This is a genomic window from Sulfuriferula thiophila (assembly GCF_003864975.1).
Classification (GTDB): Bacteria; Pseudomonadota; Gammaproteobacteria; order Burkholderiales; family Sulfuriferulaceae; genus Sulfuriferula; species Sulfuriferula thiophila.
The window spans coordinates 401756-459426 of sequence record NZ_BHGL01000046.1 but is presented as its reverse complement, the minus strand read 5'-3'; the positions used below and the strand labels follow the sequence as shown (position 1 = coordinate 459426).

Below are 57671 nucleotides of genomic sequence, written 5' to 3'. Positions count from 1 at the left end.
ATCGTTGTTGCATACCTACATTAATCGCGTTGAAGAGGTGGCTGACATGATCAAAATCCTTGGGTTTGCCGGTAGTTTGCGTAAGGACTCCTACAATCGGGCCTTGTTGCTTGCCGCGCAGAAACTGGTGCCGGATGGTGCTGAAATTGAAATCGTTGATATAGGCAGTTTTCCTTTATACAACGAGGATCTGGAAGCCAGCCTTCCGGCGGCTATTGCTGATTTCAAGGCAAAGCTCGTGCAGGCAGATGCGATACTGATGGTGACGCCGGAATATAACTACTCGATCTCCGGCGTGCTGAAAAATGCACTGGACTGGGCGTCACGCCCGTATGGCAGCAACAGTTTCGATGGCAAGCCGGTCGCCATTATGGGTGCGACTAGCGGCACTGTCGGCACGGCGCGGGCGCAATATCACTTGCGGCAGATTTGCGTGTTTCTCAATGCCTATGTACTCAATAGACCGGAAATCATGGTGTCATCCGTGGCGGATAAGTTCAAGGATGGTGAGCTGGTGGACGATAAGACCAAGCAGAAGGTGCGTGAGCAGCTGGTTGCGCTGATGGCGTGGACGAGACAGTTACACAAAGACTGAAAATCTGTCTGGCACGATGTGCGTTCTGCGCATATCGTGCCAGATCAGAAGATTGTTTACTCTGGATTCCTACTCGTTATTGCATGCTGATTCGCAAGTAATCTCATAAATTCATTCAGGGGCACCGGTTTGCTGAAAAAGTATCCCTGGAAAGCTCTGCAGCCGCACAATTCGAGAAACCGGAACTGCGCTTCGTTTTCCACGCCTTCCGCGATGACGTCGAGCCCAAGTGTGGCAGACATTGCGATAATGGTTTGCACAATGGAAGCATCGTTAGGGTCGCTGGCAATGTCGCGCACAAATGTCTGGTCAATCTTGATTTGACTCAACGGCAGTCGCTTCAGGTATTGCAGAGAAGAATAACCGGTGCCGAAGTCATCCATAGAAAATTTTACACCCAGCATTTCAATTTCCCGCATTTTGATAATGGTATCTTCAATATTTTCCAGTGTGGCGCTTTCGGTCAGTTCCAGTTTCAGTTGTGCAGGCGTTGCGCCAGTTTCTATTAGTGCGCGTTGTACTTGTGCAACAAAATCAGTTTCATGTAATTGTCTGGGGCTGACATTGACGGCCAAAACCAGATTGCGGGTTAGTTCATCCTGTTGCCAGGCCGCAAGTTGCGCGCATGCCGTTTGCAGCACCCATAGTCCTATCGACCCAATCAGGCCGGCGTCTTCGGCGAGCGGGATGAATTGCGCCGGATACACTAAGCCGTGTTCAGGATGCTCCCAGCGTAATAACACTTCGGCACCAAGAGGGTGGCGCAGGTTATCCACTTGAATTTGGTAATGCAGCCGAAATTGCTGTTTTTGGAGCGCGAGACGTAATGCGTCCTCCAGCTTGGCACGCGCTTCAATTGCAATCTGCATAGCGGCGTCATAGAAATGAATGGTGTTGCGTCCACTTGTCTTGGCTTGATGCATTGCGGTTTCAGCGTATCTGAGCAAATTGTCAGGGGTATCCTGACGGTCGCGGAACAGCGCAATGCCAATGCTCGATGAGATATTGCATAACTGTTCATTGAGTGCATAAGGTTCGCTGAGGGTAGCATGCATCATTTGGGTTAGCAGCCGGGCATTTGCCGTAGCGTCGTCGATATCAGAGCCGAGTGCTTCCAGCACAATCAAAAACTCATCGCCACTCAAGCGCGACACAGTGTCAGTTTCACACACGCATGTCTGCAACCGATTTGCTGCTTCGATAAGCAGCAAATCGCCAATATCATGCCCTTTAGTATCGTTGATGGTTTTGAAATGGTCGAGGCCAATAAACAGTACGGCGCCATACTGCTGGCTACTGACACTCGCTAAAAGTGACTGCTGCAAGCGCTCCATCAACACACGTCGATTTGGCAGCAGCGTCAATGCATCATAGAACGCCATTTGATGAATTCTATTCTCGGCATTCTTTAGTTCGGTCAGATCATGGTACCAGCCTAATATGGCTTGTTCATTCTCGTATGTCAGCCTGGAATAGGAGGCCGATACCCAGGTTGCCTGCTGTCCTGGTGTTTTTAATGCTATCAGCTTATTTGTGACGGTTAACCCCTGACTTAGCTGGTGCAGGATATCTTGATAGTCCTGAGGGTTTGCATAGCAAGGTTTGGGATCTGATCCAGCTAACTGATCTCTGGGTGAGTTGGTCAATTTGGCATAATGCTGGTTAGCAAACAAGATCTTGTGATCCGAGCATGCCACTATGCACACTGAAAGAGGGCAAGTTTCGAGCATATGGCGGAATCGCGCTTCATACGTTTGATCCATTGCTGTCAAAATACCTCCCGAATCAGGGGGTTGGTATCAGAATTTTCAGTTATGTCGGGTAGCGTTTTACTAATCACGTGAGCAAAGGGTGGTGTGTGCTGATTGCCTGGATCGACTCTCACGGCGATGCGTGATAGTTGATGACAAGATGCTCTGTCTGGCCTAAACAGGTTAATCCGTTCTGCCAGATGGTTGGTCTGGTTCTCTAAAGCAAATGACAGGAACTCATGTGTTGGTATGTCTTGAGTATTGCTATTCTTGGAATCGTTATTTTGCATTGCTATCCCTTAATTTAGAGACAGATCCAATTGATAATTTGGATCTGGTTGCATACAAATACATTTATTAGTTATTTGGTATGCGTATGTATTTGTTGTATTTTTCCAGCATAGTCACAAGTGCTAGATTGTATGCGTTGTGACATGGCATTTTTTGTATGGCAGTACAGGCGTAGTGATGCTAAGTAATTCCTAAATCAGGAATAGGAATAGCAATTGCAGTAGCCAAAGATAAGATAGGGTGATTCGTAGTTATTTTCCCCTCAAATTTCAAGTCAGACAGCAAAACAGCAACTCTGGCTCGCGAGCAAGGACGGTTTAGGTCTTTGGAGGGTAACTACAGGAAAAGAGGATGTGCAGACAGAATGAAATTATGTACCAATAGGTACACTTTCAGCAGTCTCGCTATCCTGGAGTTTCATACCCGTTAGACCGAAAACTTTGCGTCCCTGGCTTTCGCACAGGTTTGCCTTTGTTATGCAATAAACATAATTAGCAAATTTTACTACAATCTTGCAGGGCTGCCTATCCTTCTTGTTTAGGGATATAGTGGGTCATTCAGCAATCATTTTGCATTCGCTAAACAGCGAATGCGTTAACGCTGTCGGCAATGATGGGAATATTGGTCTATATTGAAAGTTAAATGGGTCTAACGCATTTCGGGCTATTCCCGTTTTAATCTGTCAGGAGACGATGTCGATGCAAGTATCTGCAATGGAACGGACGATAGCGGAACTGACCGCGCCGACCAAGGTTATTCTGGCGACAGATGAAAGCATCGGCACTATGAAGTAGCGCCTGAAGAATGTCGGCGTGCAGTCAACTGAAGAAACGCGGCTCAGTTATCGGGAATTGCTGTTTACCGCGCCGGGGCTGAACCAGTATATCAGCGGTGATTCTGTTCGAGGAAACATTGGATCAGTGTAATGAGGCTGGTGTGCCTTTGTCTCGATTGCTGGCCGCACAGGGAATAGTGCCGGGCATTAAGGTGGATAAAGGCACCAAGGCGCTGACAAATTTTCCTGGTGATAAATTTACTGAGGGACAGGATGGTCTGGCTGAAAGGCTGGCCGGGTATCAAGAAATGGGGGCGCGCTTTGCCAGCGTGACGGAAGAGGTGCTGGAGATGGTGTTTCACACGCTGCACCGGCATCGGGTGGTGCTGGAATGCATGTTGCTGAAACCTAACATGGTACTGCCTGGCGCGGTAGGGGCAATATTTCACATACATGGAATCCTCATAATTATGGATGGCGACCGTGGATAGCAGAGTAGTTTGTATGCAGCAGTTAAATTTTAATTAAGGAGATTAGCTATGAAGAAGTCGGAAAAAGCCGCTGCGATTAAAGTGGAACAGAAAGTGGAGCAGTTAGATAAACAGGCAGTGATCAGTGTGCTTAATAAGATACTGGAACTGGAGTTGGCCGGCGTGGTGCGTTATACGCATTACTCATTGCTGATTTATGGATACAACCGCATCCCGATTGTGAGCTGGCTGCGTGGCCAGGCTGATGAGAGTTTGATACACGCTCAGCGCGCCGGTGAGCTGGTGACTCATCTCGGTGGGCATCCTTCACTGGCGATAGGCCCGTTGCTGGAAACGCATAAACACAACATTGCTGATATCCTGCATGAGTCACTGGAGCATGAGCGTGGTGCCCTGGCACAGTACAGGCAGTTGCTTGAGCTGACCAGAGATCGTTCGGTTATGCTGGAAGAGTACGCCAGGGAATTGATTTCTATGGAAGAACTGCACGCTGGTGAAGTGGACAAAATGTTGCGCAAGCCAGGGGATATTGCGGCGTTTTCCGAAACCGGTCTCTAATAAAAACAGCAACATCTGGCATTCGCTTTCAGATGTTGCTGTTTAGCCGGTTGCTGCTACATTAACTGGTAATGTGAGCCCAGGTGATGAAGGTCAGGTACATCATTGCGGCCCAGCCAACCATGCCTATGGACAAAAATACCCAGCCCATCAGCGCGCTTTCACCCGAATGTTCGATTTTAAGTATCGTAGGGGTAGCAGCGTAGAGTATGTACATGGACAGGCTCAATCCGATCATGCCGAAGATAGCCACGACAGCAAAATTCGGACTGAACAAAGCGAGTGAAGCCACCCAGAGCGGGGTGGGCGCAAGCGCGGCCAGGGTATAAGCCTCATGGAAATTAATTTTATGCTTGCGTAGCGGTATGCTGGCGTCAGTCAGATCTGGTATGTCATAGCGCGTCTGCGCGATCTTAGAAACTGCGTTGCCCAGCCATTGTATGCAGGCAGCCATGACAAAAGTCATCACGAGTTCGGTGACGAAAAAAACGGCGCTGATAAATGCAAGCTGATTTGAGTCTAGCGTTGAGAGCAAAACAATATGGTGATGGGTGCCTGCGTAGTACAACATGAATGGCGCAATAGCCGAAAACGGTAAAACATACATAGCGAACATGCCAAAAGCCGGCAGGATATGGTCAAACGCTCTGCGTCTTGATGGCTCGAAAGCAGCGGGTTGTGGCAGGTGGGGGGTATGAATCAGTTGCATAATTGCCTCCTAATCTCCAAGTTTGTGAATAAACGAGTGACAAGACGAATGAATGACAAATTGCTAACCCGATGACGTGTCGTCTTGTGAAGGTTTGTGAAACGCGACTGCTAAAGTTTGACCGTAATAGGATTTAAAAGTTCGTAGTGCAACGTAAATTAAGCGCAGTGAGTGTTTTTAATCAATCGTTATGTGAATTAGGATTTATGCGCGAAAATAGGCACTATCTAACTGTGCCGGAATAGCTATGTCAGACCTGGATCAACTTAAATTACGTATTCGCCAGTTCGCCGATGAGCGCGACTGGCAGCAATATCATTCTCCCAAAAACCTGGCGATGGCGCTGATTGTAGAAGCCGCCGAGCTGGTCGAGCATTTTCAGTGGCTAACCGAAGCGCAATCGCAAACGCTTGCGCCGGAAAAACTGGCGCAGGTCAGTGACGAGCTGGCAGATATCCAGATTTACCTGATTCGTATTGCCGATCAGCTCAAGGTGGACTTGCTTGAGGCCGTGGATAAAAAAATAGAGAAAAATGCCGTGAAATACCCGGCGGATAAGGTACGCGGCAGCGCGAAAAAATATAATGAATTATGAAGTAATTGTAATTGGCGCCGGTGCAGCCGGAATGATGTGTGCCGCACAGGCCGGTCAGCGTGGGCGGCGGGTGTTGCTGATCGATCATGCTGCCAAAATCGGCGAGCGTATCCGCATCTCCGGCGGCGGGCGGTGTAACTTCACCAATCGCGATATCAGCGCCGACAATTTCCTGTCGCAGAACCCGCATTTTGCGCGCTCGGCGCTGGCGCAATTCAGCCAGTTCGATTTCATCAAGCTGGTCGAGCGCTATCACATTGCCTATCACGAGAAAACACTGGGGCAGTTGTTTTGCGATGACTCCGCGCAGCAGATCATCGCCATGCTGCGGGCGGAGTGCGATCACGGCGCTGTGCAATGGGCGCAACCATGTAAGGTGCTGGGCGTTACCAAATCAGCTGAAGGCGGTTTTAGCGTGAGTACCGAAGAAGGTCAATTTACCTGCCAGTCGCTGGTCATTGCCAGCGGCGGTCTGGCGATACCACAATTAGGCGCTACCCCGTTCGGCTACCAGCTTGCTGAACAATTTGGCGTGCCTATTATTGCGCCGCAGCCGGCACTGGTGCCACTGGCACTGGCACCGGAAACGCTGGCGCCACTACAGAGCCTGGCCGGTGCCTCGCTGGACGTAGTCAGTCATTGTGCCGGGCAGAAGCCGAGCTTCCGCGAGTCCATGCTGATTACCCATCGCGGCCTGTCCGGTCCTGCGGTCCTGCAGATATCCAGTTACTGGCAGAACCAGAGTTACAAAAGCGGCAAAAAGCAGCCGGTCAGCATTAACCTGCTGCCCAATCTCGATGTCGGCGAGTGGCTGAATTCACATCGTCACAGCAAAGCGACTTTGGCTACGGTGCTTAGTGAACATCTGCCCAAGCGCTTCGCACAGGAATGGTGTGCGCTGCAGCATTGGGACAAGCCGCTGGTCGAACACAGCAACCGCGATATTGCCGCGATGCAGGCGGCGCTGGAGTCATGGGAACTGATGCCAGCCGGGACGCTGGGTTACGCCAAGGCCGAAGTTACGCTGGGCGGGGTAGATACCCGTGCTCTGTCCTCCAAGACCATGGAAGCCAAAGCGGTGCCGGGGCTGTATTTTATCGGTGAAGTGGTGGATGTGACTGGCTGGTTAGGCGGGTATAACTTCCAGTGGGCGTGGTCGTCGGGGTGGGTGGCGGGGCAATTTGTTTGATACTTTGCAGCGCAAATGCGATATCTGAATTAGGCAAGTGTCAGGTGATGAATGGGATTTCGATTGACGATGGAGCCTTGTTGGAGTGTCAAGTTTACCCACAGCATTGTCATGTATAATCGCTCATGCAGGAACCAATCTTCAGCCGAAAAGTGCATCGAAACGAATATGGGTATTTACCCATCACCACGGTCAGCGCACGTATATCACTTTCAGTGTGGGATGGTCATCCCACACTGGGGTAGCCATTGTTATGTGCATGCTGAATTATAAATCATGTACAAGACGTCAATTAAACTCTGACCTATAGAGTGGATTGGATTATGGTATTTCAGGAAATTAAAGCATGTCAAAGATAGAGCAAGAGCCACTTCACACCCCAAAGCAAAACCGAATACTTGCTGCTTTACACGCGCAGGACTATGAGCGTCTGTTACCTGAATTAAAACTCATTGAGATGCCGTTGGGGTGGACGATGTCTGAGTCTGGTGATCACGTAAATTTTCTGCACTTCCCAGTATCTGGCATAGTTTCACTGATTTACGAGCTGGAAAATGGGGCATCAAGCGAAATTGCCCTGGTTGGTAATGAGGGTATGGTTGGCATTTCCATTTTCATGGGGGGTGAAAGTATGCCGAGTAGCACAGTGGTACAGAGTGCTGGTTACGCATATCGTCTTAGCCGGAAAATCATGAAGCGAGAATTTGCCCTTGGGGGACAATTACAACACCTGGCATTGCTTTATACCCAGGCATTGATCAGTCAGACATCTCAAACTGCAGTGTGCAATCAACACCACTCGCTAGATCAGCAACTTTGCCGCTGGCTGTTAATGAGCTTAGATAGGTTGCATGAAAATAAGTTGGTGATTACGCAAGAGTTGATTGCGAGTTTGCTGGGTGTGCGTCGTGAGAGCATAACGGAAGCCGCTGGAAAATTACAAAAAGAAGGCGTAATCACGTACTCTCGTGGCCTTATTAAAGTGTTAAAGCGCTCCAAACTTGAAACAAAAGTATGCGAATGCTACGGGGTGGTCAAAAATGAGTATGAGCGTTTGCTTCCCTCCTCATGAGATATCGAGTAAATGTGTAATTAGAGAAAAAATGGGGTCGCCCATTACCCCTCATGAAAGCATGGGGTCGGGTCTAGCTTTATAGCATGTCTCTTGCGATGCCAGGCCGGGGTTGCCCGGCGGCAAGTCACTTTCTCTTGCTTGCCCAAGAGAAAGTAACCAAAGAGAATGGCACCCTACAGCCTCGCCCCTGCGGGGTACCTTCGTCTGAACCGTTCAGACGGGGGCTGCGCAACTCGCCCTGACAGCTTGCACACCCCGCAAGCTGTTGCGGAGCTCAAACAGTGCTCGCCTACCCCACCCGCCTGAACAGCCCAGCCGAAGCGATGCAGAAGGGGGTAAAAGCGTTAAGAGCGCGAAGTTACGCGCAAGCGCGTGGCTTTTTTGTTTGGTGTGCGGAAAGCACGGGGTCGGGTCTAGCTTTATAGCATGTCTCTTGCGATGGTAGGTCGGGGTTGCACGGCGGCAAGTTACTTGCCCAAGAGAAAGTAACCAAAGAGAACGGCACCCTGCCGCCTTGCCCCTGCGGGGTACCTTCGTCTGAACCGTTCAGACGGGGGCTGCGCAACTCGCCCTGACAGCTTGCACACCCCGCAAGCTGCTGCGGAGCTCAAACAGTGCTCGCCTACCCCTCCCGCCTGAACAGCCCAGCCGAAGCGATGCAGAAGGGGGTAAAAGCGTGGAGTTACGCGCAAGCGCGTTATTTTTTTGGTGTGGCGGTCTGTAGTGGTCTAATAATAAAAGACACCTCACTAGGTGGATAATTCACCTACTGAGAGGAAATTGCAATGACAGGACAAAGAGCAAAATACGACGCAGCGTTTAAGTTAGAGATAGCCAAAATGGTCGTAGACCAAGGCTTAACGGTATCGCAAGTCGTCAAAGATATGAGCGTAGGCGAAACGGCCGTCAGGCGCTGGGTAGAGCAATATCAGGCAGAACGGCTAGGGCAACCAGGTATAGGCTAGCCCCTGACCGCTGAACAACAACGTATCCGCCAGCTGGAACAAGAGAATCGTCGCTTGAAATCGGATAACGAACTATTAAAAAAAGTGTCAGCCTTCTTTGCCCGCGAGTTGAAATGAGCCACCAACTGGTGAATCACTGGCAAAGCAAGGCAACCGTCACTCAACTCTGTGACCTGCTCGACATCAGTCGTGCGGGTTACTATGCTGCCAAACACCGCAGCAAAGCTGCCCAGGTATGCGCTACCAGCACACACCTGCAAGCCGCTTTTAATGCCACTGGTAAATGTTACGGCAGTTGTCGATTAGTGGCCGCATTGCGTGCCAAATCTATCCACATAGGACGCTATAAAGCACGCCGTATCATGCGTGATCTGAACATCAAACCCATCTGGAAGCGCAAGTTCGTCAACACCACAGACAGCAAACACAACCTGCCTGTGGCAGATAACTTGCTGAACCGTGAGTTTAATCCCAGCGCACCCAATCGCGCCTGGGCATCGGACATTACCTATATCCGTACCCGTACGGGCTGGTTGTATCTGGCCGTGGTGATGGACTTGTATTCACGGCGCATCATCGGCTGGGCAATGGCACCGACCATGCCAGCAGAATTGGTGTGTCGTGCATTACGCATGGCTATCGCTTCACGCCAACCAGAACCAGGTGTCATCATGCATTCAGACCGAGGCAGTCAATATGCCAGCGGTGAGTATCAAGCGTTATTACAACAACATGGTTTGATTTGCAGTGTGAGTCGTAGGGGCAATTGTTGGGACAATGCAGCCATGGAACGCTTCTTCTTGAACTTGAAGATGGAGCGAGTCTGGCAAAGGGATTATGCAAATCAGATGGAGGCAACCAAGGACATCGTGGACTATATCGTTGGCTTTTATAACTGCCTGCGATTGCACTCCACGTTGGGTTACACCTCACCGATTCACTATGAGCAGGAAATGGCAGCTAAACAACCTAGTGCGGTGTCTGAAATTAGTTGACCACTACAGTCATGCTTTGTCGTTGTTGAGTTTTTTTCGTGCTTTTCGTGTCTTTCGTGGACCAGGCTTTTCAGCCACCGGTCATCGACATAAAGCGCATGATCTTGTTGGGCTGCTCGCGGAATTCATGGCGTTCCGGTTTGTGGGTGAGTGCCAGTCGAATCGCATCTTCGAGTTCGCTGTCAGTCACGCCGCCGCGTAATAGCGGGCGAAATTCAAATTTATCTTCCTGTCCCAGGCACAAGTACAGCGTGCCATCTACCGATAGTCTGACGCGGTTGCAGGTCTCGCAGAAGTGTTGCGAGATGGGGGTGATGAAGCCTACCGAGAAGGCACCGTCGGGTGTCGCCAGATAGCGCGCCGGGCCGGCGCCGTGGAAGGTGGCGTCGATCAGGCCGAACTGTTGGGCAAGGCGTGCTTTGACCGGCTGCAAGTCGAGATAGGCGCTATTGCGGCCAGTATCACCAATCGGCATGGTTTCGATCAGGCGCAGGGTAAAGCCTTGTTCTATGCAGAACGCCACCATGTCGTCGATTTCATCATCATTGGTGCCTTTCATCGCGACCATGTTGATTTTGATGGGGGCGAAGCCGGCCTGTTTGGCGTGTTGCAGGCCCGCCAGAATATCAGGCAGCGCATCGCGGCCAGTGATGGCCTGGATGCGTTCTGCACGCAGGGAGTCCAGACTGACATTGAGCCGGGATACGCCGGCCGCTTTTAGCGCTACGGCGTGCTTATCCAGCTGGGTAGCATTGGTGGAGAGCGACAGATCATTGATGCCGGGCAGGGCGGCGATGCGTTGCGCCAGTTGCGGCAGGTGGCGGCGTAACAGTGGCTCGCCGCCGGTCATGCGGATACGTTGCAGGCCCAGTCGGGCGAAGGCACCCAGCAGGCGTTCGACTTCATCGAATGTCAGCCAGTCAGCAGGCTCCTCAAAGCCGCGAAAATCTTCGGGCATGCAGTAAGTGCAGCGCAAGTCGCAGCGATCCGTGACGGAGAGGCGTAAGTATTCGATGCGACGACCGAATGAATCGGATAAACCTGGGGGGGTGGGCATGGTGTAAAATAAAGGGGGCGTTAAGCTATTTGGAATATAACCCTTTTTGAACTTTTAATCAAAGGCCATCGCAAATTATGCAGGGGAAAATCTGATGCAGGTATTCGGCTTCGCAGGCTGGAGCGGTAGCGGAAAAACCACGTTAATCGAGCAGTTAATTGCCTTGTTTGTGGCAGATGGCATACGCGTGGCGACGATCAAACACACCCATCATGATTTCGATCTCGATCATCCGGGCAAGGATAGCTGGCGTCACCGTGAGGCCGGTGCCACTGAGGTGTTGCTGGCATCGGGTCGGCGCTGGGCGCTGCTGCATGAATTGGGTGAGGCGCCTGAGCCTGATTTGGCAACGCTGCTGAGTAAGTTGGCTCCATGCGATGTGGTGCTGATTGAAGGTTGCAAATTTGCCGATGTGCCCAAACTGGAAGTGTATCGTGCTGCGTTGGGTAAGCCTGTCCTGCATGGCGCTGATAATGCGATAATTGCCGTGGTGACCGACTCGGCGGTGCAGACGGAGTTACCCTGTCTGGATTTGAACCAGCCGCAGCTAGTCTATGAATTTTTGAAAGCCAAGTGTTTATGAGTCAATACTACGGGCTTATCCCCGCAGCGGGCACCGGGTCACGCATGGGCGTGGACTTGCCCAAACAGTATCTGGATATCGCCGGCCATCCGATGATCTACTACGCAGTGCGTACCATGGCGTCATCGCCGCTGCTGGCGCGCGTGTATGTGGTGTTGGCTGACACGGATAGCTGGTGGAATGACTATGACTGGTCAGAATTTGGCGACAAATTGCAGGTGCTGCGCTGTGGTGGCCCTACCCGTGCAGATAGCGTGAGCAATGGTCTGGCGGCGATGCCAGTCGAGGCGCAGGACTGGGTGCTGGTGCATGATGCAGCCAGGCCGTGCCTGACGATGGCGATGATCGCAAAATTAATTACGGAAGTGGGCGAGACTGAGGTGGGCGGCTTGCTGGCGATTCCGGTTGCCGACACCTTGAAGCGGGCCGCAGGCCAGCATGTGAGCGCAACGGAGCCGCGTGAAAGCTTGTGGCAAGCGCAGACGCCGCAGATGTTCCGCCATGCCATGCTGCAACAGGCGCTGCATCAGGATAATGGCTTTGTACCTACCGATGAAGCCAGCGCGATAGAAGCGCTGGGCCATGCGCCATTATTGGTGGCGGCTGACAGCAGTAATTTCAAAGTAACTTACCCGAATGATTTGATGATGGCGCGGTTGATTTTAGAGAGAACAGGAACATGAGCACTATACGTATCGGTCACGGATTTGATGTGCATGCCTTTGCCACAGAGCGCAAGCTCGTCATTGGGGGGGTCACTATCCCGTATGAACTGGGTCTGGCCGGGCATTCCGATGCCGATGTGCTGTTGCACGCGATTTGCGATGCTTTACTAGGCGCGGCCGGACTGGGCGACATCGGCCGGCATTTCCCGGATACCGATGCGCGTTATCATGGCATTGACAGCCGCCGGCTGCTGCGCGAAGTTGGCAACCTGATTGCTGCGCAAGGCTATCAGCTGGGTAATCTGGACAGTACTATCATTGCGCAAGCGCCGAAAATGGCGCCGCATATCGCTACCATGCAAGCCAATATTGCAGAGGATCTTGGCGTGGCAGTGAGCGCGGTGAACGTGAAAGCGACCACCACGGAAAAACTGGGCTTTACCGGTCGCGGTGAAGGCATTGCCGCCGAGGCAGTGTGCATACTGAGTGCGCGTGCATGAGCAATCCGCAACCTACTCGTAACGCCACTTATATTGGTGGCCCGAAATCCCGGCGCAAGGCTTACGGCAGCAATCATCCGTTGGCAATTCCACGGGTGTCGCTGGCGACCGATCTGATCGAAGCCTATGGTGCGATGACCGAGGCTGAATTCATGCTGGCGCGCAAAGCGGCTGATTTTGAACTGGAGTGGTTTCATACGCCGGAATATGTGTCAGCATTCAAGCGTGCCGAGGCACTGGGCCGGGTGAGTAATCCGGTACGTCAGCGTCACCAGTTGGGCACGCTGGAAAATCCGTATTTCCCACAGTTTTTTACCATACCGGCTACAGCCACTGGAGCATCGATCCAGGCTGCCGAGGAAGTGATACGCGGTCGCATCGCTTTTAATCCGGCAGGTGGCATGCATCATGCGCGGCCGGATCAGGCCCATGGTTTCTGCTATTTCAATGACCCGGTGCTGGGCATATTGCGCCTGCGTCGTGAAGGCTGGCGGGTGCTGTATGTGGATATCGACGCCCACCACGGTGACGGGGTAGAGGCGGCATTTGTGCATGACCCTGAAGTATTCACGCTGTCGCTGCACATGGATAGCCGCTACGCCTATCCGTTCCAGGGTGGGCAGCTGAGCGATACCGCTTCAGCCGGCAATACCAGCCTGAATGTACCATTACCCAAGGGTACTCATGACGCTGAATACCGCTTGCTGTTTGATGCGGTGTGGCAGCCGGTGTTGGACAAGTTCCAGCCGGATGCTATCGTGCTGCAGGCCGGTACGGACATGATTTTTGCTGACCCGCTGGGCAAGCTCGGCATATCCACGCAAGGGTTTCTGGCGACTGCACAAACCATACTCGAAACCTGTCCGCAACATGCGGATGGCACGCCACGCTTGCTAGTTACTGGCGGAGGCGGGTATCATCCATTGGTTCTGGCGCGTGCGTGGGCAGGTTTATGGGCGCTGTTGTCCGGGCGTGAATTGCCTGAGACTTTGCCGCCAGTTGCTACCGCTGCATTACGCGCTGTCGACTGGGATATGGACGAGGACGAGCCACATTTCGAACAGTTATTCAGCTCGCGTGTTGATGCGCTGACCGATATGTCCGTCCGACCTGAAATCGCCGACCTGATTTTATCTATTCAACAACATCCTTTTTTACACACTCCATGACTACGACTCTGATTCCCGGCCATTGCACGATGATGGCGACCAAACAATATGTCACCAGTTTCGGCAAAGACTGTGCTGCCGGACATTACAGTGATTTTCTCAATGTGCATCTGCAACTGTCATCGATCGGGCTGGGTACTTTCCCCGGCGCACCGGTCGATGAGGTTGATGCGCAGTATGCCGATATTGTGACTGAGGCGCTGACGCATGGCCTTAACGTGATCGATACCGGCGCACATTATCGTTATGGCCGTTCTGCTGCCGCGGTAGGCGCAGGCGTACGTCGTGCCATTGAAGCGGGCGTAAAGCGCGAGCAGATGTTTCTGGTGTCCAAGGGTGGCTTTCTGAGTTTTCGTGATGGCCGTCCGGATGATCTGGCGGCATGGTTCAAAACCGAGGTGGTCGACAAAGGTCTGGGGCGAGTGGAAGACCTGACCCAGGCGCACTGTATCAGCCCGGAATATATCGGTTTTCAGCTGGAATTGTCGCGCCAGTTGATGGGGGTGGAAACGCTGGATGCATTCCTGATTGACCAGCCGGAAGTGCATATCCCGACCATCGGCAAGGATCAGCTGAACCGCAAGCTGGAAAAAGTATTCATGGTGCTGGAACAGGCTGTGAAGGATAAAAAACTGCGCTATTACGGTATCTCGACGTTTAATGGTTTCCGGGTAGAAACCGATGACCCGCTGTTTCAGTCGATTACATCGATGCAGGGCCATGCTGAGAAAGCTGCACGTGCCATCTGGAAAGATGACCAGGCCAAGCACCAGTTCAAAGTGGTGCAAATGCCGTTCAATCAGGTCATGCAGGAAGGGTTTACGCGCTTCAGTCAGACTACCGGACAGGGCAATATTGGTTCCACTATTCAGGCCGCGCATCAGCTCGGCGTTTATCTGATGGCCAGCCACACCATGTTCAAGGGGCATCTGGCCACGCAGGCGATGGATCCGGTGATCCAGACCATGCCGATGCTGAAGAACCATGCCCAGCGTGCGATCCAGTTTAACCGCTCAACGCCCGGCGTAGGGACTACACTGGTGGGTATCAGTACGCCGACGCACTTGCAGGATGCGCTGGATGTGGCGCACGTTGCGCCGCTGGAAAAAACCGTCTATCTCAAAATGTATCAGCGTACCGAGTAATTCAAGCAGGGGTTTGAACAGCGAGCAGTTGCTCAAACTCCTCCACACATAAGGCTGGCGCAAACAGGAAGCCCTGCAATTCATCGCAACCGGCGGCAAGCAGGAAAGCCTGTTGTGTGCCCGTTTCTACGCCTTCAGCAATGACTTTCAGGTTCAGTGCATGCGACAGATTGATGATAGCGGTGGCGATCGCCATGTCGCTTTCATCATCGGGGATGTCCTGTACAAACGAACGGTCGATTTTGAGCTTGTTCAACGGGAAGCGCTTGAGGTAATTCAGGCTGGAATAGCCTGTGCCGAAGTCATCAACCGATAAACTCACACCCAGTACCGATAAAGCTTGCAGCCGCTGCAGGGCGTCTTCGGCATCCCGGATCAGGATCGATTCGGTTAATTCCAGTTCCAGTTGTGCTGCGGGTAAACTGTATTCTTGCAGAGCCGCCGCGACGCTTTCGACGAAGCCGGTCTGCTGGAATTGCAGCGCCGATACGTTGATGGCGACCACTAGCTGTCTGTTCTGGCTATGCCATAACGAGGCCTGTTTGACGGCTTCGCGTAGCACCCAGTTACCAATCGGGACAATGACGCCGGTTTCTTCCGCTATGGGAATAAACTGCCCGGGGCTGATGTTGCCTAACTCATCATCTTGCCAGCGTATCAACGCCTCTGCACCGATGATCCGGCCGGTTTTGAGATCCACCTGTGGCTGGTAGTGCAGTCTGAATTGTTTATTTTCCAGGGCCTGGCGCATGGCGTAGTCAAGTTTCATGCGTGCCAGCAAGCCGATATTCATTTGTGGCTGATAGAAACGGAAATCCGAACGGCCGCGTTCCTTGACATGGTACATGGCACTGTCTGCATTTTTAATCAGGTCATCGTAGGTTTCGCCGTCTTCTGGATACAGTGCGATGCCGATGCTGCATGTGACAGTGAAATTGATTTCGTTGACGAAAAATGGCTGGGTCAGTGCATCAAGCACACGTTTGGCGCTGATTTCCACACCGCGCGCATCGGTTTGTTCGATCATTAATACGAATTCGTCACCACCCAGGCGCGAAGCCATATCTATTTCACGAATACAGCCTTTGAGCCGTTGCGCGACTTCAACCAGCACCTGGTCGCCAAACTGGTGACCGAGCGAATCATTAATCTTCTTGAAATGATCGAGGTCGAGGAACAGTATGGCAAATGAAGTCTGGTTGCGTTTCGCCAGATTAATGGTACGTTCGATTTGTTGCGTCAGTAACAGACGATTGGGTAAGCCGGTGAGTACATCGTTGTAAGCCAGTTCTTCAATCCGTTTTTTGGCAACGTGGGTCTCGGTCAGGTCTTTCAGAAAGCAAAGGTGATGGGTCGTTTTGTGGAACTGATCCTGTACCCTGACAACGGAGGCAACACACAGATAAGTCTCGCCATTTTTGTGACGGTTCCATAGTTCTGCTTCCCAATAACCCTGGTTATCAATCTGGGCCATCATTTCACTTAATTTATCATCATCGCAGTGAAGGAAAAATAAATCACACAATTTCAAGCCGAGTAACTCTGCCTGAGTGTACCCGGTTAGATTTTCACAACTCGGGTTGGCGGCGATAATCTGATGATGGGTGTCGGTAATGAAAATAGCATTCAGACTGGCTTCGAATACTTTGGATGCGAGTTGCAGGCGCGCTTCGTTGGCGACATGCTCGCTGATGTCGCGATAGGTGTAGACCTTGCCGATGGCTTGACCACGTGCATATTGCGGCAGTGATATGCATTCGAGAATACGCCCGGATTTTAAAGTCAGTGTTTCTGTGGACTGTACTAATCGGGCATTGCCGGATCTGGTTAAGGTGTTTTCAGTGCGAGTTGCGATGGATTGGTTAATCCATTCGTAAATGGCAGCATCATTCCGCTCGGTGAGCAAAGCTACGGGCATGTCCCATAAGCCGGCAAATGTCTGGTTGTAGGCGCGGATAGCGTGATTTAGGTCGGTTACCAGCAGGCCATCGGCTGAGGATTCCAGTGTGGCACGTAATTCGGCAATGAGCCTTTCCAGCTCTTTCTCTGCATTGCGCTGCTCGGTAACGTCGCGGATGGCGACAATGTATAACACGGCATTATCGCTACGAATTAATGTCACACGCCGCTGGACATGGAGGGAGGAGCCATCTTGGTGATTGAGCAGTGTTTCCGAGTGGATTTCGTTGCTTAAGCCCATGGCGACATCTTCCCAGAAAAACAGGTCTTCCGGGGTGCAGGCGAGGTCGATAACCGGTTTGCCGATTAACCAGTTGCGTTCAACGCCTATCATGTCAGCTGCAGGTTGATTGGCCGCAATGATGCACAAGTCGATAGGGTCGACCAGCCACACCGCATCGAGCATACCTTCTATGAATGCTAACCAGTTAGGGTTCATCATGATGCAGTTGGCGTGGTTTCGATGGCACGACCCCGCTCGAAGAAATAGCAAGCGCGTTTACGTGGTGACAGATAGTCAAATACCAGCTTTGGCAGTTGTAATGGTTTCAGACTGCGCTGGATGCCTATTTCCGGGTGCTCTTCCAAATCCACAATCAGTGCTTCGTCACTGGGGACCTGAGCGTCGTAGATGATGACTTTGGGTTTGAGCGGGCGCGACGAGTTCACGCTGATAACCAGCGCATAGCGTTGATCATTCAACTGGATCACAGAGCCTGGCGGATAAACCCCCATCATGTGCACAAAGCGTGAAATGGTGCCGGTGTTGAACTTGGTACGCATTTTGGCAAAAATGATGGCCAGCGCTTCATGGGGCGTAATTGACGCGCTCGGGTTGCTGGGATTGCACAGGTGGTCGTAGGTATTGATCAGGCTGACAATCTGGCTGGGAATGGGAATGTCTTTATCAGTGACATGCATCGGGTAACCACTGCCGTCAGCATACTCGTGATGCTGGGCAATGATCTGCTGGATATTGCTAGCACATCCCATTTTTTTTGCCAGCGTCAAACTGTGCGCCACATGGCTTTCATACAGGTTTTTTTCAGCCGGAGTGAAGTCCTTGTCATGCCAGCGGATACGGTCAGGCAGCATGATCTTGCCAACATCATGCAGTAACGCGGCTATGCCGATATCCTGTACTTGCTGGGTATCCAGACCACTTGATTTAGCGAGCAACATGGAAAGGATGGTGACGTTGAGCGAGTGCAGCAAGTTCTTTTCGCCGTGATTCTCGGATAACAGACGAATCGAAACTTCGTTTTGTCCGAGGAAATCAGTGATGAATTCCGAAATCAATTTTTCTGCGTTTTTCAGGCACGTTGCAGGTTGCTCGGCTACGTTATTGACAATGTCTTTGTATATCGCGATTGCTTCATTGAAGCGCCGGTCGCAGGACAATAATTGCGCATGTTGCTGTTTCAGTATGGCAATGCGCTGCTGCTTTTCATCCAGTTCAACGGGTATGGCAGATACGGTTTCAGTTGATGTGTTTTCTGAAGTATCTGGAACATCAGCAGCAATGTTGCTTTTTTCAGGTGAGTAACGTACTTGATGCACGCCCAGGGTACGTATGGTATCAATCTGCGACTGATGCTGAATTTTAAAGTGATTGAGTGGAAATGGATGCTGCATCCAGCCCAAATCCAGAAACACATAAAGCCCGATTTGCAAATCAGCAATATCAATTAACCGGGTATCGTCATTGTTCATTAGCAGTCTATAGCCACTTATTAGTTATTGCTCAATATCGTAACACGCTTATATTGCGGCTAAAGCCATTTTTTAAAATATTTTACCGCGTCGTCGACGTAAGTATATACGACCGGAATGATAAGCAGGCTGAGCAAGGTAGATGTGATCAAGCCGCCGATCACGGCAATGGCCATCGGCGCGCGGAAGCTGGGGTCAACCCCGAAGCCCATTGCAATCGGTAACATGCCTGCGCCCATCGCAATCGTGGTCATCAGGATAGGACGGGCACGTTTGCTACAGGCATCGACCAGTGCATCAAACCTGGCCATACTATGATCGCGGCGCGCAACGATGGCGTATTCGACCAGCAGGATGGAATTTTTGGTGACGATACCCATAAGCATGAGCAAGCCTATCAGCGACGGCATGGAAAAACTGCTGTGGGTGAGGTAAAGCGCAGCAAATGCTCCGCCAAATGCCAGCGGCAGCGCAGCCAGGATGGTGACCGGCTGGCTGAAATCATGGAACAGCAGCACCAGCACGAAATACACGCACAATACGCCGATAACCATGGCCAGCCCGAAACTGCCGAACAGTTCCTGCATACGTTCGGCATCACCCGAATCACTGCGGTATACGCCCGGCGGCAGATTGTTCATGCTGGGGAGTTTGCCGACTGCTTTGAACACATCGCCAAGTTGCTGGCCGTTGAGTTCGATATCGATAGTTACGTTGCGGTTACGGTCGAGGCGGTCGATTTGTGCAGGTCCGCTGCCTAGACTTAATTTAGCGACGGTGCCGAGCATGACATCGCCATTTTTGGCAGGTACCCCTAATTGCGCCAGAGCATCCAGATCCTGTCGCGTGCTGTCCGGTAAGCGGGTACGGATAGGAATCTGGCGCTCGGCGAGATTGAGTTTGGCCAGTGCCGTGCTGTAATCGCCGCTGGTTGCAATACGTAGCGTGTCGCCGATATCAGCCGTAGTGACGCCTAATTCTGCTGCGCGGGCAAAGTCAGGCTGGATCACGATTTCAGGGCGCAACAGGCTGGCCGATGAAGTGACATTGCCCAGGCCTTTCAGCGTGCGTATGTCGCGCACCACACGCTGAGCCGCATCGGCCAGGCTGGCCGGATCTTCGCCGGACAGCACTAGTTGCAGTTTTTCGCCGCTGTCGCCGCCGCCTACGGTCGAGCGAGCGCCGGGTAGCGCCTGCAAGCGCTGGCGGATCTCGGCTTCGATATCCTGTTGAGATAGTTGGCGCTGGTCGCGGTGGCTGAGGCTGACAGTCAACGTGGCTTTGCGCACATCGCTGCTGCCGCCCTGAGAGAACAGATCGCCTCCGCCGGAGCCGCCACCGATACTGGTGTAAATCTGTTTGATTTCCGGGATGCTCGTCAGTAATTGCCGCGCTGCTTCGGCGCTGGCGCGGGTGTCAGCCAGCTGGCTGCCGGGAGGTAATTCCAGGCTGACAAAGGTCTGTCCACGGTCGCCGGGCGGCACAAAGCCGGAGGGCAACAAGGGTATCAGGGCGATGGAGCTGATAAAGAATACGGCTGCGGCGAACGAGGTGCTCAGGCGATGGTGCAGGCACCATCTCACCCAGCCCAGATAACGCCGCATGAGCGCACTATCATGGGATTTGGGTGGTAATGGCTTGAGCATGTAGGCCGCCATCATCGGGGTCAGCAGACGTGCCACGACCAGCGAGGCCATCACTGCCAAGGCCGCGGTCCAGCCAAACTGCTTGAAAAACTTGCCGGCAACGCCCGCCATGAATGCCGTCGGCAGGAATACCGCGACCAAGGTGGCGGTGGTGGCCACCACCGCCAGGCCGATTTCATCTGCGGCTTCCAGCGCTGCCTGCATCGGGGATTTGCCCATACGCAAATGGCGCACGATGTTTTCAATCTCGACAATGGCGTCATCCACCAGGATGCCGACCACCAGCGCCAACGCCAGTAAGGTGACGGTGTTAAGTGAGAAGCCGAAATACTGCATGCCGATGAAGGTGGGAATCACGGATAGCGGCAATGCGGTAGCGGCCACCAGGGTTGCCCGCCAGTCACGCAGGAACCACCACACCACGAAAATGGCCAGCAGCGCGCCTTCATACAACAGGCCCATTGAGCCATCGTAAGAGTCCTGAACCGCAGCGACACCATCGAAAACTTCGGCAATCTGCAAATTAGGGTGCGTGCTACGTACGTTGGCAATGGCGGCGCGCACTTTGGCTGCAACAGCCACTTCACTGCTGCCTTTCATGCGCGTGACTTCAAAGCCGACGACTGGTTTACCGCTCAATAAGGCCAGGGTACGGCGTTCAGCATGAGTATCCTGCACGCTGGCGATCTGGTCCAGACGCAGACGGCGGCCATCGGCCAGCGGGATGGTGATTGCTGCCAGGTCTTCGGCAGATTTGACCGTGCCCAAAGTGCGGATGGATTGCTGAATATTGCCAACATCGCCACGTCCGCCGGAAGCTTCGACTTCGACGCGTTTGATCTGACGCGACACGTCTGTGGCCGTGACATGCAAGGCCGCAAGTTTGACCGGATCCAGAGTGATGCGGATTTCACGATCGACGCCGCCGACGCGCGAGACTTTGCCTACCCCCGGCACAGCCAGCAGCACTTTGGATAAATTGTTATCGACCAGCCACGACAGGTTTTCTTCGTCCATTTGCGCGGAGGATACGCTAAAGGTCAGAATAGGGCGGCCGGTGGTGGTGACTTTGCTGATGATCGGATCTTTGATATCGCCGGGCAGGTCGGCGCGAATACGGCTGATGGCATCGCGCACGTCGTTGACGGCTTCGCTGGTGTCCTTGTCCAGATCAAATTCGACGTAAGTCATTGAGCTGCCATCGGTGACGACTGAGCGGATATGTTTGACTCCACCCAGGCTAGCCAGCGAGTTTTCGATTTTACGCGTGACTTCTGTTTCCAGTTGCGCGGGGGAGGCGCCTTCCAGAGTGGTGGTAATGGTGACAACAGGGAGCTCAATGTCAGGAAAATCCTGTATGCCCATGCGGTGAAAGCTCAACAGGCCGACCAGTGTCAGCAGGATGAATAGCAGAATCGCCGGTATCGGCTGACGTATCGACCATGCGGAAACGTTCATTTGGCGCTGCCACTCACGGCAACTTTGACCAGGTCGCCATCGTTCAGGAAGCCGACACCATCGCTAATAATAGCGTCTTGCCCGGTGATGCCACTGAGTATTTCTACTTGATTGTCGCTGTGTTGCCCGGCTTTGATGCGCGTCAGCAGTGCATGTGCATCAGGACTCAAGCGGTACACATAACTGTAACCATCGCGCTCGGTGATGGCGCTGGCTGGCAAGCTCAAGCCGGCTGCGCTGCCGAGTTGGAATGATCCTTTGACGAACATGCCCGCGCGTGCAGCGGATCTGGCTGGCAGATCGACATAAACAATGCCGGTGCGGGTTTGCATGTCCAGACTGGGTGCAACGATACGCACTTTGCCGGTAATAGTTGCGCCATCCGGTAATTGGATGCGAGCTGCCTGTCCGGGGCGAATGCGGGTCAGTTGCTCCGCAGTCAGCTCGGCACGCCATTCCAGCCGGTTTTGCCGGATCAGGCTGAATAAGGACTGGCCGGCCTGAATGACGGCACCCACCGTAGCAGTGCGTGCAGAGATGACGCCATCATCAGGCGCGGTGATGCGGGCTTTCTGCAGGTTGAGCTGTTGCCGGTTTAATAGTGCGTTGGCGGCATCCAGACGGGCCTTGGCAGTGAGTGCTGCGGTTTTGTACTGGGCAATCTGTTGCGCGCTCATTGCGCCGGTGCCACTTAAGGCTTGCGCCCGTTCGGCATTGGTAGTGGCTTCCATCAAGGCGGCAGCGGCCTCGGCCTGACTGGCACGCTGCTGGGAGATGTCCGCCTGCAGGGTGTCGTCGCTGAATTGAGCGAGTACCTGGCCACGCTTGACCTGATCACCTACGTTGACATTGACACTGGCCAATTTCAGCCCGCCGGTTTCGGTGCCGATGCTGGCCTCCTGCCATGCAGCGATATTGCCATCAGCATGGATGGTAATGGGCCAGTTTTGCTGGCTGGCATGGGTAACCGTGACGGTAAGCGCGGGTTTGGCGGCTGCCGTTGCAGGCGCTGCCGGTTTTGGCTTGCGGCTGATAACGAGTGCCGCTACGGCAAGAATGGCTACAAGAACCAGTGTGATTTTGAGTGGTTTAGTCATGGTTGTTTATTATCTCGTACCCGCCGCCCATGGCTTTGTATAAGCTGATGCTGGCGGTAAGCTGGTCGCGTTGCAGTGTGGTTAACGTGTTTTCAGCGGTGATCAGGTTGCGTGCGCTGTCTTCGACTTCCAGCAGGCTGGTGGTGCCGGCTTGATAACGCTGGTTCATGGCCTGCCAGGCGGCTTTAAAGTCAGTCACGCTGGACTGCGCATCCAGCATGCGCTGGCGGGTGCTGTCGAGCCTGACCAGTGCCTGTTCGGTTTCTTTTACCGCATTACGCACTTTCAGCTCGTAACCCGCACGCGCTTCGTCATATTTGGCGAGCGCAAGCTGCGCATTGGCGCGGCGCTTGCCGGCATCGAACAGCGGGATAGTCAGGGCCGGGCCAAACGACCAGGTATCCGTCTGGCTACTGACGCCGTTGAGATTAAGCAGTGAAACGCCGATAGAGCCAGTCAGTGATAAGCGCAGATAGCGGTTGGCTTCAGCCAGCCCGGCATCCGCCATCGCAGCAGCCAGATCACGCTCGGCAGCGGCCAGGTCGGGGCGTTGGCGTAACAGGTCAGCAGGGACGCTGCTGATGTTGAGCAGGGGCGAGGTTGGCAACTGCGCATGGCGTGGTGCGAGTTGCTGGCGCAGGGTGGTTTCTTCTATACCAGTCAAGGCGACCAGCGCTTTGATGTTCAGTTCGCATTCGGCTTGCTGATTAAGCAGGCGGTTATGGGCATCGCTGGCATACGCCCGGGTGAGCGTGCTGTCGCTGGCCGGAAGAAATAGCTCAGTCACTTTAAGCTGGGTGAGCGCCGCAGTATGCTGGCGTGAATGCCAGTCGCGATCTGCGCTGTCAGTCGCTATTTCGCAGGCACGCAGGTTGAGATAGCTATTGGCAACTTCGGCGGCCAGGCTCACCCGCGCATCATGCCAGTCGGCCTGGCGAGCGGTAATGTGAGCAAGCGCTGATTCGCGGGCGCGGCGGCTGGCACCAAACAAGTCAATTTCCCATGCGGCATCCAGGCTGAGGCTGCTCGCAGTCTGCAGAAATACCTGGCTGCCAAACGGGTTGCTTTTGCTTCGCGTGGATTTGGCATTGAGGTCAACGCTGGGGTAGAGCGATGCTGCTGTGCTATCCCAACTGGCACGGGCCTGCTTGATGCGGGCGACCGCTTGGGTCAGGGTAGGGCTGGATTGTTCGGACGTCTGGATGAGTTGCGTGAGTGTCGGGTCATTAAAACTACCCCACCATTCAGTTAGTTGAGTCAGTTTGCCTTCATGTGGCAAGGGTGCCTGCCAGGTAGCCGATAGTTTCGGTTGCGGTGCCGTGTAGCGGGGGCCGACACTGCATGCAGATAATGTCGTCAGTAAGCCGGTTGCAATAACTAATCTGCTTAGATTCATGCTGGCATGGTCAGTAATTGCGGGAGGGTGTCGCGCCGCCACAGTTTTAATAAATCACTTCGTCGGGTTTGCCAGCTAATGGCATGTTGCTGTGTATAAGTGTTGATGCTGATAGCTGACAATTTACCCGATTTCAGTTGAGCGAGTAAGGGGCCGAACCAGTCTTTTTCCATCTGCAGGATCGCTTCGCGCCAGCCGAGATAGTCACCGTATTGCGCCGCGCCGCTTAAGGCATCCAGTAAAACCACTGCCGGCTGATCTATGCTGTCAGCCGTCCTGGGCAGGCTGTCGTTTGCTACGCCGGCAGCAAAAGCCAGGGCGCGGGCATCATTGTCATCGGCCAGCAGCTTGGCAGAGGTCGTTGCCTGCAGGGATGGCATCACGCCGCCTCCCCAGCACCACAGGCCGTTGACAGTCAGTTCGCCGCGCGCTTCACGCGCATCATTGACGGCAAGGCTGAAGAACAGCATTTGAATTTCGTTATATAAACGATGCCAGGCCAATGCCTCTGCGCCGCTGGGGAGGTAAGGATCAATATGCTGACCGGTGACTGCATTCACACTGTGAGTCGCCAGGGCGGGCGGGGTGTTCAGGCGCAAATACCAGCGATTGGGGCGTAGCGGGTAGAGCACGTAGCCATCGTCCTGGAAATGCTGATTAAAGGCTGCGGCAAACTGCTCTGCCTCGGTCTGGCTAAGGCTAAATGCACCGCTGTCGACCAGCATTAATTGATCTCGTGTCGCGCGCAAATGCACCGGGTCGGCGCGTAACCAGTAATACCCGGCAGGGTCGCCACCATCGGCCAGTAAAGTGACAGGCGCCATGGGCCAGTCGGTTTGCCGGACTACGCCAAAATGCTGGCATAAGCCTTCCTCAAGTCCGCCAGTTGTGTTGTTCTGAGTGCGACTGGCGCGCGCGAGTAAGGTTTTGAGTGCCGGTAAGGGCAAGTCGCTCAATAGCGCGGCGTTCATTTCCGGTGTGGGAATGAGGTAGGGGATAAGCAGGCTGATATTCATAACCGCAGTTTATCATCGACTGATAATCGGAGTGGAAGGTGATTTTATTAGTTATGAAGGTGAGCTTAGTATTTGATTACCATTGATATGGCTGGGTTAGCCATGTAGCCTGAATCGGCAGCCGATAAACTATAAGTAAATAATGAGGAGGGCGTTATGAATCGTCGAAGATTTGTACAGGTTTTATTGGGCACATCTTTGCTATCCAGTTATGCTGCTCAGGCATTAATGCTGGAGGGGAACGGGGATTTTATCATGGCTATTTTCCCGGGGACTGGGGCCAAGGATATCGATTCCCGGCTGTTTGCGGATTATACCCATCCATTGACAGCGGCACTTGCTGCGAAAGTGGGGCATAAAGTTTATGCCGAGTCGTACCGTAGCTTTTCTTTAATTAAAAATGTAATTGATAATGGTCGGGCCGATTTGTTACTGGTTCCACCAACGCTGGCAGTTGTTGCCATGCAGCATGGATATGAACCCGTAGTGCGTTCCAAGGATTATTTAAGCGGTGTGATGATTAAACGCAAAGGTGAAACGGTTAAGCGTATTGCGATGACGGGGGCAGATTCCTGGCCGGGCCTGATGGGGCGTTATTTACTTGCAGAGCGCAAACTCGGCCCGTCATCGATGATAGAGTCCGTTAAAAATCAGGAAGCGGTAGTGTTTTTGCTTGAACAAAAAGCTGTACAAGCGGGCGTGCTGGCAACCTATAAAGCGAATGCCATGATCGCGACCGGTCAATATGAGGCTTGGTATCCGCTCACCAGCACGCCTGGATTTACGCTGCTGTTGCATAATAAACTGATGGCGAAATATGCAGAGCCGGTCAGTCAGACCATGTTGTCTCTTTCCGCGCCGGCTATTGATGGTTTACAAACTTTGATTCCCGCTACAATCAAGCAATTTGTACCCTGCGGCAGGCAGGATTATGAAATTTTGAAAAAAATAGTCGCTGCGACTTAATTGCCATATTGGCCAACTGGGCGCGGTGCATACGCACAGGAATTTTTATGAATAGACGTTTATTTTTGCAAACATTGATTGGGGCAACTGTGGTTGCTAATCAATCTGCTCAGGCCTTGTTGTTATCAGGGCAAGGGGATTTGATTGTCTCCATTTACCCTGGAACCGGGGCTGCCGAGATTGATTTGCATTTGTTCAAAACGTTTACACAACCACTCTCTACAGCTTTGAGCAACAAACTTGGTAAAAAAGTCTACACCGAACCTTACCGCAATTTTTCGCTGATCAATAACGCAATTAAAGATAATCGCACCGATGTATTGTTTGTTCCCCCGATTGTTGCCATACATGCAATGCAATATGGTTATCAGCCTCTGGTGCGCGTCAAGGATTTGGCAACCGGTGTGCTGGTTAAACGCAAAGGGCAGCATGTGACGCGTATAGGTATCACCGAGCCGGATTCATGGCTAGGTGCCATGGGGCGCAATGTGATTGCCGAGCATCAGCTGGGTACGCCTGCGATGCTGGAAACGGTAAAAACGCAGGATGCGGTTGTTTATTTGCTGGAACAAAAAGCGGTGCAAGCCGGAGTGCTGCGTACCGAAAAAGCGAGCAAGCTGATAGCGACCGGTGAGTATGAAGCCTGGGATCCTTTACCGGTATCCCCTGATTTTACGGTGCTGATCCATCAGAAATTAGCTGCAAATTATGCCGAGACTGTGCGGCAAACCATGCTGACGCTGCCTGCTGCTGTGACTAGCAGCCTGCAGGAAGCGATACACGTGCCGATTAAACAGTTTGTGACGTGTAGCAAACAGGATTATGCGGTTCTGGCAAAGGCAATCGGGGAAAAATTGCCGGCGTAGTGGCTGGTTACTGGATACGCATCGACAGGTCTACTGCACTGATATGTTTCGTTATCGCACCGCTGGAGATGCGGTCTACACCGGTTTCTGCAATGGCGCGCAGGCTGTCGAGGCCAACGCCGCCAGAGGCTTCGAGTACTGCGCGCCCCTGAGTTAAAGCGACCGCAGCACGCAGTTGTTTCAAATCAAAATTATCCAATAGTATCAGCTTGGCTCCCGCCTGCAGGGCTTGCTCCAGTTCGGACAGGTTTTCCACTTCAATTTGCACCGGAACAACAGCGTTGCGTGTGGCCTGGAGCACAGCAGCAATACCGCCGGCTGCGGCAATGTGGTTTTCCTTGATGAGGATGCCGTCATACAGGCCAATGCGTTGATTGGCGCCACCACCCACGGTAACCGCATATTTTTGTGCAAGGCGCAGCCCGGGCAGGGTTTTTCGCGTGTCCATCACCACGGCTTGAGTGCCTTTGATGGCTTCGGCATAACGGTGTGCGGCAGTTGCGGTAGCGGAGAGTGTCTGCAGGAAATTCAATCCGGTGCGTTCCGCGGTTAACAGTGCGCGCGCGTTACCCTTCACTTCACAAAGCATTTGATCGACACCGATACATTGACCGTCCTGAGTGTACCAGTCGATTTTTACTTCCGGATCAAGCTGTCGGAAACAGGCTTCAAACCATGCCTGTCCACAGAAAATCGCTTTCTCGCGACAAATCACATAAGCGCTGGCCTGGTGGTCGGCGGGTATCAGTTGTGCCGTAAGGTCGCCGCTGCCGATGTCTTCACGTAATGCTGCTGCTACATTGGTTTCAATTGCGAGTGCGAGTAATGCTGAATCAATCATGGCTTGCGTTGCGTAAATTAGTATCTGCTTATTGTGCAGGCACAGGCTGATTCATGCAACTAAAAGCGCATCATATAAATTTAAGACATACAGGGTTGAAATAAACTGCAAGCGCCTCATCTATCGTCTATATTGATATTTTACCAGGGGGTAATGATGCGTATTGATAAGTTAACAACCCAGTTTCAACAGGCTTTGGCTGATGCGCAAAGCCTTGCTATCGGTCAGGACAACCAATTCATAGAGCCCGTGCATTTAATGGCGGCGCTGATCGACAACGCCGAAGGCGGCACCACGTCACTGTTATCGCGTGCCGGTGGCAATGTGCGCGCATTGCGCACGGCATTGCAAACTGCCATTGAGCGCTTGCCTAAAGTGGAAGGTCATGGCGGCGAAGTGCAGGTGTCGCGTGATTTGACCAACTTGCTTAACGTGACTGACAAAGAAGCGCAGAAGCGCGGTGATCAATTTATTGCCAGCGAACTGTTTCTGTTGGCAGCATGTGACGACAAAGGCGAGGTTGGTCGTGCGCTGAAGCAGCATGGTGTGACCAAGCTGGCGCTGGATGCGGCGATTACACAAGTGCGCGGCGGCGAGAATGTGAACAGCGCGGAAGCCGAAGGCCAGCGCGAGGCATTGAACAAATATACGCTTGATCTGACCGAGCGTGCCCGTATGGGTAAGCTCGACCCGGTGATCGGGCGTGATGATGAAATCCGCCGCACTATACAGGTGCTACAGCGCCGCAGTAAAAACAACCCGGTGCTGATCGGTGAGCCGGGTGTGGGCAAGACCGCGATTGTGGAAGGTCTGGCCCAGCGTATTGTCAATGGCGAAGTGCCGGAAACGCTGAAGAACAAACGTGTGCTGGTGCTGGATATGGCGATGCTGCTGGCCGGTGCCAAATACCGTGGCGATTTTGAGGAACGGCTGAAAGCAGTGCTGAAAGAAGTTTCGCAAGATGAAGGCCGCATCATCCTGTTTATCGATGAATTGCATACCATGGTCGGTGCCGGTAAAACCGAAGGCTCGATGGATGCCGGCAACATGCTCAAGCCTGCATTGGCGCGGGGCGAGCTGCATCTGGTGGGGGCAACCACGCTGGACGAATATCGCAAGTACGTGGAAAAAGATGCTGCATTGGAGCGCCGCTTCCAGAAGGTGCAGATCGATGAACCTAGCGTGGAAGATACCATTGCAATCTTGCGCGGTCTGCAGGAGAAATACGAAGTTCACCATGGGGTGGATATTACCGACCCGGCTATCGTCGCCGCAGCCGAGTTGAGTCATCGCTATATCACTGACCGCTTTTTGCCGGATAAGGCGATTGATCTTATCGATGAAGCCGCTTCCAAAGTGCGTATGGAAATTGACTCCAAGCCGGAGTCTATGGATAAGCTAGACCGTCGTCTGATTCAGCTTAAGATCGAGCGCGAATCGGTGAAGAAGGAAAAAGACGAAGCCTCGCAGAAACGTCTGGGCCTGCTGGAAGAAGAAATTGCCAAACTGGAACGCGAGTACGCTGATCTGGAGGAAATCTGGAAAGCGGAAAAAGCCATGGTGGCGGGTACCCAGCACATCAAGGAACAGCTTGATCAGGCGCGGGTCGATATGGAAGAAGCCAAGCGCGAAGGCAACTGGCAGAAAATGTCGGAAATCCAGTATGGTCGTGTGCCGGAACTGGAAGCTCAATTGCATCAGGCGCAAGCCGCCGAGAATGCCGAGCAGGCTACGCCGAACCGTTTGTTGCGCACGCAGGTCGGCGCGGAAGAAATCGCCGAGGTGGTATCGCGTGCAACGGGTATTCCTGTTTCCAAAATGATGGAAGGCGAACGCGACAAGCTGTTGCAAATGGAAGTGGCATTGCATGACCGCGTGGTGGGGCAGGATGAAGCGGTACGTCTGGTGTCGGATGCAATTCGTCGTTCGCGTTCCGGCCTTGGCGATCCGGGTCGGCCATACGGTTCGTTCCTGTTCCTGGGGCCGACCGGTGTGGGTAAAACCGAGCTGTGTAAAGCGCTGGCCGGCTTCCTGTTCGATTCGGAAGATCATTTGGTGCGTATCGACATGAGTGAATTCATGGAGAAGCATTCCGTATCACGCCTGATCGGCGCGCCACCGGGCTATGTTGGCTACGAAGAGGGCGGTACCCTGACAGAAGCGGTGCGGCGCAAGCCTTACAGCGTGATCCTGCTGGATGAAGTGGAAAAAGCGCATCCGGACGTGTTTAACGTGCTGCTGCAAGTGCTGGATGACGGACGTCTGACCGACGGCCAGGGGCGCACGGTGGATTTCAAGAATACCGTGATTGTGATGACTTCGAACCTGGGTTCGCAGATGATCCAGCAGATGAGCGGCGACCCGTATCAGGCGGTGAAAGACGCCGTGATGACTGAGGTGAAAACCTACTTCCGTCCGGAGTTTATCAACCGTATCGATGAAGTAGTGGTATTCCATGCGCTGGGCGGTGCTCATATCCGTTCCATTGCCAAGATACAGCTGCAATATCTGGCCAAACGCCTGGCGGCAATGGGCATGGGCTTCGAGATCAGCGATGCGGCACTGGATGAAATTGCGACTGTGGGTTTCGATCCGGTGTTTGGTGCACGGCCTCTGAAACGGGCCATTCAGTCGCAACTGGAAAATCCGTTGTCCAAAGAGATACTGTCCGGGCATTTTGCAGAAAAAGACACTGTGCACGTGGATTATCGTAATGATGTGATGGTGTTTACCAAGTAAGTAAAATCGGTTGTTTTGCCAATCGGACTTTAATTACCGCAGTAAATGAAAAAAGGAACGCTATGTTAGCGTTCCTTTTTTTGTGGGTAGTCCACTTATACGAATGATGAATTTCAGTATAAATGGATAAATTCCAGTATATTGGCTAAGTGCAAAACAGTGATTGGCTGGAACGCATGTTATCCCCGTTAAATTCGAGAAGTGAGTCTCGCTATGCGCCTTAACTATTTATTGCTGTGTCTGCCATTGCTGTTGCCTGTGCATAGCCAGGCGCATGAGTTGCAGGCATGCGCGTCAACGATGGGCGAGTTGAAGCTGATGCTCGGCGAGCAGGTTTTTCCGCTGAAATGGGAAGAGACCTCCATGGATGACGGCAAGCCGCTGGTGGTTTCAATTGTTGAAAATAACGGCGCGCTTTATATTGAATTCATTAAAACCAGAGAGGGTCTCTGGGCTGAAAGCGCGGGCGTTATTTGCAAGGCTGGTGCCAATCTGGAAACCCGTTTTACCGGGGAGCAGATACGCCTTGGGCCAGCAGCCAACTGGGTGTTGCGCTATGCCTTAAGAAATGGCGGCAAGTTCACCATGACCAAGCTGGAAACGGGGCAGCTACGCATAGCGACCAGCGGCTGGAGTGGCGTTTTTGCACCCCGGGTAAAGTAATTGTTGCTTGCCAGTAGCGCCAAGCTGGGGCTTCAATCCCCAATGTTGGCGCGGAGGCTGGGTCTGATGGTGTTAAGCAAAACGCGCATGCAGATAACGAATGATTTCTGAAGACTCATACATCCACTGAACATTTCCGTGTTCATCTGTAATTCTCAAACAAGGCACTGTAACCCGACCACCACCCTGCAATAACGCTTCGCGGTTTTGCTGTTGATTTTGCGTATCCAGCAGCAGGATATTCAGCGATAAACGGCTCAGCTCGCGTCGGACCTTGATGCAGAATGGGCAGGTCTTGAACTGGTAAAGCGCCAGATCTTTGCATTGCTGATCGACACGTTGCTGCGCTTCCGGTTGGCGACTGACACCTTTGGGCGTGGTCATTTTTTCCCAAACCAGCATGAAGGGGATCAGCACGATTCGCAACGATTTGAAGAAAATTCTAAAGAAACATTTCATTAGGCATACTCACGTTATTTTTAGTCAAAAAAGGGGTCATTGGATACGTCGGTTCCGGCAGTCTGGACAGAAAACTACAGGTTTAGGCGGCCAGCAGTCATGTACGAACGCTATGATACACATCTTTTTTGGCATTTAACTTTCTTGTAACGATGATTGGGCTGACCGTTATATCCGTATTTTAGTCCCTGTTTGCTTACGAAAACCTAACGTTAACAATCAGCGCTTTTTGACTGCAGATGCTGTAGCTTCGTTTTGCAGGCTATTCTCCACGTATTAATAGTACCGGAACGCTGGCCATGCGCACTATGTCCTCCGCTACGCTGCCAAGCAGCAGGTGCGCAAAACCACGGCGTCCATGGGTGCCGAGTACAATCAGATCTGCCGGCCATTTTTTGGCGTCATCCACCACTTCCGTAGCGATTCGCGTAACGCCTGCCGTTTCTAACAGCGCGGTTTCTGCCGACACGCCGGATTTTTCGACATGCGCCTGCACCTGCTGCAGTAACTTAATGCCACTCTGACGCAGCGTGTCCATTACTTCGGGCATATACGTCATGCCGCCGTTGTCGATATCTATCATGGCAGTGTCAACAACATGGAGTAAACGCAGCGTCGACTTGTGTACTTGCGCAAGACGTATGGCTTCATTAACTGCTTTAGTGGATGTCGCGCTGCCATCAATGGCAACCAGTATGTGTTTGTACATGCTTATCTCCTGCTGCGTTTGAATGCTGTATTGAGTCTAGCATGTGTAACGGGGTACGCAATCCATGTTTGATTAAATCAGTGCTTCCCTAAATGAGGCTGGCGACGATGTTGATGCTTAAGGCGAGTATGACCATATTGAATGCAAATGAAAGCAGACCATGCATCAGGGCCAGGCGACGCATGATACGTGAGGTAACGGCGACATCGGAAACTTGAGACGTCATGCCGATGATGAAGGAGAAATAGGCGAAATCCAGGTAATCAGGTTCGTTGCCACCGGGGAAGTTCAGCCCGCCAATTTCCTTGCTATTGTTGGGGCCGCCACTGACATAGTAGCGATGGGCGTAGTGAAAGGCGAAACGCGTATGGATGAGTAGCCAGGATGCTATTAATGCCAGGATTGATAAGCCTATGTGCACTGCTTTATCCAGCGGACCGGTATTGGTTTCGGTTTTGAACAGGAAAATCAGTGCCATCAGGCTGGCCAGCGCTGCTAACGATACCAGCCACAAAATAGCTGTGCTGCTTTGGCGTTTATCATGGGTACTGCGTTTGGTGGCTTTGGCATCTGCGCCGGACATGGTCAGCCAGGCCAGCAACAGACTGACGCTGGCGCCCATATCCCAGCTGGCAATCAGGCGCGTGTCAGTCAGTATGCTGCCAGGCAGACCCAGCATCACTGCGGCCCCGGCAATTATTGCTATGCTGAGGCGCTGGTGGTCGCTGAGTTGGCCGAGGACAGTCATTAGTCAGTGACAGGCTGCAGGGCGCTGATGCCACCCATGTAAGGGCGCAGCACTTCGGGGATGGTGACTGATCCATCGGCTTGCTGATAATTTTCCAGTATGGCGACCAGGGTACGGCCCACGGCGAGTCCGGAACCATTGATGCTGTGCATCAGCTCAGGCTTGCCATTTTCACCACGGAAGCGGGCCTGCATGCGGCGGGTCTGGAATGCCTCGAAATTGCTACAGGACGAAATCTCGCGATAGGTGTTTTGCGCAGGCAGCCAGACTTCCAGATCGTAAGTTTTAGCTGCGGAGAAGCCCATGTCTTTGGTGCATAGCGCCATTTTGCGGTACGGCAGACCCAGCGCTTGTAATATGGCTTCAGCATGGCCAGTCAGGGCTTCCAGCGCGGCATAGCTCTGATCGGGCTCGACCAGTTGCACTAGTTCGACTTTGTCGAATTGATGCTGGCGGATCATGCCGCGGGTATCGCGGCCATAAGCGCCAGCCTCGGAGCGGAAACACGGAGTGTGGGCGACGAATTTGAGCGGCAGCTGTTCACGTGGCACGATTTCACCACGCACCATGTTGGTGACCGGCACTTCGGCAGTCGGGATCAGGTAGAGCTGTTCGGCATCGGTACGCGGTACATGGAACAGATCTTCCTCAAATTTGGGTAGCTGCCCGGTGCCGCGCATGGATTCGGCATTGACCAGGTAGGGTACATACACTTCGGTGTACTCATGCGTATCGGTATGGGTGTTGAGCATGAATTGCGCCAGCGCACGGTGCAGCTTGGCCAGGCCGCCGCGCAATAGCATGAATCTGGAGCCGGCAATCTTGCTGGCGGTTTCAAAATCCAGCCCCAGTTTTTCACCGAGATCGACGTGATCCTTGATAGTGAAATCGAAGTTGCGCGGGGTGCCGACGCGGCTCATTTCCACGTTGTCTTCTTCCGATTTGCCGATGGCGACCGACTCATGCGGCAGATTGGGGATGCTCATCAGCAAGGCATTCAGCGGTGCCTGTAATGCTGCCAGTGCAGTCTCGGCGGCCTTGAGCTCGTCACCCAGATGGGCGACTTCGGCCATGATTGCGCTGGTGTCTTCGCCTTTGGATTTGGCAATACCGATCTGTTTGGAAGTGGCGTTGCGCTTGGCTTGCAGCTCCTGGGTCAGGGTCTGTATGGTTTTGCGCTCGGCTTCGAGGCGGGCGAATTCGGCGGTATCAAGCTCGAAGCCGCGGCTGGATAAACGTGTGGCGACACTGGCCAGGTCGTTGCGAAGAAGTTGAATGTCTAGCATGGTGTTTCCTGTGTGTTAATGAGCACGACCGGTGGCGCGTGCGTAGTAAATAGCCGCTAAGAAAAAAGTGACAGTCAGGGCGACTTCTATCATCGCCAGTATTTGCGACAAGCCATGATCAGACCATGAGCGTACTGCACCCTCGGTGAAATAGATCAATATCATCATTGATGACCATTGGTAGGTATAACGCTTGCCGCGCAGGATGCCGAATAAAGGCACCATTAATGGCAATACCTTGAAGATGAGCGCGGAGCCACCCGGTTGTAGTGGCGCCAGCCAGCCTTCCCAAGCCACTGACAGGAAGATCAGGCCGATGAGACTGGCAATGCTGATATTTTGTAACAAGTTAGTGCTGATGCGATTCATGTACGGCTTTCTGTAGAAACGGCGAGTTTAAGGGCGGTACTGGCCAGACGCTTACCGAGCGCAAAAGCCAGTTTACGTTCGGCATCGGTGAGTTGTGTGCTGCTGTTGCTACCGCTGACGTGGCTGGCACCATAAGGTGTGCCGCCACTTACGGTATTGGTGAGCTCGGCTTCGGTGTAAGGGATGCCCACCAGCAGCATGCCATGATGCAGCAATGGCAGCATCATCGACAGTAATGTGCTTTCCTGGCCGCCATGCATGGTGGTGGTGGAGGTGAATACGGCCGCAGGTTTGCCGGCCAGCGCACCTTGCATCCATAACGCCGCAGTGCCATCCAGAAAGTATTTCATCGGCGCGGCCATATTGCCGAAGCGTGTCGGGCTGCCGAGTGCCAGACCGATGCATTCTTTCAGGTCGGCAAGTTCGACATACGGTGCGCCGGCATCCGGAACCGGTGGCGTGGCGATCTGGGTCACCGTGGCAACTTTGGGTACGGTGCGCAGGCGCGCTTGTGCACCCGGCACGGATTCGATGCCGTGCGCAATCGCCTGAGCGAGCGCCTGGGTGGAGCCATGCTGGCTGTAGTAGAGGACGAGAATGTCGTGCATGATTTCTATTTGCTGAATAAGTGGCAAGATTATAACGCGAGACGGGATGATTCTGGCGATTGCGAGGTTTATCCATTAAACTCAGGACTATGAATACTCATATCAAGCGTCTTTATTATTTCCTGCTGCTGGTTGCCAAACGCTTTATGGCGGATGGTTCCAATCAGACCGCCGCCAGTCTGACCTACACTTCATTGCTGGCCATCGTGCCGCTGATCACGATAGGTTTGACCATTTTTTCTGCTTTTCCTGCTTTCACCGAAATCTCGACCAGTCTGAAGGTTTTTCTGCTGAACAATATGGTGCCGGAAGCGGCGGGTAAGGTGATTACGGTTTATATGTTCCAGTTTTCCGAGAATGCAGGCAAGCTGACGGCGATTGGCACGGTGTTGCTGGCGGTCACGGCATTCATGCTGATGCAGACAATCGAGCATGCGCTGAATCGCATCTGGCATGTGCAGCGAGTGCGCCCTATGGCGCAGCGTTTTCTGGTGTACTGGTCAATATTGACGCTTGGGCCCTTACTGATCGGCGCCAGCTTGTATGTGACGTCGTATTTGACTAGTCTGACGTTTGGTTTGGGGCATCAGCAATATGGATTAAGTTTATTCGTATTGAAACTGATGCCGGTATTGCTGACGGTAATGGCGATGTCCTTGTTGTATTTGCTGGTGCCAAATCGTTACGTGCCAGCGCACCATGCATGGATAGGCGGGCTGGTGGCCGGCTTGGGCTTTGAGGCGATGAAGCTGCTGTTTTCGGTGTATATCAGTCATTTTCCTTCATACACACTGGTGTACGGCACCTTTGCTGCGTTACCAGTGTTTCTGTTGTGGATTTATTTGTCATGGATGACCGTGTTGGTGGGCGCAACCGTGACAGCGACCCTGCCATATTATCGCGCACCTCATGAAGCCGGTGTTCAGGCACCCGGCAGTCTGTTTTATATGGCGTTAACGATATTGAAACAGCTTGCAATGGCACAGCAGCAGGGGGAGGTGCTGACGATTAAGCAATTGGCGATCAGAATCGAGCGCGCTAGCTGGGAGCAGCTGGAAGAAGTGCTAGGGCAACTGGTGGATGCGCGCTGGGTGTTGCGTTCGGGTAAGGGTTGGGCGTTGGCGAAGCAGCCAGAATATATTTTGGTGCGTGAAGTGTTTGAGCGGCTGGTGTTCCAGCCTGATCAACAGGCGGCAGTGCTGAAGGTATTGGTGGCGCAGCCGGATATGACGCTGAATCAATGGCAGTTTGAATGATTTACTTTATCGACGGTGAATTCGAACAGATCAAATGACTGGGTTTGTAATACCAGTTTGCCCGGTACGATGGAGTGTGTGCCGTCGGTGATCAGGTCCATGTGTACGTTTTTCATGTATATGCCGTGGGGGGTGAGTAGTATATTGCCTTGTTTCAATGCTGAATTTTCAGGGAAAAGCATACCCGGTTGAACATTTTTAATGGCTGAGAACGGATTGCAAACGGAAACAGCGTGAGCATGTGGCGGCAACAACTGGACACCTATTGCAATAGCGCCGATATCCACATTCTTGATCCATTTAATCACGCATAAATTCCACGGTTCATCCGTTTTCTCACGCATCGCAATCAGCTCGCCTACTTTGATATGCGTCGGCGTGGCACCTGTGGTACGAAGAGAGTGCCCTTGTGCGCTGTTATTCACCGCTTGCCATTGACTGACGAAATAATTACGACTGGTATTTTCAGGCGCAGTAAAGCTGGCTGCGGTAATGTCGATCGGCTTGTCATCATTACCCACGGTGGTATTCAGCAGCGCATGAATCGTGCGCAAGCCATGATTCACTTCGATATTGTTCTGCGTATTACTGCGCCGGTTAAAGCGTCGCAAGTGCGGTATGCCCCAGCTATGGATCAGACGGCTGAGTAAATTCCGGTAACCGGCCTCGGATGCGATTTCAGTGAGTGCCAGTGACGCTGGTAATGAACCTGCTTCAAGCTTGGCTAGCAGGAAGAGCATATGTTCAATCAGGTTATGTGTGTTAAAAAAACACACTGATGAATTAGCTGTTCTGGTTTCAAGGCGGGTAGTGATGTGCGGCGGCGCATCCTCCGCCAGATTCAATGTGAAAATATTGGCGTTGGTATTGGCTGTATGGGTCGTTTCAATTTCGCACAGTAATGCGTATTCCCGGGTTAGTTCGATGACATGCGATAATTCACCCTGCATCAGATGGTATGGGTCAGCCAGCGCAATCAATAATATTTGCTGGTATGCATGGATGACCGTAGTGGGCGCGTCTTCACTGATAATGGTGTGAGTTGCCCCTGTCTCGTGCGCATACATGTATGTCTGGTGTATTTCCAGCCATAAGCCGACAGGTACGGGAGCATACATTTCATAGCATAATTCCAGTATGCGATGCTGGATTAACAGGAGCTGATAGATGACAGGAGTCGCATCAGGTTTGCTGCGGAAGTTAAGCAGACTGGTGCTGTTATCCATCAATACCAGCTTGTAGCCATGGCCTAATTCCAGTAATAATTCCCGGGCCAGGCGGGTATGGGCGTCCGCTTTTGCGGAGAGCGGCAACATGCTGCCAGAGAGTTGCCGTTGCAGCATGGTGACCTGAGTCTGGATGGTTTGCCAATACAAGGCCAGCAGTTTTAATCGGGTGTCACTGGATAAAGGCTGGCGATTGAGTGCTGCTAGAGATGATAATATGCTGCTAGAAGCGGTGTGCGGATCGCTCAGGTGCAGTTGTTCAAGCCAAGTCTGTAAATGCTTGGGGCGCATTTCGGTAGGGTGCGCAAGCTGTGTGTCCTGGGCAGGTATCGTGAACCTTGGCGTCATGATGAGCACTTCGTTTCATTATTATTTGAGATAGAGTGTATGACTTATTTTATAACTTGTAAAATAGACATGCACACCATCAGGTTATTATCCGGTACCGGTTTATTATAGTGTTGAATTTTTCAAAGGTAATATTATGAAATTTATGGAATTCTTGTTTGAAGGTGCATTGTGGCGGAGTCGTTATATGGTTGTGTTTGCCGTACTGGCGAGCATGGCAGCAGCATTGACTGTCATGTACATGGCGACGGTCGATGTGGTGTATCTGGTTCAGCATGTGCTGCATTATGCAGATAGCGGCTTGGCTGCGGAAGCACGCAAGGCTTTGCATGATGAAACCATTACCCACGTTGTTGAGGTGGTGGATGGTTATTTGCTGGCAACATTCATGCTGATTTTTTCGCTGGGTTTGTATGAGCTGTTTATCAGTGATATAGACGAAGCGCATGGTACGCGGACTTCCAGCAAGGTGCTGGTGATTAACAGTCTGGATGATCTGAAACAGCGCCTGGCTAAAGTGGTGCTGATGATCATGATTGTCAACCTGTTTGAAAAAGCGCTTAAAATTCCGATGAATCAGCCGCTGGATCTGTTGTATCTGGGCGGGGCGATCGCATTGATTGGTGTTGCGTTGTATTTCACTCACGCTTCAGAATCGCATAACAAAGATGGTGAAGAGCCTGAGAACAAAACAGCGCATTGAGTCGCGTCAGCATAAAAAAACGGTGCACCAGCACCGTTTTTTTATGCATCCAGTTTAGCCAGCGCCACCGCCACTGCCCACACCATGCGCAGCTGCCAGTACCAGTTGATTAAATTCAGCTTCGCTCATCAGGCCGTGTGCAGCAACAATCTCGCGCACCGGTTTGCCGGTTTTTTCTGATTCCTTGGCAATTTCTCCAGCTTTCATGTAACCGATGCGTGTATTTAGCAGCGTAGCTAATGCTACGCTGTCATGAATAAAGCGATCGCAGCGATCACGGTTAATGATCAGACCCTTGAGATTCTTGTCAGTAGCAACCCGCACAGCATTGGTAAGCCAGTCCATCGCATCGAATAAGGCAGAACCCAGCGCCGGCATCATCACGTTCAGCTCCAGTTGCCCTGCCTGGGTCATATACGCCACGGCAGCATCCTGACCCAATACCTGGAAACAGACCTGATTCAGCATTTCGAACATGACCGGGTTGACCTTGCCCGGCATAATGGAAGAGCCAGGCTGCACCGGTGGCAGGGTGATTTCGCCCAGGCCGGTACGCGGGCCGGAAGCGAGCAGGCGTAAATCGTTGGCGATGCGCGTGAGTTCCAGCGTAACGCCACGAATCGCAGCCGACAGGGCCTGCATGTCGAACATGGATTGCATTTGTGCCGCCAGATCACCAACCACAATGGCTTCGCCGGTGAGCCTGGATAATTCAGTGGCTGCACGTTGTGCGTAGTCGGGTGAGGTGTTCAAGCCGGTACCTGCGGCTGAACCGCCGAGGCCGGTTGCGCAGAGTAGAGGGCGGACATTGGCCAGATTGGTGGCGCAACGGCGCAAGGTCCAGCTGTAGGCGGCAAATTCACGCCCCAGCGTGGTGGGTACGGCATCCTGTAGATGGGTACGGCCGCTTTTGACCGTATCGCGTTCCTGAATAGCCAGATCGTCAAAGGCGCTGGCCATGTGCTCGATGACGTCCAGCAGACGTGGCAGTTTGGCCAGTAACGCCAGACGAATTGCAGTTGGGATGGTGTCGTTGGTCGATTGCCCCATGTTGACATGGTCATTAGGGTGGATAGGCGCGTATAACCCCTTGTCAGCCCCTAATGCGACGTTGGCAATGTTGGCGATGACTTCATTGGTATTCATGTTATGACTGGTGCCAGCACCAGCCTGGAAACGGTCAACCACGAACTGATCCAGAAATTCGCCATGCAAAATTCGTTCGCAAGCAGCTACAATAGCGTCGCGTTGAGTAACGGTGAGCCAGTCTGGCTGGGTATTGGCAAGTGCCGCAGCAAGTTTGATCTGCACGTGGGCGCGGATAAAGTCGACATCGGGCATGCGGCCTGATATGGGGAAATTCTCCACGGCACGTGCAGTTTGTATGCCATACCAGGCATTTGCAGGAACTTTGAACTCGCCTAACGAGTCTTTCTCTATACGGTAGTCAGTCATGAATAAACGGCGGCTAATTAAAAAACAAGATTATAGGATTTTATTGATGTTAAAACGAGTATTGGTTGTTATCGCCTTTTCATTCATGGCTACGTCGGCATGGGCTTTCAGTTTTACGGATACCAAGGGCCATACGCAAAGTCTGGATGCATATAAGGGTAAATGGGTGCTGGTGAATTTCTGGGCAACCTGGTGTCCGCCGTGCCTGGAAGAAATTCCGGACTTAATCTCGCTACACGACAAGTACAGCAAGACCAAACTGGTGGTGATAGGCATCGCCATGGACTACCGTGATCCGAAACAGGTGACCGAGTTTGCCGATAGTATGTTTATCAGCTATCCGATTGTGCTGGGTAACGCTAAGATAGCGTCACAGATAGGTCAGGTGCAAGGATTGCCTACAACCTATTTGTATAATCCGGAAGGCAAGATCGTGGCTTATCAGGTTGGTGCATTGACCAAGGCCGCAGTAGAGAGTTATATCAACGGTAAAAAACCGGCCAAAAAGTAGTTGGCCTGATTTAGGGAGGCACTGATTTAATCAACGCAATCCATGTTTGATTAAATCAGTACTTCCTTAGCAAAGCAGCATAAAAAATAAAACAATGAGGAGTCGGTATGCTACGTGTATTGGGAATAGCATTATTGCTGTGGACGACTACCGCATTTGCAGAGATGCGGGATGTGCAGAACTATTTCTTTCAGCCCAAGCTAGGCGATTTTAAAGCTGAACTGGATACGGCACGGCAATCTGGAAAATCCGGCGTATTGCTGATGTTTGTGATGGAAGACTGCCCGTTTTGCGCGCGCATGGAGTCCAATATTCTTAGCCAGTCTGAAGTGCAGGATTATTATCGCAAGCATTTTCTGATCTTTGAGATGGACGTCAAGGGCGGCACTCCGATGACCGATTTCAAAGGGGTAAACACCACAGAAAAGGATTTTGCCCTGAAACTGCGGGCGCGTGCCACACCGACTTTTATCTTCTTCGATAATCAGGGTGAACCGGTGACGCGCTTTATCGGGCCGACCAAAGACGCTGCGGAGTTTTTATTGCTCGGCCGTTATGTGGTCGAGGGTGCGTATAAAACGCAGCCATTTTCCGCTTATAAAGCCAGTATCAAATAATGCGTAGCGCCTGGTTGTTAATTATCCTGCTCGGTCTGGGAGGAATGGTCGAGGCCGCACCGTTGACACTGGCTGATGCGCTGGCAGCTGCCGATCAGGCGCATCCTGATGTGGCAATGGCCGAGGCCGACGTTGCCAGTGCAAAAGCGGATGTGACTGCAGCCGGTGCGCGTCAGGATCTGACCGTCACGGTTGAAGGCGTGCTGCGTCAAGGCCGGCCAACCGCCGGCAGCCCGGATTGGCGTGCGGATAACAGTGGTCGCGTGGTGGCGCGTAAAAACCTGTATGACTTTTCCCGTACCAGCAGCACGGTTGATGCTGCCGAAGCGGAACTTGCTGCGCGTGAGCAAGCCCTGATCAGTAGTCGCGATCAGCATCGGCTGGAGGTAATGGCACGCTATTTTGATGTGCTCATTGCTGACCAGCAGTACGCGGCCGATAATGAATTCATGGCAGTGGTGTATGTGAGTTTTGATAATGCCCGCGACCGTATGGAATTAGGGCAACTCTCGCGTCCTGATCTGGCCGTGCTGGAAGCGAAATATCAGGATATCCGCGAAAAACGCAATGCCAGCCTTGCCCGGCAGCGGCTAGCGCGCAGTGCGCTGGCCAATGCGATGTATCGCCCCGGCGAACTGGCTTCCGATCTGGTTGATCCAGCACTCGCAGAAAATGATCTTAAGCTCCCTGATTATGAAACCTTGCTACCCGTCGTTCTGGCGCATAACCCCACCTGGCTAGCACAACAACAGTTACTGACGGCATCGCAGAAACGGCTCGACAGCTTACGGCATGAAAATTCCCCAACACTGGATGCCGAGGTGGAAGCGGGTCAGTACAGTCGTGATGCGTTAACGCGCAATAGCGTCAGCGGCGGCCTGATCATGACCTGGCCGATCTATCAGGGTAGACGGGTCGACGCCCGCATTGCACGTGAGCAGGCGCAATTCGCCAAACTCCAGGCCACCACAGAAGGTCTGAAATTGAGTTTGTCACAAGCCTTGTTGCAAACCATGCTGGAAATCGACCAGCTCCGTAACAGTGCCCGTCCGGCAGCCAAACAGCAAATCACTTACCGTGACATTGCGCTGGATCGCAGTCGTGCCGAATATGAACTGGAGCTGAAAACCAATCTGGGTGACAGCATGGCGCAGACCATGACCGCGCAACAACGAGCACGCGGCGTGGAATACCGGCTGGCGCTGGCTATTGCCAGGCTGGCTGCGCTGACTGGCGAACCGGCTAATGCATTAAGCCAGCTTACTGCGGCAAAGCAGTGAGCATATTTGATACCAAGGGGTATGTATGAATTTTGTTAAAAATTGCGCTGTTGGGCTTGCCGGTATGGCTGTACTGATTACCAGTCTGCCTGCTGCCGCCGTGGATGTGGCACTGACCACGCCGGTGTCCGGTGTGGTTAAATCCGTGCTGGTTAAACAGGGACAAAGTGTAAAAAAAGGTCAGGTTCTGGTCACGCTGGATGATGCTGTTTACCAGGCGCGGGTGATGGAAGCCGAAGGCGGCGTAGAACGGCTTAAAGCCGATGAGCAGGAGGCTGGGCGCGACCTCAAACGTGCCAAGGAGCTCTATGACCGTGCGGTCAGTTCTACGACGGAATATGAGCAGGCACAGGTGCGTTATTCTCACGCCAACGGCCTGTATAAGGAAGCACAAGCCCGCTTGCTGATTGCCCGCAAGCATCTGGAATATGCAACCTTGCGTGCGCCATTCGATGGTACGGTCAGTAAGCGTCTGGCGGAACCCGGTATGGTGGTATCAGCGGATTTACAGCCTGCTACCCTGATTATTTTAAATAAGTAAAAATTACGTACTGCGTGCGTCCAATTTGATCATCGCTAAGATGATGCATTTCTCACTACGGAATTTTATCGTGGCGTATTGCAGCCAAATTGTAATCACGCGGTGGCAATATGAGTAAGGTTACAATTATATTCTGTTGGCATACTGTCAATATTCTGTTGTCAGCCAATTTCCGCGTATGGGTGTGAGTGATGAATAGACGATTTTTCCTGCAAGCCTTAACGGCTACGACAGTGCTTGCCAACCATTCAGCCAGTGCCTTGCTGTTGTCAGGTTCCGGGGACATGATCATGGCGATTTTCCCAGGCACTGCTGCTGCAGATATTGATTCGAGAACATTTACCGACCTGACCCACCCCATGACCTCCGCTATTGCCGCTAAAACCAGCAAAAAGGTCTATGCGGAGTCTTATCGCAGTTTCCCGTTGATAGAAAACGTAATCGATAACAACCATGCAGATGTGTTGTTTGTGCCACCGACATTGGCCGTTCATGCGATGCAGCACGGTTATGAACCTGTAGTGCGTGTAAAGGAGTTTTTATCCGGTGTTATGGTCAAGCGTAAAGGTGAAACCGTAAAACGTATTGCCATGACATCGTCTGATTCCTGGCCTGGTTTGATGGGGCGTCAAGTAGTTGCCGAACATAAACTTGGCCCGGCTTCAATGATAGAAACCGTTAAAAACCAGGAGGCTATTACTTATCTGCTGGATCGGGGTGTGGTGCAGGCGGGGGCTTTTATCACCGTGCACGCCAATCGTTTGATAGCCACAGGCAAGTATGAAGCCTGGTATCCGTTGACCAGCACGCCGGGTTTCACGGTGTTGGTGCATAACAAGCTGGCAGCGAAATATGGGAGTGCAATTACACAAACCATGCTGTCATTGCCGGCACCGGCAATTGATGGATTGCAGACGTTGATCCCATCAGCAATTAAGCAGTTTGTGCCATGTTCCAAACAGGATTATGCTGCTCTGGCTAAAGCGCTTGAGGCTGCTTTGCCGGCCTGATTGTTATATATCCATGTGGTTAATGATTGTTAAGCCAAGTCTGTTCCTGCGATTTCATTAGTCATCATAACGGTGAGGCGAGGTTTAAATTGCCGCTGGAGGGTGTTGCGTAAGCTACCAATGCAACGCTCGATACTGCGGCGTTTTTTTGTCTTGATGCGATTGCATGCGAGCGATGATGTCACGCAATACGGACATGCCATGCAGGATGTACGGGCCTTTGTTGAGCATCACGCATTCGGCGCGACCGGACATGGCGGCATCGGTAATTTCGGCACGGGATGGCAGGTTCAGTTTCACCAAACTTTCCAGTACCTGTGTTGCCCACACCACCGGAATGTGTGCCGCTTCGCATAGCCACAGCATTTCTTCCTGTATTTCCGCCAATCGTTCGTAGCCGATTTCTACAGCCAGATCACCGCGGGCGATCATGATGCCGAATGCGCCCCGACCCGCACCACGGATGATGATGTCGGGCAGATTTTTAACGGCCTCGCGCGTTTCGATTTTGGCGATGATGCCAAGGTGAGCGGCATTGCGTTGCGCCAGTGCCGTGTGCAGCAAGTCCAGATCAGCGGCGTGCTGAACAAAGGATAAGCCGATGATGTCGGCGTACTGCACGGCGACATCGAGATCACGCAGGTCTTTTGCTGTGAGCGCAGGTAACTTGAGCTGGCTGTCGGGGAAATTAAGGCCTTTTTCTGCACCGATGTGCTCGCCGCTGGGTCGCACCTGAGTGATGCGCAGCCAGGCGCCTTCGGTGTCGATATGCTCGGTCAGGCAACCGATGCGGCCATCATCTATCCACACGCTGTGGCCAGGCTGGAGAAAGGAAAATACTTCGGGTTCGGTGCAGGAAATGCGCGGCGGGGTAATGATATTGCCTGCTTTGTCACGTTGCTCAACTTGTCCCGGCAATTGCTCGCGGGTCAGCAGCAGCACGTCATTTTGCATGACATGGATGCGTTGCGGGGGTGCGTTAAAGACTCCGGTGACAACTCTGGCGTGCTGGTGTTTGGCATTGACATGCTCGAGTACAGTGCCCGGGGGGATGTAGGCACCCTCTTTGCAACTGACCATGACTTCCATATTGGAGATCTGCTCCATGACGACAAATTCACGCTTGCGCTTGCGTACATCATGAAACTTGATGCGGTCGCCTGGTTTAAGTTTTTGCAGCCATTTAGGTGCAACACTTAATCGTGCAGGGGCTATCAACCCGGATTTGTCGCCGGTGGCCGGGCAGCCGGGGTTGCCTGAGCCATCAAGGATGATTTGAGTGGGACGCAGCAGGTTGCCCATGTCATCGCGCTTGATTTTGATGTGCAGGATTGCCGGGCCGGCAGCCATCGTGCCAGTGCGCAATTTAGGGCCGGATAAATCGAACATCACTAAACAGTTACGTCCGGTTTCCTGCGTAGCCTGGCGAATATGGGTCACCATCTGCTGCCATGCGTCGGCATCGTCGTGCGAACAATTGATGCGCGCGCAATCCATGCCGGATTCCAGCATTTCGCGCACGACATCATAGTCACTCGCCGCCTCGCCCGGCAGGGTAACCATCATCAGCGTGCCATGTTTGTTCTGGGTATTGGCAAATAGTTGAGCGGTGTTGTGGCGTAACAGCATCTGATCGCGGGTCATCGCACGATTTATATCCAGCAGAGGACACGCTAATGTCGTCGCGCTGTCCATCATGGCCAGCGCATACGTAACGGCATCCAGTGTTGCAATCACGTGGCCTTCGCAGCGCCCCAGCGATGACAGGCCGATGCGACTCAGACGGCTTTGCAGCTGACGCAGATCATGCCGCCGTAAACTTATGTAAGCAGCGAGATTGGCGGCGCTGGGCTGGTAATGCGGATTGTGCAGATGAGGTTGCCATTTAGCTAACAACTCGGATTGGGAGGCAAGCGTGGTGTCGAGTAAGGTCGATAATTGCCGGGCTAAGGTCTTGATTTCGTTAGCATCGGTTTGTTCTGGCAGCATGGTAAATAACCTTGACCCTTATTATCTATGTGGGATTGGAGTTAGTGTACGATTGCTTTATGAACAAACAGTTACAGACCTCCTATTGCCAGCCAAAGCGTCGCGCATAATAGCCTTTCATCAGTTGCGTCAACGCCGCATAACCGATCAATACCAGCAGTAAAAACGGGAAGTACGTCAGTGGTAATGCCTGCAATTTGAAGTAATGCGCAAATGGTCCCATGACGATAAAGGTACCGAACAGCATTACGCAGAGTGTCATGAAAATCAGTAAACCGGCTGGGCGGCTCTGCAGGAAGGGGATCTTGCGGGTGCGTATCATGTGTACGATCAATGTTTGGGAGAGCAGGCCTTCCACAAACCAGCCGGACTGGAACAGGGTCTGGCTGGCTGGCGTGTTGGCCTGGAATACGAACCACATGAAGGCGTAGGTGGTGATGTCGAAAATAGAGCTGATCGGGCCGAAATAGATCATGAAGCGGCTGATGTCGCTGGGTTTCCAGTGTTGCGGTTGCTTCAGCAGTTCTTCATCCACGTTGTCGAATGGAATGGCAACTTGCGACACGTCGTAGAGCAGATTCTGCACCAGCAGGTGCAGCGGCAGCATGGGCAGGAATGGCAGAAAAGCGCTGGCCACCAGTACTGAAAACACATTGCCGAAGTTGGAGCTGGCAGTCATCTTGATGTATTTGAGCATGTTGACGAAGGTCTTGCGGCCCTCGATAACGCCTTCCTCCAGCACCATCAGGCTCTTTTCCAGCAGGATGATGTCGGCGGCTTCCTTGGCGATATCCACTGCGGTATCCACCGAAATGCCAATGTCGGCGGCACGCAGCGCCGGCGCGTCATTGATGCCGTCGCCCATGAATCCCACGACATTACCATTCGCTCTGAGCAGGCGCACGATGCGCTCCTTGTGTGCAGGGGAGAGCTTGGCGAAGACATTGTGCTGTTCAACCAGTAGCGCCATTTGCTTGTCATCCAGCGCCTCGATGTCTGAGCCGAGCACGACGCCGCTCATCGGCAGTCCCACTTCATGGCAGATTTTGGCAGTCACCAGTTCGTTGTCGCCGGTAAGTATCTTGACGGTGATGCCGTGGGCCTGCAGGGCGCTAATGGCCGGCGCAGTGGATTCTTTGGGCGGATCAAGAAAGGCGATGTAGCCGACCAGTATCATGTCGATTTCGTCGGCGACGCTGTAAACCTCCTTGGTCGGTGGCGTTTCTTTCATGGCCACGGCAACCACGCGCAAGCCTTCGGCATTCAGCGCCGCGGTCAAGGCATTAACCTGTGCCAGCAATTCCGGCGTGAGTGCCTCCACTTGCGAGCCATGCTGGACACGGTTGCATATGCTCAGTATTTCTTCAACCGCGCCTTTGCAGATCAGCTCATGGTGGTCATCGCGTTCTGATACGACGACCGACATGCGCCGCCGCTGAAAGTCGAACGGGATTTCATCCACTTTGCGATAGTGTTGCACGACATTCAGCTCGCGGTGCACCTCGGCATGTTCAAGCACTGCCACATCGAGCAAATTTTTCAGACCGGTCTGGTAATAGCTGTTGAGATAGGCATAACCCAGCACTTTATCCGATATTTCGCCAAACACATCGGTATGGCGCGCCAGGAAAATCTTGTCCTGAGTCAGCGTGCCGGTTTTGTCAGTACACAGCACATTCATTGCGCCAAAGTTCTGAATGGCATCCAGGCGTTTAACGATCACCTTCTTGCGGGACAGCACCACTGCGCCTTTTGCCAGCGTCGAGGTGACGACCATCGGCAGCATTTCCGGAGTCAGGCCGACGGCAACCGACATCGCAAACAGGAACGCCTCAACCCAGTCACCTTTGGTAAAACCGTTGATCAGCAGCACCAGCGGTACCATGACCAGCATGAAGCGGATCAGTAGCCAGCTGACTTTGTTGACACCTGCCTGAAACGCAGTCGGGGCGCGGTCAGTCGCGGTGACGCGTTGTGCCAGCGCGCCGAAATAGGTGTGGCTGCCGGTAGCGACTACCACTGCGGTGGCTGAACCGCTGACCACGTTGGTGCCCATGAACAGGATGTTGTTCAGGTCCAGCGGGTTAGTGATCTGCGGATTACCAGGGTGAGCAAATTTCTCTACCGGCAGCGATTCCCCGGTCATGGCTGCCTGGCTGAGAAACAGATCTTTGGCACTGAGTACACGTAAGTCGGCAGGGATCATGTCACCGGCTGACAGTATGATGATGTCACCGGGTACTAGATACTTGATGGCCAGCTCCACCCGGCTGGCGGGTTTGGGATGCAGTTTTATATTGAAGTAGCGCTGTGCATCTGCTGCGGCATCGGCGGCAAGGTCACGCCGTAATACCGTTGCCGTGTTGCTGACCATGGCCTTGAGCTGATCTGCGGCCTTGTTGGATTTGGATTCCTGCCAGAAGCGCAGCAGGGTAGAAAGCAGCACCATGCTGGTAATGACGATGGTGGCTTTCATGTCGTGCGTCAGATAGGACACCAGCGCCAGTAATGAGAGCAGCAGGTTAAATGGGTTGCGGTAGCTGTGCCACAGGTGAAGCCAGCCGGATGGCGGTTTTTCGTGCTCGATCTCATTGACGCCGACACGCTCGCGTACCCTGTCGGCCTGGTTATCAGTCAGGCCATCCGGATGCGTGTCCAGCTCGCGTAATAACGTTTCAATGTCGGTGCGTGCTGCTGTGGACAGGGTGTGTGCCAGAGAGGGTGGCACATCCTTGCTTACACCAGTACCAATGATGGTTTCCAGTATCGATAAGCGGCGGAAATGCCGGCTCATGGCGCGTGGTCGCGTCAATCGCACCAGAAATTTTTTAAATGGACTCATCCTGCCACCTTACCCCATCAATCGAGCAGCGTGATTATGTCATAGCCAGTTGTCAGCTAGCTGACGGGCATTACCTGCTGTTATGCGTTAGCTTTATTTTACTGAGGATATGAAATAAGCCTGGTGCGGATGACAGGTTAATGGCGCAAGGTTACATTTTTAGTGTTGTTTGAGGATATTCCGGGCGAGTGTGAGCATGCCGGACTCACTGATGTCCGTCACATCAATTTTGGCAGCGTTGTCGTAATCCGGGTAATGATGCGTAATGGATTTGGTATAGGCCGGGTCGTAATGTTTTTCCAGCAGCGCCAGCACTAACTCATCCCATTTTCCGGCGCTGACCAGTGCCTGCCATTTGCCGATCTGTTCGTGGCCATAGGTGCGCGTGAGAAATTCCAGCTTTTTGTTCAGGCTGTCCGGATCGAGTAAATAGTGCTCATATTCTGATTTCAGCAGTTCGACGCGATTCAGACTGCTGATTTCCATGCGCAGGCATTTCGGCTCTTGCCACATAGCCTGAATAAATGCTTCCGGCACACGCAATTTGCCAACTTTCTTGCTTTCAGCTTCGACGTATACCGGCCGGGTCGGATCGAACTGACGCAATTGCCACCAGATCAGGCTGTCGAACATCTTTTGCGCGGGCTGGGCAGTTTCGGGCAGATTGCCGAGGATGGAACCGCGGTGTGCTGCCAGTTGTTCCAGATCCAGGACTTGCGCGCCCTCGGCGTGCAGGGCCTGCAGCAGCCGGCTCTTGCCGGAGCCGGTCAATCCGCACACCACGATAAGCTGAAATTTCGCGGGCAGTACTTCCAGTTCATCCAGTACCGTGCGCCGGTAGGCTTTGTAGCCGCCATCCAGTTTGCCGGCGCGCCAGCCTACCTGATTGAGGATATGCGCCATGGCTCCGCTGCGATTGCCGCCGCGCCAGCAGTAAATCAGTGGGCGCCAGGATTTTGGCTTGTCAGCGAAGTGAGCTTCAAGATGGTTGGCAATGTTGCGGGCAATCAGCGCCGCGCCCACTTTTTTGGCTTCAAAGTCGGAGACCTGTTTGTACAGCGTGCCGACGATGACGCGTTCTTCGTCGCTGAGCACAGGGTAATTGACCGCGCCGGGAATATGATCTTCCGCAAATTCGGCGGGCGTGCGTACGTCGATAATCTCGTCAAACTCGGTCAACTGTGCTACGGTAATGGGGGTGCTTTTTCTCAATGCCTTACCTTAAAAATATGAACAAAATTAAACTGACACAATTTTCTCACGGCGGTGGTTGCGGCTGCAAAATTGCGCCATCCGTGCTGAGTGAGATTTTGGCTAAAATGCCTAGCCGACTGATCAATAAAAACCTGCTGGTGGGAACGGAAACCAGTGATGATGCTGCAGTATATCGCTTGAACGACACCCAGGCCATTATTGCGACTACCGATTTCTTTATGCCTATCGTCGATGATCCGTATGAATTCGGGCGCATCGCCGCAACTAACGCCATTTCAGATATCTATGCGATGGGCGGATACCCTATTTTTGCGCTGGCAGTCGTGGGGATGCCTATCGATAAGCTGCCGGTAGAAGTGATCCAGGGCATACTCGCCGGCGGTGAGTCCGTTTGTGCCGAAGTCGGGATTCCGATTGCCGGCGGGCATTCCATTGATTCACCTGAGCCTATATACGGGCTGGTGGCGCTGGGCCTGGTGCATCCGGATAAAGTGAAACGTAATAACAAGGCGCATGCCGGTGATGTACTGATACTTGGCAAGGGTCTGGGTATCGGCATCATGAGCGCGGCGTTGAAGAAGGGTGAGCTGTCCGATACCGGTTATCAGCAAATGGTGGCGAGCACCACCCAGCTCAACACACCGGGTGCGACGCTGGTGGACAATGCCGATGTGCATGGCATGACCGATGTGACTGGATTCGCGTTGCTGGGGCATTTGCTGGAAATATGTCGGGGCTCGCATTTGGCGGCTGAAGTTGACTTTGCTGCGTTGCCTGTATTACCAGTCGCGCTGGAGCTGGCTAAACAAGGTTATGCACCCGGTGCCGCGGCGCGTAACTGGAATAGTTATGGTCACGATGTTGTTCTGCCGGAGGGTATGGCGGACTGGCAGAAAAACCTGCTATGTGATCCGCAAACCAGCGGTGGCCTGCTGGTGACGTGTGCACCCGATGCAGTCGACGGGGTACTGGCGGTATTCAAGCAGCAAGGTTTTGACTACGCCTGCGTGATTGGCAAGCTGGCAGATGGTGAGGCCAAAGTCACCGTGCGTTAAATCAGGTTGCTTCATTCAGCTGCCCGGTCAGGGCAGCTGTGTCAATGTCATAACTGACGCTGTGCGCAATGCACGCATGTTCCATTGTTATTTATCTTCAACGCCGATCACTTACGTTCACATAGCTCGAATAGCGTGTTGAACTGTTTTATCTATTCTGGTTTTGGAATTGCGTAGTTCAAATACCTGCATTATTATGGTGCATAAGCCCGACTAAAATACTGTGGTATTTGGCTATGGTTTCTGCTTAAATAAAACCATACGAGACCTTTGCACGATTACTGCGCTTGTTCATATTTCGTTGAAAATCAGCTAAAAATGCTCATGTACTAGTTGTACACTCCGCTTTTTTGCTGATTTCCGCCTCATCTGAACTGCGCTCGCTACATCGTGCAAAGGTCTCCATGCAAATGTTCCTGTAGTTAATAATCACAAAGGTTGTTATCACATGGCGAATTGGCTCCTTGATTTTAAGCAGCATCGACAGTTACTGCTGCATTTTTTGCTGCTCTGGGTGCCACTTACCTTATTGTTAGCCGGTATTATCTGGGCTTTCTATGGTGTGCAGGCGGGTAGTTCACAGGCACTTGGAAAGGCTGCCGAACAACAGGCAGTCCAGCTTGCACTTCATTCCAGTACCCTGGGGTTAGCTACGGTTCGTTCGGATCTGCTGTATCTGGGGGACATCACCTCCTTACAGCTTGATGCTGCTGTCAATCAACCGAGCAGCCGGGAAGCGTTGGCCGCGGAATTTCTGGCGTTTGTCATGCGTAAGGGGATTTACGATCAGTTAAGGTTGCTGGACGAGAATGGGCAGGAGCTTATCCGTATCAACTGGAATGACGGCCATCCTGCCATCGTACAACACGCAGACCTGCAAAATAAACTGGATCGTTATTACGTAAGCAAGTCACTTGCTTTGGAACGCGGCGAGATCTATGTGTCGCCTCTGGATCTTAATGTGGAACATGGGAAGATCGAGCAGCCGATAAAACCCATGATACGTTTCGGTACCCCTGTCTTTGATCAGTCCGGTCACAAGCGCGGCGTGATAGTTCTGAACTATCTGGGGCAGCGCCTGACTGATCGTATTCGCAAGATCGCTGCTGCTGAACACAAGCAAGGTCAGATGTGGCTGCTGAATTCAGCCGGGTACTGGTTGCTTGGGCCACGTCCTGAGGATGAGTGGGGATTCATGTATCCGCAGCGCAATCACCATCGCCTGGAAACACAGGATGCCAAAGCGTGGCAATTGATCAGCACAGGCGGGCAAACGGGGCAGTTCTCGACTGATCAGGGGTTGTATACCTATGCCAAGATCGCGCCACTTCAGCTTGGGCGATTGAATGGCGACCCCAAGGTGGTTACATCAGACCAGTGGCTGCTGGTTGCTCATGAGCCAGTAATGTTTCTGGCTGCGAAAAACGCTAGCTTATCCGGACGACTGTGGATAGTGTTCGGCGTGCTGGAATTGATGTTGGCGGTGGCTAGCTGGACCATTGTTTATTACAGTACGCGCCGCCGCTGGGCTGAGGAATCTGTGCGCGCCAGTGAAGTGCGGTTCCGTGGTTTGCTTGAATCTGCGCCGGATGCCATCGTGATTGTCAATCGCGATGGGTTGATTGAGCTGGTTAATGATCAGGCGGAACACTATTTTGGTTATTCGCGCGAAGAATTGCTGAGCCAGCCTGTAGAGATATTGGTACCCGAGCAATTGCGTGCAGCACATCCTGAACATCGGGCAGGCTATCAAGCAAACCCTCATTCCCGTCCTATGGGCGAGGGGCTCGATTTGTATGGGCGGCGCAAGGATGGTAGCGAGTTTCCGGTTGAAATCAGTTTGAGCCCCCTGCAAACACCTCAAGGCATGATAGTGACAGCGATCATTCGCGATATAACCTCCCGTAAACTGGCTGAACACTTGCAACGCGAAGCGCAGGAACGATATCGTGATCTGGTCAATAACTTGCCTGTGGGTATTTACCGGAACTCAGCCGGTTCAGAAGGGGTTTTTCTGGAGGCCAACCCGGCAATGATAACGATGTTCGAGGCTAATTCGGAAGAGGCGTTTTTTAACTGCTCGGTAGCGGAACTATATCGTTATCCTGATCAGCGTCAGGCCTTTAGCGAAAAAATCATCCGTCAAGGCTATGTCAGTGGCGAAGAAATAGAGTTGGTCACATTAAAGGGGCGTGTATTCTGGGCTGCTATCACCGCCGTAATGAAGACGGGGGCAGACGGCACCGTTTATTTTGATGGCGTGATTGAAAATATTTCTGAACGTAAAGAGATACAGCGACAGTTGCAGTTGTTGAATGACAGCCTGCGTAACCGTTCGGTCGAACTGGAAGCGGCTAATCATGAACTTGAGGCTTTCAGTTATTCCGTGTCGCACGATTTGCGCGCGCCGCTTCGTGCTATAGATGGTTTTGGCCGCATTTTGCATCATGATTACGCCGAGCAATTAGGGGTTAAGGGGCAGGACTACCTGGAACGAATACGCCGTGCCGCTCAGCATATGGGCATGCTCATTGATGATCTGCTCAAATTGTCTCGCGTTACGCGTGTGGAACTGTTGCGTGAAGAAGTCGATCTGAGTGAGTTGGCTCAGGAAGTCATGGCAGAGCTTCGTAAACAGGACCCCGAGCGTGTAGTGCAATTCACGCTAAGGCCAGGCTTGACAGCGCATGGAGACAGAAGGTTGATGCGGGTAGTGCTGGACAATCTGCTCAGCAATGCCTGGAAATTCACCGGTCAACGCGCCGTGGCCAATATCGAGTTTGGCGTCATGATGCTGCATGAGCAGCCAACCTGGTTTGTTCGTGATAATGGTGCCGGCTTTGATATGGCTTATGCGGATAAATTGTTTGGTGTCTTCCAGCGCTTGCATGATGCACGGGAATTTCCCGGAACCGGGGTGGGTCTGGCAACGGCGCAACGGATTATTCATAAACATGGCGGACAGATCTGGGCTGAAAGCGAAGTCGATGCAGGGACTACTTTCTATTTCACATTAGCATCGGAGGCTTGATGAAAGAGAAAATTATATTGCTGGTCGAGGATAATCCGGATGATGAGGCGTTGACGCTGCATGCGCTGGAAACGAACAAGATAGGTAATGCCGTGGTGGTGGCGCGTAACGGCGTAGAAGCGCTGGATTATCTGTTTGGCACCGGCAGTTATGCCGGGCGGGATCCGCATGATCATCCTGCCGTCGTGCTGCTGGATCTCAAATTACCCAAAATTGACGGTCTGGAGGTGTTGCGGCGCATTCGCGCCGATGAGCGTACATCTCTGCAACCGGTGGTCATACTGACCTCATCCAATGAAGAGGAAGACAGGCTCAAAGGTTATGCGCTGGGCGCAAATAGTTATGTGCGCAAGCCGGTGGATTTTGACGAGTTTGTCAGAGCGGCAGGCCAGCTAGGGCTCTACTGGTTGCTCATTAATCAGTCGCCGCAGATGTAGCCAAACTAAAAGAGCACCAACAAAATATCATAATAAGGAGAGTTATCATGGCTGAACAGGCAGATGATGCATCGCAAATTTCCGCTGCAGGAAGGGTGATGCTGCGTGTGCTGATTGTTGAAGATTCTGAAAATGATACCTTGTTGCTGGTGGATTATTTGGAAAATTCCGGATTTGCTCTGGACTGGTGCAGGGTGGATACCGAGCAGACAATGCTGACAGCCATGGAAAAATCCTGGGATATTGTGTTTTCTGACTACACCATGCCGCGCTTCAACGGAGCAAAGGCACTGGAAATGGTAAAGCGACATGATCCTGATATACCGTTTATCTTTGTGTCAGGCACTATTGGTGAGGTAACCGCAGTGGATGGCATGAAGGCTGGTGCTCAGGATTATGTGATGAAAGGGAATTGGGCGCGCTTGGTGCCGGCTGTTCATCGTGAGTTGGCTGAAGCGGTTTTGCGGCGAGAACGGCGTGAGGCTGAACAGAGATTGCGTAAACTTTCGCTGGTTGTAGAGCAGGCAGCGGATAGCGTGTTTATTACCGACGCTGAAGGCAAGATACAGTATGTCAATCCTGCATTCGAGCGTCTGACCGGTTATAACGCTGCTGAAGCGCTTGGCCATACGCCGGTTCTGGTCAAGTCGGGTTGGCATGATGATGCCTTTTTCAAACAAATGTGGGAAACCATACTGGCTGGAAATACATTCCAGAACACCGTGGTCAATTCCCGTAAAGATGGTTCGCGGTTTTATGAAGAAAAAGTGATTCGGCCGTTATTCGACAGTGAAAATCGCATTTCCCATTTTGTCTCAACCGGGCGGGATATCACAGACAGAATCCATGTTGAAGAAGCGCGGGCACAATTGCTGGCAATTCTCGAAGCGACGACAGATTTTGTGGCAATTATGGATCGTGATGGGCAGTTGCGTTATTTAAACAACGCCGGTCGGGCAATGCTGGGGTGGGGAGATAGCGAGGATATTGCAAGCAAAACGATATTTGACTGTTATCCTGAATGGGCTGCACAGCAGTTGTTGACGGAGACATTCTCTTCCGCGCACCGTGATGGCGTCTGGCACGGTGAAAGCGCGTTACTCGGGCATAGCGGGAAGGAAATACCGGTTTCTCAGGTAGTGGTTACCCATGCCGGTGACGATACGCATCTGAAATATTTCTCAACGATAGCCCGGGATATTTCTGAACGGAAAAAATTTGAAGCCGAGCTGCAGGTTCAGGCGACGCATGATGCGCTTACCGGGTTGCCTAACCGGATATTGTTGCAGGATTATCTGGAACGCGAGTTGTCCCGGGCCGAACGCTATCATTTCATGGTGGCGGTGCTGTTTCTTGATGTGGATAATTTTAAACGCATTAATGACAGTCTGGGACATGTGGCCGGGGATGCGCTGTTATGCGGTGTGGCGCAACGTTTGCGTAATAGCTTGCGGCCAAATGATTTGCTGGCACGCTATGGCGGTGATGAATTTACCATCGTCGTGGGCGGGATTGCTGCTATTGAAGATGTGGCAGCCATCGCGCATAAACTTCAGGAAGCTGTGCGAACGCCATTTCACCTTCCCAGGCAGGATGTTTATGTCGCATTCAGTACCGGAATTTCCATCTATCCGAATGATGGCAGCGATCCGGAGTCGCTGCTGAAAAATGCAGATGCGGCCATGTATCGTGCCAAGGGAATAGGGCGTAATCAATACCAGTTTTATGCGCCGGATATGAACGCTCGCGGACAGGAATTACTGGCGCTGGAAACCGATCTGCGCCGTGCAGTGGAACGCGGTGAATTTGTTTTGTATTACCAGCCCCAGATGGATCTGAATAGCGGTAATGTGACAGGTTTTGAGGCGTTAATACGCTGGCAGCATCCGGAGCGCGGGCTGGTTTCTCCAGACGATTTTGTGCCGATGCTGGAAGATACCGGGCTGATACTGCAGGTAGGAGCATGGGTATTGCGTGAGGCGTGCGCGCATTATCGCCGCTGCCGCGAAGCAGGGCAGATGCCGATACGGATATCGATCAACGTGTCAGCTCGACAATTCGCTGATCGTGAATTGGTGCAGATGGTAAAGGATGCCTTGCAGAAGGAGGGTATGATGCCTGAGCATCTGGAAATCGAAATCACCGAAAGTACGGTTATGCAGAATGTGCAAACTGCAGGCGAGATTTTGAATGCACTGGATGCACTTGGTGTGCGCCTGGCGATTGATGATTTCGGGACAGGGTATTCGTCACTGGCTTACCTCAAACGCTTCCCTCTGGACGTATTAAAAATCGACCAGATATTTGTCCAGGATTTGCCGCATGATGCCAATGTCAGCACAATTGTTGAGGCAAGTATCTCCCTGGGGCATAAATTGGGACTGGAGGTGGTCGCTGAAGGCGTGGAAACCGCTGAGCAGCTGGCTTTCCTGAAATTACATGGTTGCGACATGATTCAGGGCTGCTACTTAAGTCGGCCCATGCCAGCAGTAGATGCGATACGTTTTT

The 57671-nt window shown here is 52.6% G+C and carries 48 protein-coding genes, 2 pseudogenes and 1 riboswitch (1 of these 51 cut by a window edge); of the genes and pseudogenes, 29 read left to right on the top strand and 21 right to left on the bottom strand.

The genetic code is table 11. From position 1 onward, the window contains the following. Positions 1–46 precede the first annotated feature (46 nt). Positions 47–595, top strand: coding sequence for an NADPH-dependent FMN reductase (locus tag EJE49_RS13875; RefSeq protein ID WP_223246971.1), 549 nt, complete (start codon positions 47–49; stop codon positions 593–595). A gap of 56 nt (positions 596–651) precedes the next feature. Here EJE49_RS13875 and EJE49_RS13870 read toward each other — a convergent pair whose 3' ends face one another. Further along, complete coding sequence (locus tag EJE49_RS13870; RefSeq protein WP_124951821.1) at positions 652–2358, bottom strand: sensor domain-containing protein; 1707 nt, start codon at positions 2356–2358, stop codon at positions 652–654. A gap of 670 nt (positions 2359–3028) precedes the next feature. Continuing rightward, positions 3029–3117, bottom strand: a riboswitch (cyclic di-GMP riboswitch). Positions 3118–3335: 218 nt separating this feature from the next. On the opposite strand from EJE49_RS13870, the gene EJE49_RS14315 reads away from it, so the two are divergent. The 4 genes and pseudogenes from EJE49_RS14315 to EJE49_RS13855 all read left to right on the top strand — a co-directional run bounded on the left by EJE49_RS14315 (position 3336) and on the right by EJE49_RS13855 (position 4461). Next, positions 3336–3431 (top strand): fructose-bisphosphate aldolase, encoded by a 96-nt coding sequence (locus tag EJE49_RS14315; protein WP_223246970.1) that lies wholly within the window; start codon positions 3336–3338, stop codon positions 3429–3431. 18 nt (positions 3432–3449) lie between these two features. Beyond that, positions 3450–3678 (top strand): annotated as a pseudogene (locus EJE49_RS14460) (class I fructose-bisphosphate aldolase); the annotation flags it as partial. Between the two features lie 42 nt (positions 3679–3720). Further along, positions 3721–3903 carry a class I fructose-bisphosphate aldolase gene (locus EJE49_RS14455; RefSeq protein WP_223246979.1) on the top strand — a complete coding sequence of 61 codons (183 nt, stop codon included), beginning with the start codon at positions 3721–3723 and terminating at the stop codon, positions 3901–3903. Between the two features lie 48 nt (positions 3904–3951). Further along, a complete protein-coding gene (locus EJE49_RS13855; protein ID WP_124951817.1) occupies positions 3952–4461 on the top strand; it encodes a ferritin-like domain-containing protein in 510 nt (169 codons plus the stop codon). A gap of 61 nt (positions 4462–4522) precedes the next feature. Here EJE49_RS13855 and EJE49_RS13850 read toward each other — a convergent pair whose 3' ends face one another. After that, positions 4523–5170, bottom strand: coding sequence for a Yip1 family protein (locus EJE49_RS13850; protein WP_124951815.1), 648 nt, complete (start codon positions 5168–5170; stop codon positions 4523–4525). 247 nt (positions 5171–5417) lie between these two features. On the opposite strand from EJE49_RS13850, the gene EJE49_RS13845 reads away from it, so the two are divergent. The 4 genes and pseudogenes from EJE49_RS13845 to EJE49_RS13830 all read left to right on the top strand — a co-directional run bounded on the left by EJE49_RS13845 (position 5418) and on the right by EJE49_RS13830 (position 9989). Continuing rightward, entirely contained in the window at positions 5418–5765 is a 348-nt protein-coding gene (locus EJE49_RS13845; RefSeq protein WP_124951813.1) for a nucleotide pyrophosphohydrolase, read from the top strand. Continuing rightward, on the top strand, positions 5755–6954 hold the full coding sequence (locus EJE49_RS13840; RefSeq protein ID WP_124951811.1) for a BaiN/RdsA family NAD(P)/FAD-dependent oxidoreductase: 1200 nt from the start codon (positions 5755–5757) through the stop codon (positions 6952–6954). Before EJE49_RS13845 ends, EJE49_RS13840 begins: the two co-directional genes overlap by 11 nt. 346 nt (positions 6955–7300) lie before the next feature. Further along, complete coding sequence (locus tag EJE49_RS13835) at positions 7301–8026, top strand: Crp/Fnr family transcriptional regulator (protein WP_124951809.1); 726 nt, start codon at positions 7301–7303, stop codon at positions 8024–8026. Positions 8027–8814: 788 nt separating this feature from the next. Next, a pseudogene (locus EJE49_RS13830) lies at positions 8815–9989 on the top strand (IS3 family transposase). Positions 9990–10059: 70 nt separating this feature from the next. Here the strand turns inward: EJE49_RS13830 and moaA are convergent. Then, positions 10060–11046, bottom strand: coding sequence for a GTP 3',8-cyclase MoaA (moaA, locus tag EJE49_RS13825; protein ID WP_124951807.1), 987 nt, complete (start codon positions 11044–11046; stop codon positions 10060–10062). 67 nt (positions 11047–11113) lie between these two features. On the opposite strand from moaA, the gene mobB reads away from it, so the two are divergent. Genes mobB through EJE49_RS13800 form a run of 5 tightly spaced genes read left to right on the top strand, consistent with a single transcriptional unit; the run spans position 11114 to position 15108 of the window. Continuing rightward, positions 11114–11629, top strand: coding sequence for a molybdopterin-guanine dinucleotide biosynthesis protein B (mobB, locus tag EJE49_RS13820; protein WP_370685829.1), 516 nt, complete (start codon positions 11114–11116; stop codon positions 11627–11629). Beyond that, positions 11626–12312 (top strand): 2-C-methyl-D-erythritol 4-phosphate cytidylyltransferase, encoded by a 687-nt coding sequence (ispD, locus tag EJE49_RS13815; protein WP_124951803.1) that lies wholly within the window; start codon positions 11626–11628, stop codon positions 12310–12312. The genes mobB and ispD overlap by 4 nt, the downstream gene beginning before the upstream one ends. Continuing rightward, positions 12309–12794 (top strand): 2-C-methyl-D-erythritol 2,4-cyclodiphosphate synthase, encoded by a 486-nt coding sequence (gene ispF, locus EJE49_RS13810; RefSeq protein ID WP_124951801.1) that lies wholly within the window; start codon positions 12309–12311, stop codon positions 12792–12794. The genes ispD and ispF overlap by 4 nt, the downstream gene beginning before the upstream one ends. Beyond that, positions 12791–13963 carry an acetoin utilization protein AcuC gene (locus EJE49_RS13805; protein WP_124951799.1) on the top strand — a complete coding sequence of 391 codons (1173 nt, stop codon included), beginning with the start codon at positions 12791–12793 and terminating at the stop codon, positions 13961–13963. The genes ispF and EJE49_RS13805 overlap by 4 nt, the downstream gene beginning before the upstream one ends. Further along, the gene (locus EJE49_RS13800) at positions 13960–15108 is read left to right on the top strand and encodes an aldo/keto reductase (RefSeq protein ID WP_124951797.1); all 1149 of its coding nucleotides are present in this window, start codon (positions 13960–13962) and stop codon (positions 15106–15108) included. Before EJE49_RS13805 ends, EJE49_RS13800 begins: the two co-directional genes overlap by 4 nt. A 1-nt stretch (position 15109) precedes the next feature. Here EJE49_RS13800 and EJE49_RS13795 read toward each other — a convergent pair whose 3' ends face one another. The 6 genes from EJE49_RS13795 to EJE49_RS13770 are packed head-to-tail and all read right to left on the bottom strand — an operon-like array spanning position 15110 to position 25393. Then, a complete protein-coding gene (locus EJE49_RS13795; RefSeq protein ID WP_223246969.1) occupies positions 15110–17509 on the bottom strand; it encodes a sensor domain-containing protein in 2400 nt (799 codons plus the stop codon). Beyond that, the gene (locus tag EJE49_RS13790) at positions 17506–18780 is read right to left on the bottom strand and encodes a cyclic di-GMP phosphodiesterase (RefSeq protein WP_124951795.1); all 1275 of its coding nucleotides are present in this window, start codon (positions 18778–18780) and stop codon (positions 17506–17508) included. Before EJE49_RS13790 ends, EJE49_RS13795 begins: the two co-directional genes overlap by 4 nt. A gap of 59 nt (positions 18781–18839) precedes the next feature. Then, positions 18840–21884 (bottom strand): efflux RND transporter permease subunit, encoded by a 3045-nt coding sequence (locus tag EJE49_RS13785; RefSeq protein WP_124951793.1) that lies wholly within the window; start codon positions 21882–21884, stop codon positions 18840–18842. Continuing rightward, positions 21881–22981, bottom strand: a complete 1101-nt coding sequence (locus tag EJE49_RS13780; protein WP_124951791.1) for an efflux RND transporter periplasmic adaptor subunit — start codon at positions 22979–22981, stop codon at positions 21881–21883. Before EJE49_RS13780 ends, EJE49_RS13785 begins: the two co-directional genes overlap by 4 nt. Next, complete coding sequence (locus EJE49_RS13775) at positions 22974–24377, bottom strand: efflux transporter outer membrane subunit (RefSeq protein ID WP_124951789.1); 1404 nt, start codon at positions 24375–24377, stop codon at positions 22974–22976. The genes EJE49_RS13780 and EJE49_RS13775 overlap by 8 nt, the downstream gene beginning before the upstream one ends. Beyond that, positions 24374–25393, bottom strand: a complete 1020-nt coding sequence (locus EJE49_RS13770) for a hypothetical protein (RefSeq protein WP_124951787.1) — start codon at positions 25391–25393, stop codon at positions 24374–24376. The genes EJE49_RS13775 and EJE49_RS13770 overlap by 4 nt, the downstream gene beginning before the upstream one ends. Before the next feature lie 156 nt (positions 25394–25549). On the opposite strand from EJE49_RS13770, the gene EJE49_RS13765 reads away from it, so the two are divergent. Together EJE49_RS13765 and EJE49_RS13760 are read left to right on the top strand one after the other, a co-directional pair. After that, entirely contained in the window at positions 25550–26359 is an 810-nt protein-coding gene (locus EJE49_RS13765; RefSeq protein ID WP_124951785.1) for a phosphate/phosphite/phosphonate ABC transporter substrate-binding protein, read from the top strand. A gap of 47 nt (positions 26360–26406) precedes the next feature. Beyond that, entirely contained in the window at positions 26407–27225 is an 819-nt protein-coding gene (locus tag EJE49_RS13760; RefSeq protein WP_124951783.1) for a PhnD/SsuA/transferrin family substrate-binding protein, read from the top strand. Between the two features lie 7 nt (positions 27226–27232). On the opposite strand, the gene nadC is transcribed toward EJE49_RS13760, so the two are convergent. After that, positions 27233–28066, bottom strand: coding sequence for a carboxylating nicotinate-nucleotide diphosphorylase (gene nadC / locus EJE49_RS13755; RefSeq protein WP_124951781.1), 834 nt, complete (start codon positions 28064–28066; stop codon positions 27233–27235). 156 nt (positions 28067–28222) lie between these two features. Between nadC and clpB the strand changes: the two genes are divergently transcribed. Both clpB and EJE49_RS13745 read left to right on the top strand, forming a co-directional pair. Next, positions 28223–30805, top strand: coding sequence for an ATP-dependent chaperone ClpB (clpB, locus tag EJE49_RS13750; protein WP_124951929.1), 2583 nt, complete (start codon positions 28223–28225; stop codon positions 30803–30805). A gap of 213 nt (positions 30806–31018) precedes the next feature. Further along, the gene (locus tag EJE49_RS13745) at positions 31019–31468 is read left to right on the top strand and encodes a hypothetical protein (protein ID WP_124951779.1); all 450 of its coding nucleotides are present in this window, start codon (positions 31019–31021) and stop codon (positions 31466–31468) included. Positions 31469–31540: 72 nt separating this feature from the next. On the opposite strand, the gene EJE49_RS13740 is transcribed toward EJE49_RS13745, so the two are convergent. The 6 genes from EJE49_RS13740 to wrbA form a co-directional block, all read right to left on the bottom strand. Next, entirely contained in the window at positions 31541–31870 is a 330-nt protein-coding gene (locus tag EJE49_RS13740) for a glutathione S-transferase N-terminal domain-containing protein (protein ID WP_223246968.1), read from the bottom strand. 319 nt (positions 31871–32189) lie between these two features. Further along, positions 32190–32636, bottom strand: a complete 447-nt coding sequence (locus EJE49_RS13735; protein WP_124951775.1) for a universal stress protein — start codon at positions 32634–32636, stop codon at positions 32190–32192. An 88-nt stretch (positions 32637–32724) separates the two neighbouring features. After that, a complete protein-coding gene (locus tag EJE49_RS13730; protein ID WP_124951773.1) occupies positions 32725–33384 on the bottom strand; it encodes a DUF1345 domain-containing protein in 660 nt (219 codons plus the stop codon). Continuing rightward, complete coding sequence (serS, locus tag EJE49_RS13725; RefSeq protein ID WP_124951771.1) at positions 33384–34670, bottom strand: serine--tRNA ligase; 1287 nt, start codon at positions 34668–34670, stop codon at positions 33384–33386. The genes EJE49_RS13730 and serS overlap by 1 nt, the downstream gene beginning before the upstream one ends. A 15-nt stretch (positions 34671–34685) precedes the next feature. Beyond that, positions 34686–35039 carry a DUF2069 domain-containing protein gene (locus tag EJE49_RS13720; protein WP_124951769.1) on the bottom strand — a complete coding sequence of 118 codons (354 nt, stop codon included), beginning with the start codon at positions 35037–35039 and terminating at the stop codon, positions 34686–34688. Next, positions 35036–35647, bottom strand: a complete 612-nt coding sequence (gene wrbA / locus EJE49_RS13715) for an NAD(P)H:quinone oxidoreductase (protein WP_124951767.1) — start codon at positions 35645–35647, stop codon at positions 35036–35038. The genes EJE49_RS13720 and wrbA overlap by 4 nt, the downstream gene beginning before the upstream one ends. A gap of 89 nt (positions 35648–35736) precedes the next feature. On the opposite strand from wrbA, the gene EJE49_RS13710 reads away from it, so the two are divergent. After that, the gene (locus EJE49_RS13710; protein WP_124951765.1) at positions 35737–36903 is read left to right on the top strand and encodes a YihY family inner membrane protein; all 1167 of its coding nucleotides are present in this window, start codon (positions 35737–35739) and stop codon (positions 36901–36903) included. On the opposite strand, the gene EJE49_RS13705 is transcribed toward EJE49_RS13710, so the two are convergent. Further along, complete coding sequence (locus EJE49_RS13705) at positions 36885–38477, bottom strand: cyclic-di-GMP receptor FimW-related protein (RefSeq protein ID WP_124951763.1); 1593 nt, start codon at positions 38475–38477, stop codon at positions 36885–36887. The genes EJE49_RS13710 and EJE49_RS13705 overlap by 19 nt on opposite strands. A gap of 136 nt (positions 38478–38613) precedes the next feature. Between EJE49_RS13705 and EJE49_RS13700 the strand changes: the two genes are divergently transcribed. Next, positions 38614–39180: a YqhA family protein gene (locus EJE49_RS13700; RefSeq protein ID WP_124951761.1), complete on the top strand. Its 567-nt coding sequence runs from the start codon at positions 38614–38616 to the stop codon at positions 39178–39180. Positions 39181–39234: 54 nt separating this feature from the next. Here EJE49_RS13700 and EJE49_RS13695 read toward each other — a convergent pair whose 3' ends face one another. Then, the gene (locus EJE49_RS13695) at positions 39235–40635 is read right to left on the bottom strand and encodes an aspartate ammonia-lyase (RefSeq protein WP_124951759.1); all 1401 of its coding nucleotides are present in this window, start codon (positions 40633–40635) and stop codon (positions 39235–39237) included. A 46-nt stretch (positions 40636–40681) separates the two neighbouring features. On the opposite strand from EJE49_RS13695, the gene EJE49_RS13690 reads away from it, so the two are divergent. From EJE49_RS13690 to EJE49_RS13670, 5 genes are all read left to right on the top strand, one after another. After that, positions 40682–41146, top strand: coding sequence for a TlpA disulfide reductase family protein (locus EJE49_RS13690; protein WP_124951757.1), 465 nt, complete (start codon positions 40682–40684; stop codon positions 41144–41146). Between the two features lie 107 nt (positions 41147–41253). Further along, positions 41254–41763 carry a thioredoxin family protein gene (locus tag EJE49_RS13685; RefSeq protein ID WP_124951755.1) on the top strand — a complete coding sequence of 170 codons (510 nt, stop codon included), beginning with the start codon at positions 41254–41256 and terminating at the stop codon, positions 41761–41763. Beyond that, entirely contained in the window at positions 41763–43043 is a 1281-nt protein-coding gene (locus tag EJE49_RS13680; RefSeq protein WP_124951753.1) for a TolC family protein, read from the top strand. The genes EJE49_RS13685 and EJE49_RS13680 overlap by 1 nt, the downstream gene beginning before the upstream one ends. A gap of 25 nt (positions 43044–43068) precedes the next feature. Further along, positions 43069–43584 (top strand): efflux RND transporter periplasmic adaptor subunit, encoded by a 516-nt coding sequence (locus tag EJE49_RS13675; protein WP_124951751.1) that lies wholly within the window; start codon positions 43069–43071, stop codon positions 43582–43584. A gap of 191 nt (positions 43585–43775) precedes the next feature. Continuing rightward, positions 43776–44594, top strand: a complete 819-nt coding sequence (locus EJE49_RS13670; RefSeq protein WP_124951749.1) for a PhnD/SsuA/transferrin family substrate-binding protein — start codon at positions 43776–43778, stop codon at positions 44592–44594. 114 nt (positions 44595–44708) lie between these two features. On the opposite strand, the gene EJE49_RS13665 is transcribed toward EJE49_RS13670, so the two are convergent. The 3 genes from EJE49_RS13665 to mnmH form a co-directional block, all read right to left on the bottom strand. Continuing rightward, complete coding sequence (locus tag EJE49_RS13665; RefSeq protein ID WP_124951747.1) at positions 44709–46583, bottom strand: pyruvate kinase; 1875 nt, start codon at positions 46581–46583, stop codon at positions 44709–44711. A gap of 82 nt (positions 46584–46665) precedes the next feature. Further along, positions 46666–49425 (bottom strand): magnesium-translocating P-type ATPase, encoded by a 2760-nt coding sequence (gene mgtA / locus EJE49_RS13660; protein ID WP_124951745.1) that lies wholly within the window; start codon positions 49423–49425, stop codon positions 46666–46668. 159 nt (positions 49426–49584) lie between these two features. Beyond that, a complete protein-coding gene (gene mnmH / locus EJE49_RS13655) occupies positions 49585–50637 on the bottom strand; it encodes a tRNA 2-selenouridine(34) synthase MnmH (protein WP_189941938.1) in 1053 nt (350 codons plus the stop codon). Positions 50638–50654: 17 nt separating this feature from the next. Here mnmH and selD point away from each other — a divergent pair, with 17 nt between their 5' ends. From selD to EJE49_RS13635, 4 genes are all read left to right on the top strand, one after another. Beyond that, entirely contained in the window at positions 50655–51695 is a 1041-nt protein-coding gene (gene selD, locus EJE49_RS13650) for a selenide, water dikinase SelD (RefSeq protein WP_124951743.1), read from the top strand. A gap of 448 nt (positions 51696–52143) precedes the next feature. After that, positions 52144–54726: a PAS domain S-box protein gene (locus EJE49_RS13645; RefSeq protein WP_124951741.1), complete on the top strand. Its 2583-nt coding sequence runs from the start codon at positions 52144–52146 to the stop codon at positions 54724–54726. Next, complete coding sequence (locus EJE49_RS13640; RefSeq protein WP_189941936.1) at positions 54726–55163, top strand: response regulator; 438 nt, start codon at positions 54726–54728, stop codon at positions 55161–55163. Before EJE49_RS13645 ends, EJE49_RS13640 begins: the two co-directional genes overlap by 1 nt. Before the next feature lie 47 nt (positions 55164–55210). Further along, positions 55211–57671, top strand: partial view of an EAL domain-containing protein gene (locus EJE49_RS13635; protein ID WP_124951737.1) — the 5' portion only. It continues 29 nt past the right edge of the window; 2461 of the gene's 2490 nt are visible here — the first part of the coding sequence; its start codon is at positions 55211–55213; its stop codon lies beyond the right edge, outside the window.

Coding starts and splice junctions, on each gene's coding strand:
- EJE49_RS13875 (WP_223246971.1), top strand. CDS start 47: ATGATCAAAATCCTTGGGTTTGCCGGTAGTTTGCGTAAGGACTCCTAC.
- EJE49_RS13870 (WP_124951821.1), bottom strand. CDS start 2,358: ATGGATCAAACGTATGAAGCGCGATTCCGCCATATGCTCGAAACTTGC.
- EJE49_RS14315 (WP_223246970.1), top strand. CDS start 3,336: ATGCAAGTATCTGCAATGGAACGGACGATAGCGGAACTGACCGCGCCG.
- EJE49_RS14455 (WP_223246979.1), top strand. CDS start 3,721: ATGGGGGCGCGCTTTGCCAGCGTGACGGAAGAGGTGCTGGAGATGGTG.
- EJE49_RS13855 (WP_124951817.1), top strand. CDS start 3,952: ATGAAGAAGTCGGAAAAAGCCGCTGCGATTAAAGTGGAACAGAAAGTG.
- EJE49_RS13850 (WP_124951815.1), bottom strand. CDS start 5,170: ATGCAACTGATTCATACCCCCCACCTGCCACAACCCGCTGCTTTCGAG.
- EJE49_RS13845 (WP_124951813.1), top strand. CDS start 5,418: ATGTCAGACCTGGATCAACTTAAATTACGTATTCGCCAGTTCGCCGAT.
- EJE49_RS13840 (WP_124951811.1), top strand. CDS start 5,755: ATGAATTATGAAGTAATTGTAATTGGCGCCGGTGCAGCCGGAATGATG.
- EJE49_RS13835 (WP_124951809.1), top strand. CDS start 7,301: ATGTCAAAGATAGAGCAAGAGCCACTTCACACCCCAAAGCAAAACCGA.
- moaA (WP_124951807.1), bottom strand. CDS start 11,046: ATGCCCACCCCCCCAGGTTTATCCGATTCATTCGGTCGTCGCATCGAA.
- ispD (WP_124951803.1), top strand. CDS start 11,626: ATGAGTCAATACTACGGGCTTATCCCCGCAGCGGGCACCGGGTCACGC.
- ispF (WP_124951801.1), top strand. CDS start 12,309: ATGAGCACTATACGTATCGGTCACGGATTTGATGTGCATGCCTTTGCC.
- EJE49_RS13805 (WP_124951799.1), top strand. CDS start 12,791: ATGAGCAATCCGCAACCTACTCGTAACGCCACTTATATTGGTGGCCCG.
- EJE49_RS13800 (WP_124951797.1), top strand. CDS start 13,960: ATGACTACGACTCTGATTCCCGGCCATTGCACGATGATGGCGACCAAA.
- EJE49_RS13795 (WP_223246969.1), bottom strand. CDS start 17,509: ATGATGAACCCTAACTGGTTAGCATTCATAGAAGGTATGCTCGATGCG.
- EJE49_RS13790 (WP_124951795.1), bottom strand. CDS start 18,780: ATGAACAATGACGATACCCGGTTAATTGATATTGCTGATTTGCAAATC.
- EJE49_RS13785 (WP_124951793.1), bottom strand. CDS start 21,884: ATGAACGTTTCCGCATGGTCGATACGTCAGCCGATACCGGCGATTCTG.
- EJE49_RS13780 (WP_124951791.1), bottom strand. CDS start 22,981: ATGACTAAACCACTCAAAATCACACTGGTTCTTGTAGCCATTCTTGCC.
- EJE49_RS13775 (WP_124951789.1), bottom strand. CDS start 24,377: ATGAATCTAAGCAGATTAGTTATTGCAACCGGCTTACTGACGACATTA.
- EJE49_RS13770 (WP_124951787.1), bottom strand. CDS start 25,393: ATGAATATCAGCCTGCTTATCCCCTACCTCATTCCCACACCGGAAATG.
- EJE49_RS13765 (WP_124951785.1), top strand. CDS start 25,550: ATGAATCGTCGAAGATTTGTACAGGTTTTATTGGGCACATCTTTGCTA.
- EJE49_RS13760 (WP_124951783.1), top strand. CDS start 26,407: ATGAATAGACGTTTATTTTTGCAAACATTGATTGGGGCAACTGTGGTT.
- nadC (WP_124951781.1), bottom strand. CDS start 28,066: ATGATTGATTCAGCATTACTCGCACTCGCAATTGAAACCAATGTAGCA.
- clpB (WP_124951929.1), top strand. CDS start 28,223: ATGCGTATTGATAAGTTAACAACCCAGTTTCAACAGGCTTTGGCTGAT.
- EJE49_RS13745 (WP_124951779.1), top strand. CDS start 31,019: ATGCGCCTTAACTATTTATTGCTGTGTCTGCCATTGCTGTTGCCTGTG.
- EJE49_RS13740 (WP_223246968.1), bottom strand. CDS start 31,870: ATGCTGGTTTGGGAAAAAATGACCACGCCCAAAGGTGTCAGTCGCCAA.
- EJE49_RS13735 (WP_124951775.1), bottom strand. CDS start 32,636: ATGTACAAACACATACTGGTTGCCATTGATGGCAGCGCGACATCCACT.
- EJE49_RS13730 (WP_124951773.1), bottom strand. CDS start 33,384: ATGACTGTCCTCGGCCAACTCAGCGACCACCAGCGCCTCAGCATAGCA.
- serS (WP_124951771.1), bottom strand. CDS start 34,670: ATGCTAGACATTCAACTTCTTCGCAACGACCTGGCCAGTGTCGCCACA.
- EJE49_RS13720 (WP_124951769.1), bottom strand. CDS start 35,039: ATGAATCGCATCAGCACTAACTTGTTACAAAATATCAGCATTGCCAGT.
- wrbA (WP_124951767.1), bottom strand. CDS start 35,647: ATGCACGACATTCTCGTCCTCTACTACAGCCAGCATGGCTCCACCCAG.
- EJE49_RS13710 (WP_124951765.1), top strand. CDS start 35,737: ATGAATACTCATATCAAGCGTCTTTATTATTTCCTGCTGCTGGTTGCC.
- EJE49_RS13705 (WP_124951763.1), bottom strand. CDS start 38,477: ATGACGCCAAGGTTCACGATACCTGCCCAGGACACACAGCTTGCGCAC.
- EJE49_RS13700 (WP_124951761.1), top strand. CDS start 38,614: ATGAAATTTATGGAATTCTTGTTTGAAGGTGCATTGTGGCGGAGTCGT.
- EJE49_RS13695 (WP_124951759.1), bottom strand. CDS start 40,635: ATGACTGACTACCGTATAGAGAAAGACTCGTTAGGCGAGTTCAAAGTT.
- EJE49_RS13690 (WP_124951757.1), top strand. CDS start 40,682: ATGTTAAAACGAGTATTGGTTGTTATCGCCTTTTCATTCATGGCTACG.
- EJE49_RS13685 (WP_124951755.1), top strand. CDS start 41,254: ATGCTACGTGTATTGGGAATAGCATTATTGCTGTGGACGACTACCGCA.
- EJE49_RS13680 (WP_124951753.1), top strand. CDS start 41,763: ATGCGTAGCGCCTGGTTGTTAATTATCCTGCTCGGTCTGGGAGGAATG.
- EJE49_RS13675 (WP_124951751.1), top strand. CDS start 43,069: ATGAATTTTGTTAAAAATTGCGCTGTTGGGCTTGCCGGTATGGCTGTA.
- EJE49_RS13670 (WP_124951749.1), top strand. CDS start 43,776: ATGAATAGACGATTTTTCCTGCAAGCCTTAACGGCTACGACAGTGCTT.
- EJE49_RS13665 (WP_124951747.1), bottom strand. CDS start 46,583: ATGCTGCCAGAACAAACCGATGCTAACGAAATCAAGACCTTAGCCCGG.
- mgtA (WP_124951745.1), bottom strand. CDS start 49,425: ATGAGTCCATTTAAAAAATTTCTGGTGCGATTGACGCGACCACGCGCC.
- selD (WP_124951743.1), top strand. CDS start 50,655: ATGAACAAAATTAAACTGACACAATTTTCTCACGGCGGTGGTTGCGGC.
- EJE49_RS13645 (WP_124951741.1), top strand. CDS start 52,144: ATGGCGAATTGGCTCCTTGATTTTAAGCAGCATCGACAGTTACTGCTG.
- EJE49_RS13640 (WP_189941936.1), top strand. CDS start 54,726: ATGAAAGAGAAAATTATATTGCTGGTCGAGGATAATCCGGATGATGAG.